General features: G+C 62.2%; 52 protein-coding genes (1 of these 52 running past the window's edge). 27 read left to right on the forward strand and 25 right to left on the reverse strand.

Annotation, left to right across the window (positions count from 1 at the left end):
- Positions 1-920, forward strand: a 920-nt coding sequence (locus NKH23_RS24740; RefSeq protein WP_353035522.1) for a lipid-A-disaccharide synthase, incomplete at its 5' end; no start/stop codon positions are given.
- Positions 921-1,037: 117 nt separating this feature from the next.
- On the opposite strand, the gene gltA is transcribed toward NKH23_RS24740, so the two are convergent.
- Positions 1,038-2,366, reverse strand: coding sequence for a citrate synthase (gltA, locus tag NKH23_RS24745; protein WP_292653520.1), 1,329 nt, complete (start codon positions 2,364-2,366; stop codon positions 1,038-1,040).
- 179 nt (positions 2,367-2,545) lie between these two features.
- Positions 2,546-3,967: a glutamate--tRNA ligase gene (gene gltX, locus NKH23_RS24750; RefSeq protein ID WP_352977171.1), complete on the reverse strand. Its 1,422-nt coding sequence runs from the start codon at positions 3,965-3,967 to the stop codon at positions 2,546-2,548.
- 96 nt (positions 3,968-4,063) lie between these two features.
- Between gltX and NKH23_RS24755 the strand changes: the two genes are divergently transcribed.
- Entirely contained in the window at positions 4,064-6,526 is a 2,463-nt protein-coding gene (locus tag NKH23_RS24755) for a ComEC/Rec2 family competence protein (protein WP_352977172.1), read from the forward strand.
- Here NKH23_RS24755 and lexA read toward each other — a convergent pair.
- Positions 6,520-7,254 (reverse strand): transcriptional repressor LexA, encoded by a 735-nt coding sequence (gene lexA / locus NKH23_RS24760; protein WP_023674949.1) that lies wholly within the window; start codon positions 7,252-7,254, stop codon positions 6,520-6,522. The genes NKH23_RS24755 and lexA overlap by 7 nt on opposite strands.
- A 449-nt stretch (positions 7,255-7,703) precedes the next feature.
- On the opposite strand from lexA, the gene kynU reads away from it, so the two are divergent.
- Together kynU and NKH23_RS24770 are read left to right on the forward strand one after the other, a co-directional pair.
- Complete coding sequence (kynU, locus tag NKH23_RS24765; RefSeq protein WP_353025387.1) at positions 7,704-8,951, forward strand: kynureninase; 1,248 nt, start codon at positions 7,704-7,706, stop codon at positions 8,949-8,951.
- Positions 8,952-9,048: 97 nt separating this feature from the next.
- Entirely contained in the window at positions 9,049-9,879 is an 831-nt protein-coding gene (locus NKH23_RS24770; RefSeq protein ID WP_352977174.1) for a hormone-sensitive lipase, read from the forward strand.
- A 7-nt stretch (positions 9,880-9,886) separates the two neighbouring features.
- On the opposite strand, the gene NKH23_RS24775 is transcribed toward NKH23_RS24770, so the two are convergent.
- The 5 genes from NKH23_RS24775 to NKH23_RS24795 are packed head-to-tail and all read right to left on the reverse strand — an operon-like array spanning position 9,887 to position 15,317.
- Entirely contained in the window at positions 9,887-11,092 is a 1,206-nt protein-coding gene (locus tag NKH23_RS24775) for a molybdopterin molybdotransferase MoeA (RefSeq protein WP_352977175.1), read from the reverse strand.
- Positions 11,092-11,598 (reverse strand): cyclic pyranopterin monophosphate synthase MoaC, encoded by a 507-nt coding sequence (gene moaC, locus NKH23_RS24780; RefSeq protein ID WP_352721474.1) that lies wholly within the window; start codon positions 11,596-11,598, stop codon positions 11,092-11,094. The genes NKH23_RS24775 and moaC overlap by 1 nt, the downstream gene beginning before the upstream one ends.
- Positions 11,599-11,600: 2 nt before the next feature.
- Entirely contained in the window at positions 11,601-12,413 is an 813-nt protein-coding gene (trpC, locus tag NKH23_RS24785; protein WP_352721472.1) for an indole-3-glycerol phosphate synthase TrpC, read from the reverse strand.
- A 4-nt stretch (positions 12,414-12,417) separates the two neighbouring features.
- The gene (gene trpD / locus NKH23_RS24790; protein WP_352466259.1) at positions 12,418-13,428 is read right to left on the reverse strand and encodes an anthranilate phosphoribosyltransferase; all 1,011 of its coding nucleotides are present in this window, start codon (positions 13,426-13,428) and stop codon (positions 12,418-12,420) included.
- Positions 13,425-15,317 (reverse strand): SurA N-terminal domain-containing protein, encoded by a 1,893-nt coding sequence (locus tag NKH23_RS24795; protein ID WP_352977176.1) that lies wholly within the window; start codon positions 15,315-15,317, stop codon positions 13,425-13,427. Before NKH23_RS24795 ends, trpD begins: the two co-directional genes overlap by 4 nt.
- 141 nt (positions 15,318-15,458) lie before the next feature.
- Here NKH23_RS24795 and tpiA point away from each other — a divergent pair, with 141 nt between their 5' ends.
- The 5 genes from tpiA (at position 15,459) to NKH23_RS24820 (ending at position 20,484) form a co-directional block, all read left to right on the forward strand.
- Entirely contained in the window at positions 15,459-16,226 is a 768-nt protein-coding gene (gene tpiA / locus NKH23_RS24800) for a triose-phosphate isomerase (protein ID WP_352977177.1), read from the forward strand.
- A 163-nt stretch (positions 16,227-16,389) separates the two neighbouring features.
- Positions 16,390-16,836, forward strand: a complete 447-nt coding sequence (gene secG, locus NKH23_RS24805) for a preprotein translocase subunit SecG (RefSeq protein WP_352466256.1) — start codon at positions 16,390-16,392, stop codon at positions 16,834-16,836.
- A 199-nt stretch (positions 16,837-17,035) separates the two neighbouring features.
- The gene (locus NKH23_RS24810; RefSeq protein ID WP_352977178.1) at positions 17,036-18,157 is read left to right on the forward strand and encodes a L,D-transpeptidase; all 1,122 of its coding nucleotides are present in this window, start codon (positions 17,036-17,038) and stop codon (positions 18,155-18,157) included.
- Positions 18,158-18,304: 147 nt separating this feature from the next.
- Positions 18,305-19,933, forward strand: coding sequence for a CTP synthase (gene pyrG, locus NKH23_RS24815; RefSeq protein ID WP_352448839.1), 1,629 nt, complete (start codon positions 18,305-18,307; stop codon positions 19,931-19,933).
- A gap of 11 nt (positions 19,934-19,944) precedes the next feature.
- Positions 19,945-20,484: a DUF1697 domain-containing protein gene (locus tag NKH23_RS24820; protein WP_352977179.1), complete on the forward strand. Its 540-nt coding sequence runs from the start codon at positions 19,945-19,947 to the stop codon at positions 20,482-20,484.
- 30 nt (positions 20,485-20,514) lie between these two features.
- Here NKH23_RS24820 and NKH23_RS24825 read toward each other — a convergent pair whose 3' ends face one another.
- From NKH23_RS24825 to NKH23_RS24845, 5 genes are all read right to left on the reverse strand, one after another.
- A complete protein-coding gene (locus tag NKH23_RS24825; protein WP_352977180.1) occupies positions 20,515-21,972 on the reverse strand; it encodes an NCS1 family nucleobase:cation symporter-1 in 1,458 nt (485 codons plus the stop codon).
- Between the two features lie 128 nt (positions 21,973-22,100).
- Positions 22,101-22,943, reverse strand: coding sequence for a trehalose-phosphatase (gene otsB, locus NKH23_RS24830; RefSeq protein WP_352977181.1), 843 nt, complete (start codon positions 22,941-22,943; stop codon positions 22,101-22,103).
- Positions 22,940-24,721 carry an alpha,alpha-trehalose-phosphate synthase (UDP-forming) gene (locus NKH23_RS24835; protein WP_352977182.1) on the reverse strand — a complete coding sequence of 594 codons (1,782 nt, stop codon included), beginning with the start codon at positions 24,719-24,721 and terminating at the stop codon, positions 22,940-22,942. Before NKH23_RS24835 ends, otsB begins: the two co-directional genes overlap by 4 nt.
- A 179-nt stretch (positions 24,722-24,900) precedes the next feature.
- Positions 24,901-27,063 carry an amylo-alpha-1,6-glucosidase gene (locus NKH23_RS24840; RefSeq protein ID WP_352721458.1) on the reverse strand — a complete coding sequence of 721 codons (2,163 nt, stop codon included), beginning with the start codon at positions 27,061-27,063 and terminating at the stop codon, positions 24,901-24,903.
- Between the two features lie 47 nt (positions 27,064-27,110).
- A complete protein-coding gene (locus NKH23_RS24845; protein ID WP_352977183.1) occupies positions 27,111-28,172 on the reverse strand; it encodes a glycosyltransferase family 4 protein in 1,062 nt (353 codons plus the stop codon).
- Positions 28,173-28,427: 255 nt separating this feature from the next.
- On the opposite strand from NKH23_RS24845, the gene NKH23_RS24850 reads away from it, so the two are divergent.
- The 11 genes from NKH23_RS24850 (at position 28,428) to NKH23_RS24900 (ending at position 38,667) form a co-directional block, all read left to right on the forward strand.
- Positions 28,428-28,730 carry a DUF982 domain-containing protein gene (locus tag NKH23_RS24850; RefSeq protein WP_353035541.1) on the forward strand — a complete coding sequence of 101 codons (303 nt, stop codon included), beginning with the start codon at positions 28,428-28,430 and terminating at the stop codon, positions 28,728-28,730.
- Positions 28,731-29,222: 492 nt separating this feature from the next.
- Positions 29,223-29,384, forward strand: coding sequence for a hypothetical protein (locus tag NKH23_RS24855; protein WP_352977184.1), 162 nt, complete (start codon positions 29,223-29,225; stop codon positions 29,382-29,384).
- 264 nt (positions 29,385-29,648) lie between these two features.
- Positions 29,649-29,873, forward strand: coding sequence for a hypothetical protein (locus NKH23_RS24860; protein WP_352977185.1), 225 nt, complete (start codon positions 29,649-29,651; stop codon positions 29,871-29,873).
- A gap of 215 nt (positions 29,874-30,088) precedes the next feature.
- Complete coding sequence (locus tag NKH23_RS34665) at positions 30,089-30,343, forward strand: DUF6894 family protein (protein ID WP_352977186.1); 255 nt, start codon at positions 30,089-30,091, stop codon at positions 30,341-30,343.
- 343 nt (positions 30,344-30,686) lie between these two features.
- Positions 30,687-31,313, forward strand: coding sequence for a class I SAM-dependent methyltransferase (locus NKH23_RS24870; protein ID WP_352977187.1), 627 nt, complete (start codon positions 30,687-30,689; stop codon positions 31,311-31,313).
- 223 nt (positions 31,314-31,536) lie between these two features.
- Positions 31,537-33,324, forward strand: coding sequence for an ABC transporter ATP-binding protein (locus NKH23_RS24875; RefSeq protein ID WP_352977188.1), 1,788 nt, complete (start codon positions 31,537-31,539; stop codon positions 33,322-33,324).
- Positions 33,325-33,330: 6 nt separating this feature from the next.
- On the forward strand, positions 33,331-34,512 hold the full coding sequence (locus tag NKH23_RS24880) for a glycosyltransferase family 9 protein (protein ID WP_352721446.1): 1,182 nt from the start codon (positions 33,331-33,333) through the stop codon (positions 34,510-34,512).
- Between the two features lie 9 nt (positions 34,513-34,521).
- On the forward strand, positions 34,522-35,706 hold the full coding sequence (locus NKH23_RS24885) for a glycosyltransferase family 9 protein (RefSeq protein WP_352977189.1): 1,185 nt from the start codon (positions 34,522-34,524) through the stop codon (positions 35,704-35,706).
- A complete protein-coding gene (locus NKH23_RS24890; RefSeq protein ID WP_352721442.1) occupies positions 35,696-36,874 on the forward strand; it encodes a glycosyltransferase family 9 protein in 1,179 nt (392 codons plus the stop codon). Before NKH23_RS24885 ends, NKH23_RS24890 begins: the two co-directional genes overlap by 11 nt.
- A 303-nt stretch (positions 36,875-37,177) precedes the next feature.
- Positions 37,178-37,957 carry a sulfotransferase domain-containing protein gene (locus NKH23_RS24895; RefSeq protein WP_352916664.1) on the forward strand — a complete coding sequence of 260 codons (780 nt, stop codon included), beginning with the start codon at positions 37,178-37,180 and terminating at the stop codon, positions 37,955-37,957.
- A gap of 14 nt (positions 37,958-37,971) precedes the next feature.
- On the forward strand, positions 37,972-38,667 hold the full coding sequence (locus NKH23_RS24900; protein WP_352721439.1) for a sulfotransferase family protein: 696 nt from the start codon (positions 37,972-37,974) through the stop codon (positions 38,665-38,667).
- Between the two features lie 30 nt (positions 38,668-38,697).
- Here the strand turns inward: NKH23_RS24900 and NKH23_RS24905 are convergent, their stop codons facing one another.
- Positions 38,698-39,936: a glycosyltransferase family 2 protein gene (locus tag NKH23_RS24905; RefSeq protein ID WP_352977190.1), complete on the reverse strand. Its 1,239-nt coding sequence runs from the start codon at positions 39,934-39,936 to the stop codon at positions 38,698-38,700.
- On the opposite strand from NKH23_RS24905, the gene NKH23_RS24910 reads away from it, so the two are divergent.
- The 4 genes from NKH23_RS24910 (at position 39,904) to NKH23_RS24925 (ending at position 44,100) form a co-directional block, all read left to right on the forward strand.
- Positions 39,904-41,067 carry a glycosyltransferase family 4 protein gene (locus NKH23_RS24910; protein ID WP_353025383.1) on the forward strand — a complete coding sequence of 388 codons (1,164 nt, stop codon included), beginning with the start codon at positions 39,904-39,906 and terminating at the stop codon, positions 41,065-41,067. The genes NKH23_RS24905 and NKH23_RS24910 overlap by 33 nt on opposite strands.
- A gap of 113 nt (positions 41,068-41,180) precedes the next feature.
- Positions 41,181-41,975, forward strand: a complete 795-nt coding sequence (locus tag NKH23_RS24915; RefSeq protein WP_352977192.1) for a glycosyltransferase family 2 protein — start codon at positions 41,181-41,183, stop codon at positions 41,973-41,975.
- A gap of 89 nt (positions 41,976-42,064) precedes the next feature.
- Positions 42,065-42,787, forward strand: a complete 723-nt coding sequence (locus NKH23_RS24920) for a glycosyltransferase (RefSeq protein ID WP_254817270.1) — start codon at positions 42,065-42,067, stop codon at positions 42,785-42,787.
- A gap of 275 nt (positions 42,788-43,062) precedes the next feature.
- The gene (locus NKH23_RS24925; RefSeq protein ID WP_352977193.1) at positions 43,063-44,100 is read left to right on the forward strand and encodes a phosphatidylglycerol lysyltransferase domain-containing protein; all 1,038 of its coding nucleotides are present in this window, start codon (positions 43,063-43,065) and stop codon (positions 44,098-44,100) included.
- Positions 44,101-44,686: 586 nt separating this feature from the next.
- Here the strand turns inward: NKH23_RS24925 and NKH23_RS24930 are convergent.
- From NKH23_RS24930 to NKH23_RS24965, 8 genes are all read right to left on the reverse strand, one after another.
- Complete coding sequence (locus NKH23_RS24930) at positions 44,687-45,763, reverse strand: ABC transporter ATP-binding protein (RefSeq protein ID WP_352977194.1); 1,077 nt, start codon at positions 45,761-45,763, stop codon at positions 44,687-44,689.
- Positions 45,760-46,560, reverse strand: a complete 801-nt coding sequence (locus NKH23_RS24935) for an ABC transporter permease (RefSeq protein ID WP_353025382.1) — start codon at positions 46,558-46,560, stop codon at positions 45,760-45,762. Before NKH23_RS24935 ends, NKH23_RS24930 begins: the two co-directional genes overlap by 4 nt.
- Position 46,561: 1 nt before the next feature.
- The gene (locus NKH23_RS24940) at positions 46,562-47,422 is read right to left on the reverse strand and encodes an ABC transporter permease (protein WP_502908356.1); all 861 of its coding nucleotides are present in this window, start codon (positions 47,420-47,422) and stop codon (positions 46,562-46,564) included.
- Between the two features lie 66 nt (positions 47,423-47,488).
- Positions 47,489-48,508 (reverse strand): ABC transporter substrate-binding protein, encoded by a 1,020-nt coding sequence (locus NKH23_RS24945; protein ID WP_352719435.1) that lies wholly within the window; start codon positions 48,506-48,508, stop codon positions 47,489-47,491.
- Positions 48,509-48,591: 83 nt separating this feature from the next.
- Positions 48,592-50,067 carry an aldehyde dehydrogenase gene (locus tag NKH23_RS24950; protein ID WP_352719437.1) on the reverse strand — a complete coding sequence of 492 codons (1,476 nt, stop codon included), beginning with the start codon at positions 50,065-50,067 and terminating at the stop codon, positions 48,592-48,594.
- Positions 50,064-51,122, reverse strand: a complete 1,059-nt coding sequence (locus NKH23_RS24955; RefSeq protein ID WP_352914735.1) for an LLM class flavin-dependent oxidoreductase — start codon at positions 51,120-51,122, stop codon at positions 50,064-50,066. The genes NKH23_RS24950 and NKH23_RS24955 overlap by 4 nt, the downstream gene beginning before the upstream one ends.
- A gap of 5 nt (positions 51,123-51,127) precedes the next feature.
- Positions 51,128-52,927, reverse strand: coding sequence for an alpha/beta fold hydrolase (locus NKH23_RS24960; RefSeq protein ID WP_352977196.1), 1,800 nt, complete (start codon positions 52,925-52,927; stop codon positions 51,128-51,130).
- Positions 52,920-53,507: an amino acid synthesis family protein gene (locus NKH23_RS24965; protein ID WP_352977197.1), complete on the reverse strand. Its 588-nt coding sequence runs from the start codon at positions 53,505-53,507 to the stop codon at positions 52,920-52,922. Before NKH23_RS24965 ends, NKH23_RS24960 begins: the two co-directional genes overlap by 8 nt.
- A gap of 140 nt (positions 53,508-53,647) precedes the next feature.
- On the opposite strand from NKH23_RS24965, the gene NKH23_RS24970 reads away from it, so the two are divergent.
- The gene (locus NKH23_RS24970; protein WP_352977198.1) at positions 53,648-54,319 is read left to right on the forward strand and encodes a GntR family transcriptional regulator; all 672 of its coding nucleotides are present in this window, start codon (positions 53,648-53,650) and stop codon (positions 54,317-54,319) included.
- Between the two features lie 195 nt (positions 54,320-54,514).
- Positions 54,515-55,507 carry a tRNA dihydrouridine(20/20a) synthase DusA gene (gene dusA / locus NKH23_RS24975; RefSeq protein WP_352977199.1) on the forward strand — a complete coding sequence of 331 codons (993 nt, stop codon included), beginning with the start codon at positions 54,515-54,517 and terminating at the stop codon, positions 55,505-55,507.
- 8 nt (positions 55,508-55,515) lie between these two features.
- Here dusA and NKH23_RS24980 read toward each other — a convergent pair whose 3' ends face one another.
- The gene (locus tag NKH23_RS24980) at positions 55,516-56,220 is read right to left on the reverse strand and encodes a TIGR02281 family clan AA aspartic protease (RefSeq protein WP_352977200.1); all 705 of its coding nucleotides are present in this window, start codon (positions 56,218-56,220) and stop codon (positions 55,516-55,518) included.
- A gap of 13 nt (positions 56,221-56,233) precedes the next feature.
- Positions 56,234-56,467 (reverse strand): DUF1289 domain-containing protein, encoded by a 234-nt coding sequence (locus NKH23_RS24985; RefSeq protein ID WP_031193575.1) that lies wholly within the window; start codon positions 56,465-56,467, stop codon positions 56,234-56,236.
- A gap of 197 nt (positions 56,468-56,664) precedes the next feature.
- Between NKH23_RS24985 and NKH23_RS24990 the strand changes: the two genes are divergently transcribed.
- Positions 56,665-57,663, forward strand: a complete 999-nt coding sequence (locus tag NKH23_RS24990; protein ID WP_352977248.1) for a nicotinate-nucleotide--dimethylbenzimidazole phosphoribosyltransferase — start codon at positions 56,665-56,667, stop codon at positions 57,661-57,663.
- A gap of 4 nt (positions 57,664-57,667) precedes the next feature.
- On the opposite strand, the gene NKH23_RS24995 is transcribed toward NKH23_RS24990, so the two are convergent.
- Positions 57,668-57,671, reverse strand: partial view of a sensor histidine kinase gene (locus NKH23_RS24995; protein WP_352977201.1) — the end only. 1,511 nt of this gene lie beyond the right edge of the window; the window shows 4 of its 1,515 coding nt (coding positions 1,512-1,515); its start codon lies beyond the right edge, outside the window; the stop codon is at positions 57,668-57,670.

The raw sequence follows: 57,671 nt of genomic DNA on the forward strand, positions 1-57,671 counted from the left end.
CGGCAAACGCGATTGCCGGTGAAAAGCCCGATTGCCTTATCACCATCGACAGTCCGGATTTCTCGCTGCGCGTCGCCAAGAAGGTGCGTGCTGCCGACCCGACGATCCCGATCGTCCATTATGTCTGCCCGAGCGTTTGGGCTTGGCGGCCGGGCAGGGCGCCGGCGATGAGGCCATATGTAGATCACATCCTTTGCATCCTGCCGTTCGAGGTGAAGGAACTCGCCCGCCTGGGCGGGCCGCCCGGCACTTATGTCGGGCATCGCCTTGCACACGATCCGGGCATAATCAGTGCCGCCAGGGCGCAGGCGCAGCCGCGTGACCTGTCCGCAGATCACGTCAAAACGTTGCTTGTATTGCCCGGTTCGCGTCGTGGTGAGGTGCGGCGCCTGGTTGGGCCGTTCGGCGAAACGGTGTCGATCCTGCGGGCGCGCGGGCACCGCTTGCGCCTGCTGTTGCCGACGGTGCCGCACGTCGCCGACCTGGTCAGGTCCTCGGTCGCGAGCTGGGACGAGAAGCCGGAGATCATCCTTGATGCCGAACGCAAATGGCAGGCCTTCGGCAAGGCCGATGCGGCGCTGATCGCGTCGGGGACGGTATCGCTGGAACTGGCACTGGCGGGTGTGCCGATGATCTCCTGCTACCGGCTCGATCCGGTCATGCGCATGGTGCAGCCGCTGATCAAAGTATGGAGCGCAGCCTTGCCCAATCTCATCGCCGACCGGCCGGTTGTGCCGGAACACTACAATCAATATGTGCGGCCGCATTATCTGGCGCGGCAACTGGAGGCGCTGTTCTTCGACACCGCCTACCGCGCCTGGCAGCAGGACGGTTTTGCCGACATTGCCGGGCGTATGGCAACCGACAAGCCGTCAGGCGAGATGGCGGCGGGGGTGGTGATGGGGATGGTGAGGAAGTGAGTGAATAGTGAATAGTGAATAGTGAATAGTAGTTCTATAGACAGGGAGCGACGCTTTGCTACTCCCATTCACCATTCACCATTCACCATTCACCATTCACCATTCACCATTCACCATTCACCGCTTCGCGATCGGCACATAATCCCGTTCCGGCGCGCCGGTATAAAGCTGGCGCGGGCGACCGATCTTCTGGTGCGGGTCCTCGATCATCTCCTTCCACTGCGCGATCCAGCCGACGGTGCGGGCGACCGCGAACAGCACGGTGAACATGGTGGTGGGGAAGCCCAGCGCCTTCAGCGTGATGCCGGAATAGAAATCGACGTTGGGATAGAGCTTCTTCTCGATGAAATAGGAATCGGTCAGCGCAATCTTTTCCAGCTCCATGGCGATGTCGAGCAGCGGATCGTCCTTGATGCCGAGCTCGCCCAGGACTTCGTGCGCGGTCTTTTGCATGATCTTGGCGCGCGGATCGTAGTTCTTGTAAACGCGGTGGCCAAAGCCCATCAATCGGAACGGATCGTTCTTATCCTTGGCGCGCGCAATGAATTCCGGGATGTGATCGACATGGCCGATCTCGCCCAGCATGTTCAGGGCTGCCTCGTTGGCGCCGCCATGTGCGGGACCCCACAGGCAGGCGATACCGGCAGCGATACAGGCAAAGGGATTGGCGCCCGATGAGCCGGCCAGGCGGACGGTCGAAGTCGAGGCGTTCTGTTCGTGATCGGCGTGCAGGATGAAGATGCGCTCCATCGCGCGCGCCAGCACCGGATTGATCTTGTATTCCTCGCAAGGCACGGCGAAGCACATATGCAGGAAGTTGGCTGCGAAATTCAGCTCGTTCTTCGGATAAATGAACGGCTGGCCGATGTGGTATTTATAGGCCATCGCCGCGATCGTCGGCATCTTGGCGATCAGCCGCATTGAGGCGACCATGCGTTGATAAGGGTCCGAGATGTCGGTGGAATCGTGATAGAAGGCCGACAGCGCGCCGACCACGCCGCACATCACCGCCATCGGATGCGCATCACGGCGGAAGCCGGTGAAAAAGCGCGACATCTGCTCATGCACCATGGTGTGGCGCGTCACCCGGTAGTCGAAATCGTCCTTCTGCGCCTTGGTCGGTAGTTCACCATAGAGCAAGAGATAGCAGACTTCGAGGAAGTCGCCGTGCTCGGCCAATTGGTCGATCGGGTAGCCGCGGTGCAAGAGAATGCCGGCATCGCCATCGATGAAGGTGATTTCCGACTCGCAGCTCGCCGTCGACGTAAAGCCGGGATCGTAGGTAAAGACGCCGGTGGTGTTGTAGAGCGAACCGATGTCGATGACGTCAGGTCCTACCGAACCACTTCGTATCTTGAATTCATGGGTTTTGCCGCCGAGTTCCAGCTTTGCCGTCGATGCCTGGGTTTTGCCGCCAAATTCCATTTTTGTCGCAGGTTCGGTCATAGCAAACTCCTTTTTGTTTCCTCAGGCCGGCAAAGGCAAAATATCTGAACCCAACACGTCAAAAGCATCGGAACACGCACATTTGCGCCCGCAATTGAATCTGCGCGCCAGATTAGGCCAAGACCCAATGTTGCACTGCGAAACGCACCTTTCAATGCCAATCTTCTTGGGCCAGTTTGCTAATCGATTTGATCAGCGATCCGCCCCAGGCTTTCCTCGCGGCCCAGCACGGCAAGCACATCAAAGACACCTGGCGAGGTACTTTTGCCAGTGAGCGCGGCGCGCAAAGGTTGGGCCACGGAGCCGAGTTTATGGCCGCCGGCCTGCGCATAGTCGCGGATCGCGGCTTCCGCTGAGGCGGCAGACCAGTCCGAAACCGTCGCTAGTGCCGCATGAGCGCCCCGCAGGATCGCGCGCGCCTCACCGCTGAGCAGCGCCGCCGCCTTCTCGTCGACCGGAAGCGGCCGCTCGACGAACAGGAATGCAGCCCCTTCAACAAGTTCGACCAGCGTCTTGGCGCGCTCCTTCAGGCCCGGCAAAGCGGCAAGCAGTTGCGCCTTGCGTCTGTCGTCGAGGCGCGCGGCGATTGCCGGGCCGCCTTCTAGATAGGGCAGAGTGGCGATGAAGACGTCGAGCAGCGCTGCCTCGTTCATGCGGCGCATGTGCACGCCGTTGAGCGCTTCGAGCTTGGCGAAGTCGAAACGGGCGGCGCCCTTGTTGACGTCGCCAATGTCGAACCATGAGATCATGTCGGCGATCGACATGATCTCATCGTCGCCGTGGCTCCAGCCAAGCCTCGCCAGATAGTTGAGCAGCGCCTCCGGCAGGTAGCCCATGGCGCGATAGGCCTCGACGCCAAGCGCACCGTGCCGCTTCGACAGCTTGGCGCCGTCGGCACCGTGGATCAACGGGACATGCGACATCGACGGCACCTCCCAGCCCATGGCCTGGTAGATTACGGTCTGGCGTGCGGCGTTGGTCAAATGATCGTCGCCGCGGATGATGTGGGTGATGCCCATGTCGTGATCGTCGACGACGACGGCATGCATGTAGGTTGGATTGCCGTCCGAGCGCAGAATAATGAAATCGTCGAGATCCTTGTTGGGAAAGCGCACGTCGCCCTGGACGCGGTCATGCACCACCGTCTCGCCGCCTGTCGGCGCCTTGATGCGGATCGCCCCCTTGGCGCCGGCCGGCGCCTCCGACGGGTCGCGGTCGCGCCAGCGTCCATCATAGCGGGGAGGCAGCCCCTTGGCCCGTGCGCTCTCGCGCATTGCTTCCAGCTCGGCAGGCGTCGCATAACAATAATAGGCCTTGCCTATGCGAACGAGCTCCTCGGCCACCTCGCGATGGCGCGGCGCACGCTCGAACTGCGACACCGGCTCGCCGTCCCATGTCAGGCCAAGCCAGGAAAGCCCGTCGAGAATGGCCGCGGTTGCCGCATCGGTGGAGCGCTCGCGGTCGGTGTCCTCGATGCGCAGCAGCATCGTGCCGCCTGTGTGCTTGGCATACAGCCAGTTGAACAGCGCCGTGCGCGCGCCGCCAATGTGCAGATAGCCGGTGGGCGAGGGGGCAAAACGGGTGACGACCTTATCGGGCATGGTACTCTCAGGCGGGCGAAGGAAGTGGGTTTGCGGACTTTCGCGCATTGCGCGTTCATGTAGCATAGGAGGTCGAGGGCGCAAGGGGCAGACCCGATGGCTGTGCGAGGCCGTGGTGCGGGCGAGGGCGAGGACGCTGGTAGCGGCGTCAGCGAACGCTTGCTGTTTGCCGCTCCCCTGCCTGTCCTGCCGACACCGGCATTGCTGCCCGCTCCGCGCTTCGATGCTCCGTCGCTGCCGGCCAGCGACCCTGCAACGGTTCCCGTGCCCGCGGTCGAGTCCATCGTGCGCCTACGCCGGCGTTTCCGCCTTCCGTCACCGTCCCGTATCCGCAACAGCGTAACCTCGGCGGCCGGCCTGGAACTCGACCGCGGCGTCGCCTTCCTGCTGGTGCCGGTGTTCCTCGCATGCGGGGTGGTCGTGTATTTCGCGATGGCGGCCGAGCTGGCCTTCCCACAGCCGATAGCTATCGTCGCCTTGGCAGCCCTTTGTGCGGTCGTCTCGCGGTCATGGCCCAGGACGCGCCTGTGCTTCATGGTGGCGTTGCTCTGCGCGCTTGGCGTGCTTGCCGCCAAGTTCGAGACCTGGCGTGTCGGGACGCATATGCTCGGTTCCGAAATCTCGACGCGGCTGACCGGTCGCGTCGTATCGTACGAGCCCATGGCGAGCGGCCGCATCAGGCTGACGATCGATGTGATCTCAACCGCCAGGCCGACACTGCGCTACATGCCGGAACGGGTCCGCGTTTCGGCGATGAAGATACCGGCTGAGCTGACCGCCGGTTCCGAGATCGCCGGCTATGTGCGGCTGCTGCCGCCGACCGGGCCGGTGCGGCCCGACAGCTATGATTTCTCCTTCGACAGCTATTTCGCCGGTATCGGCGGCAGCGGCTTTTTTCTCGGCAATCCGAAAGTCGTGTCGTCGGGCAGCATGCCGCTTGCCGCGCGGCTTTCTTCCGCGATCGAAGACGCGCGCGAATCCATCGCCGACCATATCCGCAGCCGCATCGGCGGCGCCGAGGGCGAGATTGCTGCTGCGCTAATCGTCGGCGTGCGCGCCGGCATTCCCGAGGAGATCAACGAAGCGATGCGGCGCACAGGCATCTACCACATCATCTCCATCTCGGGGCTGCATATGGCGTTGGTCGCCGGCACCATCATGGCGCTGCTACGCGGCGCCTTTGCGCTGTTTCCCGATTTCTCATCGCGACGGCCGGTCAAGAAATATGCCGCGGCCGCCGCGCTTTTTTCGATTGCGGCCTACCTCGTCTTTTCCGGCATTGTGGTAGCGGCCGAACGCAGCTTCATCATGCTGGCGGTGATGCTTATCGCCGTGCTGTTCGACCGGACCGCGCTCACCATGCGCAACCTGGCGATCGCCATCGCCGTCATTCTGGTGTCGCCGCACGAGGTGGTCGGTCCGAGCTTCCAGATGTCCTTCGCCGCGACGGCGGCCCTTGTCGGCGCCTATGCAGGCTGGTCTGATTACCGCGCCGGCAGGGCCACCACGCCGCCGCCCCGGCGGTCGCCGCTACGCTTTGCCACTCGAAAGGTCCTGCTGGGCATGGGCGGCCTGGCGATGACCTCGATCATTGCAGGGAGCGCCACGGCGCTTTTCGCCATATGGCATTTCCAGCGCGTGGCGCCGCTCAGCCTGTTCGCCAATCTGGCCATCATGCCTATCGTCTCACTGGTCGTCATGCCCTTCGCCGTCCTCAGTGCGCTGGCGATGCCGTTCGGCGCGGATGGGCCTTTCCTCTACGTGATGGGCAAGGGGCTGACGGCGATGATCGCCCTGTCCGGGTGGATCTCCGAGCGCTCGCCGATCGATGCGGTCGGGCTGATTTCGCTGAGATCTGTCCTTTTGGTGACGATCGCCCTCGTCATTGCCAGCATGGCGACGACCTGGTTGCGGCTCGCGGCACTTCCTTTCGCGCTCGCCGGCTTGCTAACGACAACGCAGACGCGCGTACCCGATGTATTGATCTCGGAGGACGCACGGCTGGTCGCGCTGCCGATCGGCAGCGGTGAACTCGCGGTCAACCGGGCACGCCCGAATGAGTTCACCATCGACAACTGGAAACGCGCGCTCACATCAGAGGCTATCGTCGCGCCGGAAACACCTGGAAAGAACGATCCGCAATTCGACATTGCCGATCCGGCCGACCTACCGCCGGGCATGCCGTTCATTTGCACGGACGGCCTCTGCCTTGCCAGGCATCCATCCGGCGCGATCATCGCGCAAGCCAAGGACCGCGATACTGCACGGCCAGCCTGCGCCTTTGCCAGCTTGATCGTCATCGACGACGCCACCGCCCATAATCCCTGCTACTACGACCGGCTGGTCCTCGTCGTCACCAAACGGCAACTGGCGCGCGCGGGAAGTGCGGCCGTCTATTTCGATCCACAAGCGGCAACACGCGCCGAAATCCGCTTTGCCGTCGAAAAATCATACCGGCCCTGGCACGTGCAACGGAAATTTTCACGCGCGGCGCGGGGCCTGCCGCCATACCGCAGGGCCGACAAACCCAAAGCCGGCGCCAAGGGCGGAGCTCAGTAGCGGCGGATCAGTCCGACGAGCTTGCCTTGCACCTTGACCCTGTCTGGTCCGAAGATGCGCGTCTCGTAGGCCGGATTGGCGGCTTCCAGGGCGATCGAGGCGCCCTTGCGACGGAACCGCTTCAGCGTCGCTTCCTCCTCGTCGACCAGTGCCACCACTATCTCACCGGGGCTCGCCGTATCGGCATTGCGGATGATCACCGTGTCGCCGTCGAAAATGCCAGCCTCGATCATCGAATCGCCTTTGACCTCGAGCGCATAATGCTCGCCGCCCATGATCATATCCGGCGGCACCGAAATCGAATGCGTCTGGTGCTGGATGGCGTCGATCGGCACACCGGCGGCGATGCGGCCCATCACCGGGATCGAAACGGCGGCGACGACATCGTCGTCATTGCCGGCTGCAGGGACGCGCGACGATGTCGGCTTGCCCTGCCGAGGGGCACCTTGCCCAAGACTGCCCTGGATGACACTCGGCGAGAACTTGCGTGCCGCATTGAGGCCGGGGGCGATCGAGTCAGGCAGGCGCAGCACCTCCAGCGCACGGGCCCGGTTGGGCAAACGGCGAATGAAGCCGCGCTCCTCCAGCGCCGTTATCAGCCGATGGATTCCCGATTTGGAAGCCAGGTCGAGCGCTTCCTTCATCTCGTCGAAGGAGGGCGGAATACCGCTTTCCTTCAACCTTTCGTGAATGAACATAAGCAGTTCGTGTTGTTTGCGTGTCAGCATAGCGACCCCCAACAGAATCAGAAAAACAAACCCAGAACAAACCCTATCTGTTCCAGTTGTGTTCCGCAACTGTTTAAAGTTTAATGAATGCGTTAAGGCTCGGGAAACAAACCACGCCCCTACCGGAATGCCGCATTTTCACCCGCCGCGAGCCTCATCGCCTTGATTCTGCTGTCGTTTGCGCCCTTCTGGCTTCCTAGAAGGCGCCACTGGCATCGGCCGTCGGTCGGCAAAAGGGCACGGAATTGAACCCGTATCGACTGTGCGGTTTGGTCAATGCACCGTGAACGAAACGAACTCAAAACGCCAACCTCGGGTTAACTCCTGGTTTCCACCGCCTGGTCAGGCTGCTTCTCGCTGGTGGAGCCTTGCTGCGCGCTACCCGGTAATGGAAGAACAGTCGATGCGTGTCCGGCGTTGCGTTGAATTTTTGGGGGAGCAGGCAAATCATGACAGGAATTCCCGATCTCGCGGCCATAAAGGCGATGGATGCCGCAGATCCGCTGCGCGCGATGCGCGACCGTTTTGTGTTGCCGCAAGGAGTGATCTATCTCGACGGCAATTCGCTAGGAGCTGCTTCACGTGCCGCTTTCGATGAACTGTACAAGGCCGCGACCGAGGAATGGTCGCATGATCTCATCCGCGCATGGAACACGGCCGGCTGGTTCAACATGCCGCTTGAACTTGGCGACCAGCTCGGGCGCCTGATCGGTGCCGCGACCGGCCAGACGGTGGTCTGCGACACGACGTCGGTCAACATCTACAAGCTGCTGCACGCCGCCATGGCCATGCGTCCGCAGCGGCGGGTCATCGTCGCCGAGGGCGATAGTTTTCCGACAGACCTTTACATGGCTGAAGGTGTGGTTTCGACGCGAAAAGATACGCTGCTGCGCCTCTCGGGGGTCGACGCGCCGACCATCGAAGAGCTGATCGACGAACGCACTGCCGTGGTGCTGGTCAACCACGTCAACTACAAGTCGGGCGAACTGCGCGACATGCCGGGGCTGACGCGCAGGGCCCAGGAGGCCGGGGCGATGATCGTCTGGGATCTCTGCCACACCGCCGGCGCGATGCCAGTCGAGCTCGACAAGGCAAACGCCGATTTTGCCGTTGGCTGCACCTACAAATATCTGAATGGCGGACCGGGCGCGCCTGCCTTCATCTATGCGGCTGAGCGGCATCTTGCCGACATCCAGCAGCCGCTCACCGGCTGGTGGGGCCATGCACGGCCCTTCGCCTTCGAGCCAGGCTATGCGGCCGGCACCGGCATCCGCCGGTTTCTGTGCGGCACGCAGCCGGTCCTGTCGATGCGCACGCTGAAGGGCGCGCTCGACATCTGGAACGATGTCGACATGACGGCGGTGCGCAAGAAGAGCATCGCGTTGGCCGATCTGTTCATCGAGCTTGTTGATGCAAGGTGCGGCGCTTACGGGCTAACGCTCGAAAGCACGCGCGACGGGGAAAAACGCGGCAGCCAGATTTCATTCATGCACGAGCATGGCTACCAGATCATGCGCGCGCTGATTGAACGTGGCGTGATCGGCGATTTCCGCGCGCCATCGACCATGCGCTTCGGCTTCACCCCGCTCTATGTCGGCTATGCCGATGTCTGGCAGGCAGTCGAAGTGCTTGAGGACATTCTGCGCACCGGTGCGTGGAAGGATGCGCGCTTCGCCATCAAGGCGGCTGTCACTTGAGATTGATGCGAGAGCTGGAATCGTGAGGCTGGCGACGACGCGCCGAGCGATGCTTACGGCTACGTTGCAAGGCCATATTGCCAGGGGAGGGCGCAGGGTGTTCGAACGTCACATTGCCGATTGGGACAACGCCTATACCAACGGCGCCAACATAGCCGGCAGCGATCGCTGGCCGGCGGCCTGGATCGAGCCCGCGCGGGTTTTCCGCAACGTGCTTTCGACCGAGGGCAGGGCGCGGCTCGACATGGCCTATGGCGATAACCCACGCAACCGGCTCGATCTTTTCCTGCCGGCCATCAAGCCCAAGGGACTCGTGGTGTTCGTTCATGGCGGCTATTGGATGGCATTCGACAAGAGTTTCTGGTCGCATCTTGCCACTGGCCCTGTTGATCGCGGCTATGCGGTGGCGATGCCGTCCTACACTCTCTGTCCGCAGATACGCATTGGCGGCATCGTCAAAGAAGTCGGCGCGGCGATCGGCAAGGCGGCGGCGATGGTCGCAGGGCCGCTGATGCTGACCGGACACTCGGCCGGCGGCCATCTTGTTAGCCGGATGGTTACGGCGACGACGCCGCTGGCGCCCGAAGTGGTCCGGCGCGTTCGTCATGTGCTGTCGATCTCGGGGGTGCACGATTTGCGCGCGATCATGCGCACCGGCATGAACGAGACGCTGGCGATCGATGAGGCCGAGGCGCAGGCCGAAAGTCCGGTGCTGCTGCGCCCGATGGACAAGGCCCGCCTGACCTGCTGGGCCGGCGGCGGCGAGCGCGCCGAATTCCTGCGCCAGAGCGCGTTGCTGGCCAACATCTGGATCGGCCTGGGTGCCGCGACCAGCTCGGTGGTCGAGCCTGACCGGCATCATTTCAACATCATCGACGGTTTGGCCGATCCAGACCATCCGCTGACCCGGACTTTGATCTCGGAGTGAGGCAGGTTCAGCGTAGCATCAGCACGTCGCAGGGGGAGCCTGCCGCCGCGGCAGGCGCGAACGGCGCGCGGACGATCAGCCCGTTGGCATCGGCCAGCATTTTCAGCATCGAGGAGTCCTGGATGCCGAACGGCGTCGCCACGAGCGTGTCGCCGTTGTCTGTGACAACGGCCCGCACATAGTCCTGCCTGAGATCATTGGCCGGCATGGCACCACCGAGCCGTGCCCGACCTATATCCTGCTGAAAGGCGCGGCCGCCGAGCCGCGCCAGCAGCGGCTTCAGGAAGAGCTGGGTGCAGACCAGACTCGCCACCGGATTGCCGGGCAGGCCGATGCAGCGAATGTCGCCCAGCCGCCCGAACATCAGCGGCTTGCCCGGCCGCATGGCGATCTTCCAGAAATCGAGCGTCATGCCTTGCCCGGTCAGCACGTCATGGACGAAGTCGTGGTCACCGACCGAGGCACCGCCCAGCGTGACGATGACATTCGCGCCAGCCTTCACGGCCTTTTCAACCAGCGCAGCGATCGCCTCCCTGCGGTCCGGCGCGATGCCAAGGTCGAGCGCGCGCGCACCGACCGACTGTGCGGCAGCGGCGACACCATAGGCGTTGGAGGAGATGATCTGGTCGGGGCCAAGATCGCTGCCCGGCGGCAGCAATTCGTCGCCGGTGGCGATGATGGCGACCAGCGGCCGTTTGACCACGCGGACCTCGGGGTGGTTGGCCGACGCCGCCAGCGACAAGGCCGCCGGATCGAGCAGGCGGCCGTTGGGCAGTAGGACATCGCCCTTGGCGAAATCGAGCCCGAGGCGGCGGATGTTTCGCCCCTGCACCGTCGGCTCCGTCACTTCGACGCTGCCGCCGCCGAGATCGCGGACGTTCTCCTGGATGACGACGGTGTCGGCGCCTTCGGGAAGCGGCGCGCCGGTAAAGATGCGCACGGCCTGCCGCTGCTGCACCGATCCGGTAAAGCCGCGTCCGGCCGGCGCCACGCCGACCACCGAAAGCCTTGCTGGTACGGACGCGATATCGGCCGCCCGCACGGCATAGCCGTCCATGGCGGAGGCGTTGAACGGCGGCTGGGTGCGGAGCGCCACAACCGGCTCCGCCAGCACGCGGTCGGCGGCATCCAGCAGCGCGACGCGTTCGCCCGGCAGCGCTGCTGCGCCGTCCAGCAGGCGCTCGAGCGCCTCGGCAACTGGGACCAGCGCCATTAGCGGCCTGCCTCGGTGGCCCCATCTCCGGTGATCTTGTAGTCGCCGGATTTGCCGCCGGTCTTTTCAACCAGCCTGATGCCGGAGATGACCATGGCGCGGTCGACCGCCTTGGCCATGTCGTAGATGGTCAGGCAAGCGACCGAGACGGCGCTCAGGGCCTCCATTTCAACGCCGGTCTTGCCGGTGACGCGGGTCAATGCTGTCACCTTCAGGCCGGGCAAAGCTGCGTCCGGCTCGATATCGACAGATATCCTGGTCAGCAGCAGCGGATGGCAAAGCGGGATCAGTTCATGCGTTTTCTTGGCCGCCATGATGCCGGCAATGCGCGCGGTGCCGAGCACGTCGCCCTTCTTGGCATCGCCGGCGAGGATCATGTCCAGCGTCTCGGACCGCATCGACACGAAGCCCTCGGCGACTGCCGTGCGCACCGTCTCAGCCTTGTCGCCGACATCGACCATGTTGGCTTCGCCCTGCGCGCCAAGATGGGTGAGGGCGGCCGCCATCGTCAGATCGCCTCTGCCGGCGCCTTGCCCGTCAAAAGCAGGCGCGTTGCAGCGGCCACGTCCTGCTGACGCATCAGGCTCTCACCAACCAGGAAAGTAGCGATGCCGCTCCGCTCCAGCCGGCGGCAATCGTCATGCGAAAAGATCCCGCTCTCACTGACCAGAAGGCGGCCGGCCGGCACCATCGCTACCAGCCGTTCCGAGGTCTCGAGGCTGGTTTCGAAGGTCCGGAGATTGCGGTTGTTGATGCCGATCAGCCGCGATGACAGCCGCAGCGCACGTTCCATTTCCGCCTCGTCATGCACTTCGACCAGCGCGTCCATGCCCAGCTCGAAAGCTGTCGCTTCGAGTTCTCTTGCCAGCGCGTCGTCGACGCTGGCCATGATGATCAGGATGGCATCGGCGCCCCAGGCCCTGGCCTCGTGGACCTGATAGGGGTCGAACAGGAAATCCTTGCGCAAGGCAGGCAGCTCGACGGCAGCGCGCGCAGTGGTGAGGAATTCGGGCGCCCCCTGGAAGGAGGGTGCGTCGGTCAGCACCGAAAGACAGGCGGCACCGCCTTCCGCATAGGCCCTGGCCAGCGCCGGCGGATCGAAATCGGCGCGGATCAGGCCTTTGGACGGGCTAGCCTTCTTGATTTCGGCAATCAGCGCGAACCTGCCGGATTTGCGCTTTGCCTCAAGGGCGGAAAGAAAGCCGCGCGGCGCGTCGGCATTCATCGCCCGTGCCTTGATCTCGGCAAACGGCACTTGCGCTTTGGCCGCCGCGATCTCGTCGCGCTTGTAAGCCTCGATCTTGCGCAGGATGTCGGACATAGTTTTAACCGTTCGAAATCTCGACCAGCCTGTCGAGCACTTTTAGCGCGCGGCCGCTGTCGATGGCCTGCGTTGCCGTCACCATGCCGTCGGCAAGTGTCGTCGCCTTGCCGGCCACCACCAGCCCGGCGCCGGCATTCATCAGCACCGTATCGCGAAAGGCGCCGGCGGCGCCGCCCAGCATGTCGCGCATTGCCTGGGCATTGTGGGCGGCGTCGCCGCCGCGCAACTCGTCCTTGGTGTGACGCGTCAGCCCGACTGCTTCAGGGGTCAGCGTAAAGCTGCGTATCTCGCCGCCGGCCAATTCGGCGACCTGCGTCTCGCCGGTGGTGGTGATCTCGTCATAGCCGTCGCCATGCACGACCCAGGCATGGTCAGCACCAAGCTCCTTCAACGTTTCTGCCACCGGCATGATCCATTCGGGCAGGAACACACCGACCATCTGCCGTCTGACACTGGCCGGATTGGAAAGCGGGCCCAGCAGGTTGAAGATGGTGCGGGTGCCGAGCTCGACCCGGGTCGGGCCGACATGCTTCATCGCCGGGTGATGCGCCGGTGCGAACATGAAGCCAACTCCGGCCTCGTGAATACAGCGGCCGATCGTCTCCGGAGGGATGTCGATCTTGACGCCCAATGCGATCAGCACATCGGCGGCGCCGGTCAGCGAGGACAGTCCGCGATTGCCGTGCTTGGCGACGGGCACGCCGCTGCCGGCGATGACGAAAGCGGATGCGGTCGAAATGTTGACGCTGTGCGAATTGTCGCCGCCGGTGCCGACAATGTCGATGGCGCCCTCGGGAGCTTCGACGCGCAGCATCTTGGCGCGCATGGTGGCGACGGCGCCGGCGATCTCGCTGACCGTCTCACCGCGCACGCGCAATGCCATCAGGAAGCCGCCGATCTGGCCGGGGGTGGCATCGCCGGACATGATGATGTCGAAGGCCTCGCGCGCCTCCTCGAACGAAAGAGCGCTGCCGGCGGCGACCTTGGCGATGTGGATCTTCAGCGCGCTCATCTGGCCAGGGCTTGGGTTACGGCCGTCTGATCGATGCGGACGTCATATTGCGTCTGCAACTGCGCCACCAACTGGTCGAGCAGGTCGTCGGACATGCCGGATGTGAAGGATTTCTGTGCGTCCTGGGGTACTGAGCTGGCGTCGGCCCCGGCGGGCTCGAATACCTCGGCAACCTTGAACAGGATCTGTCCGTCGCCCGTGGGCGAGGGGATCAACCCGGTTCCGCCTTCGCCGACGCCGAACATCGCGGCGGCCCCTTCCTTGCCGAAATCGACGTCGTCAGCATCGCGCTTGACGCCGCGCTTGGTCTGCTTTTCGAGCTTGAGCTCACCGGCGATCACCTCGAGCGTGGCGCCGGCCTTGAGACGCTTCTCGAGCTCTTGTGCCTTTGCGGTGAGCCGTTTGGTGGTCTCCGCCGCGGTCCAGTCGGCCACGACCTTCTGGCGGACCTCGTCCAGCGTGCGGTCGCGGGCCGGCGTGATCGCGCTCACGTCGTAGAAGACGAAGCCGTTATCGGCGGTGGTGAGACCTTCATTGTCGGTTCCGGGTTCGGATTCGAACACCGCCTTGATGAGTGCCGGCGATTCCGGCAGGTCTTTGACGATGCTTCCATCCGGCCGTTGGCCGGTGCGGTCGATGGCGTCGATGGTGACGACCTTCAGCTTCAATTTGGCAGCTGCCTGGGCGAGCGAACTGCCGGAGGCGCGCGTATCCTCGTAATTGTCGTGCACGTCCAGCAAGATGCGGCTTGCCTCGCCCAGTGCCAGATCCTTGCGGATCTGCTCGGATACTTCGGCCAGCGGCTTCACCACTTCCGGCTTGATCTCGGTGACGCGCAGCAGAACGGGGCCAAAGGCGCCTTGCACGACCGGGCTGACTTCATTGACGTTGAGCTTGAAGGCAGCATCGGCAACCGCCTTGTCGGCGATCTTGTCCTTGGCCAGCGTGCCGAGCAGCGTGTCGGCCGGCGTCTTGCCTTCGGCGGCGACGATCTTGTCGAAGGTCGCGCCGGTCCTGAGCGAATCGAGCGCCGCCTTTGCGGCATCAGGCGTCTTGAATACAAGCTGCTCGATGGTGCGCATCTCCGGCGTGGTGTAGCGCGCCTTGTTCTTGTTGTAGTCGTCGCTGACCTGTTGGTCGGTCACCGCGCTCAAATCCATGATGTCTTCCGGTTCGAGCCTGACATAGGAGAACTTACGGTATTCGGGCGCGGCGTAGGTCTTCTTGTTTTCCCCGAAATAGGCCGAAAGCACGCTGTCGGACGGCGCTTCTATCGGCTCGACAAGCGATTTCGGCAAGGTCAGGTAATCGATGGTGCGATCTTCGCCGCGATAGAGCGCGACCGCCTTGAAGAACGTATCCGGAGCCTTGAGGCCATCCGAAACCGCCTCGACGATCTGCTGGCGGACCGCGACCTGGGCGCGGTTCTTCAAATAGTCTTCCGGCCGCATGCCGATCTGCCGAAGCAGGTACTCGAAGGTTCTCCTGTCGAAGGTTCCGGCAGGCCCTTTGAACGCCGGGTCTTCACGCGTCAGTTCGGCGAGCCGGTCCTTGGACAGGCCGAGGCCGAGCTTGCGGGCCTGCTCGTCGAGGACGGCGCCCGACACGAGTTGCCCCAGCACCTGGTTGTCGATGCCGAGCGCCGTCGCCTGCTCACGGCTGATGCGCTGGCCGAATTGCTGCGACATGACGCTGAGCTGGCGATCGTAGGCGAGGCGGTATTCGTTGATCGAGACCTTGGTGCCTCCGGCCGTAATCACGGCGTCATGGCCGGCAAGACCGCCCATCAGCCGCCCCGAGATGCCCCAGATGGCGAAGCTCAACACCAACAATGACAGCAGCAGTTTCGCGACCCAGGTCCCCGCCGCACTTCTCAACATACCAAGCATGAGTACTTCCGATTTTTGCGCATTTCGCATGCGCCGAGTCTGAAACAAGCGCAATAGCGCCCTTCCTGCCCACTGTCGATTGCTTTGTGGCCTGATTTTGATAGTGAGGGCCAGCTGGAAATTGCCCGGAGAACAAATCCCATGACGCCTGGAATCCGCCCGCTCGTCGCTGGCAACTGGAAAATGAACGGCACCAGCGCCTCGCTCAACGAGCTCAGGATGATCGGCAACGGCTTCATGAGCGGGCTCGACGCAGAGACCGAAGCGGTGGTCTGCGTGCCGGCGACCTTGCTTGCGCACGCCGCCGAGATTCTGTCGCGCACGCCGGTGCGGGCCGGCGGAGAGGATTGCCACACCGAGGAAAGCGGCGCCTATACCGGCTGCATTTCGGCCGAGATGCTGAAGGATGCAGGTGCCAACCATGTCATCGTCGGCCATTCCGAATGCCGCGCCGATCGCAAGGAAGACGATGCCATTGTGCAGGCCAAGGCCTCCGCTGCATGGCGCGCCGGGCTGGTGGCCATCATCTGCATTGGTGAGACAAGAGCCGAACGCGAAGCAGGAGCCACGCTCGACGTGCTGTCGCGCCAGGTCTCTGGCTCGGTCCCGCCAAACGCCACGGCGTCCAACACTGTCATTGCCTATGAGCCAATATGGGCGATCGGCACCGGCTTGACGCCGACTGCCGCCGACGTCGCCGAGGCACATGCCCATATCCGCGAAGAACTGGTGCGGAAGCTTGGCAATACGGCGGCCAAGATGCGCATTCTCTACGGCGGCTCGGTCAAACCGTCCAACGCCGTCGAGCTGCTCGGCGTCAGGAATGTCGACGGCGCGCTGGTCGGCGGCGCCAGCCTGAAGGCGGCGGACTTCCTCGGCATCGCGGAAGCCTATCGAAACATCGCTTGATACCCAGGACAGCTTGCTGGATTTGAGCGACGGCCGGCGCCGAAATCGTTGCAAAGGACGCATTGCTCCCCATATTCCGGCCACGGGCTTGGAAATGCCGTCAAAGCATTGTATTGAGCCGCCTCCAAATCAGCGGCCGCGCAAGGCCTTGCCAGGATAAATTATGGAAACCGTACTGATCGTCGTCCACCTCATGGTCGTGCTCGCGCTTGTCGGCGTGGTGCTGCTGCAGCGCTCGGAAGGCGGCGGCCTCGGCATCGGCGGCGGATCGGGCTTCATGACTGCGCGAGGCGCCGCCAATGCGCTGACGCGGGCGACGGCGATCCTGGCCGCGGCTTTCTTCGTCACTTCGCTGACACTGTCGATTGTCGCGCGCTATGGCGAGAAGCCGATCGACATTCTCGATCGCGTGCCGGCAACCTCGGACGGCAAGGGCGTACTCAACCAATTGCCCGGAACCACGACGCCGACGCCGCCTTCGGGCACCACGGCGCCGACCCCGCCGTCCGGCAATGGTGCGGCAACGACGCCGCCGGCAACCGCTCCGGCGACGCCGCCAGCGACAAACGGCGCCACAGCGCCGGCCACGCCGCAGGTCCCCAACCAGTAATCGGGCAACTTATGCCGCGATCTGTTGTCGTTTGATCACAGTCGCGGCAAATGCCGCACGATCAAGAAGATTCGACCGCGCCTCACGCTTGAGGCGCTTCCGGCTAATCGATTATACGTTGCACGCGGCATTCTCGGCGTCCTTGGGGGGCGCCGGGCGACGCCGTGGGCAACAAGCATTGAACGATCGGATCTTCCCCATGCAGCTTCGCAGCTTCATTTTTGCCGGCCTTTGTGCCGTGCTCAGCCTAGGTGCGCCCGCTTACGCGGCCATGCCGACGGCAAATTCGGCCCATAAAGCCGCAGCAACAACCGACCTCGTCAACGTCGCTGCCAAAAGCGATGCGGCGCAATTGAAGCTTCTCAAAAAGAAGAAAGATCCGACGCCGGACGACCTTGCACAGATCCGCAAGATCGAAGCCAAGATCGCAGCCGACAAGGAAGCCGCTCGCGCCAAGGCACTCGAAGCCAGGAAGCTGGCGATGCGCGAGGCGGCGAAAGCCAAAGCCGATGCGGAACGGCAGGCATTCCTTGCCAAGAAGAGCCAGACGCTCGCGACGGCAAAGGTGGCTGACGCCACGCCGGCCAAGAAGAAGACCGTCAACATCATCGAACCGATTACGCCCATTGCGCCGATCCAGTCGGCCGAGCCAATCCCGGCCGAGGCCATGAACGTTGCGCTGACCGGCAACAATGGCGAGTTGCGCAGCGAACCGGTCGGGCAGAAGCCGCAGAGCGTCGGGCTGTTCGCGGGATTGTTCGGCGGCACATCCTCTTCGTCGATGTCGCTGCTTCCGGAGACGCGCGCGCTCGACGCCGCGCTCGAAAGGAAGCAGGCCAAGCGGCAGTTCAAGGTCAAGCCGGAATTCGTGCCGCAGGAGGTCGAATTCACCGGCTACAACCCCGGCACCATCGTCATCGATACCAGCGCCCGTCGCCTCTACCTCGTCGAATCATCGTCAACCGCCCGCCGTTATGCCATCGCGGTCGGCCGGGAAGGCCTGCAGTTCAAGGGTACGGTTGCCGTCGGCGACAAGCAGGAATGGCCGCGCTGGATTCCGACGCTGGATATGCAAAAGCGCGAACCCAAGCACTATGGCCAGTACAAGGACGGCATGCCCGGCGGCGGCGACAATCCGCTCGGTGCGCGCGCCATCTATCTTTACGACGGCAAGAAAGATACCCACCTGCGCATTCACGGCACCATCGCGCCGCAGTCGATCGGAACCAGCGCCTCCAATGGCTGCTTCCGCATGATCAACGAGCACGTCATGGACCTTTACCGCCGGGTGAAAGTAGGCACCAAAGTCGTCATCATCTGACGCTTTGACAGATCGTGCCAAAAGGGCCGGCCTCGCCGGCCCTTTTGTTTTGATACGCCAACGACCAGAGCGCCTTCTTGGGAAAAAGCCTTCGCGGCGGTTTTTTCTCTGGCGGAATCAATTCGGCCGCGTTAAGCGATGACTCCCATGGCGCGATATGTATTCATCACAGGCGGCGTGGTTTCCTCACTTGGAAAAGGCATTGCTGCAGCGGCCCTTGGGGCTCTCTTGCAGGCGCGAGGCTATCGCGCACGCATCAAAAAGCTCGATCCCTATCTCAACGTCGATCCCGGCACGATGTCGCCCTACCAGCACGGCGAAGTCTTCGTGACCGATGACGGGGCCGAGACCGATCTCGATCTTGGCCATTATGAGCGTTTCACAGGCCGCTCGGCCAACCAGCAGGACAACATCACCACCGGCCGCATCTATAAGAACATCATCGAGCGCGAGCGGCGCGGCGACTATCTCGGCGCCACCGTGCAGGTCATTCCGCACGTCACAGACGAGATCAAGAACTTCGTCCTCAACGGCAATGACGACTACGATTTCGTGCTGTGCGAGATCGGCGGCACCGTCGGCGACATCGAAGCGATGCCGTTCCTGGAGGCGATCCGCCAGCTCGGCAACGACCTGCCGCGCAACAACGCCGTCTACGTCCACCTGACCTTGATGCCTTACATTCCGACAGCGGGCGAACTGAAGACCAAGCCGACGCAGCATTCGGTCAAGGAGTTGCGCGGCATCGGCATTGCACCCGACATACTGCTGGTCCGCGCCGACCGGCCGATCCCCAAGGAAGAGCGCAGAAAGCTGTCGCTGTTCTGCAATGTCCGCGAAAGCGCCGTCATCCAGGCGCTCGACGTGCCGCATATCTACGACGTGCCGATGGCCTATCACAACGAAGGGCTCGACTCGGAAGTTCTGGCCGCCTTCGGCATCGATCCGGCGCCGAAGCCGCGCATGGAACGGTGGCAAGCGGTATCCAACCGCATCCACAATCCGGAAGGCGAAGTGACCATTGCCGTCGTCGGCAAATATACCGGCCTCAAGGACGCCTACAAATCGCTGATCGAGGCGCTGTCGCATGGCGGTCTCGCCAACCGGGTCAAGGTCAAGCTCGATTGGATCGAAAGCGAGATATTCGAGAAGGAAGACCCGGCGCCGTGGCTGGAGAAGGTCCATGGCATTCTCGTCCCCGGCGGTTTTGGCGAGCGCGGCTCGGAGGGCAAGATCCTGGCGGCGAAGTTCGCGCGCGAGCGCAAGGTGCCGTATTTCGGCATCTGCTTCGGCATGCAGATGGCCTGCATCGAGGCAGCGCGTTCGCTAGCCGGCGTCGAGCACGCATCATCGACCGAGTTCGGTCCAACCGAGGAGCCGGTCGTCGGCTTGATGACCGAATGGCTGAAGGGCAACATGCTGGAAAAGCGCAGGGAAACCGGCGACCTCGGCGGTACCATGCGGCTCGGTGCCTACCAGGCCGACCTCGCCAAGGGATCGAAGATCGCCGAGATCTATGGCGATACGCAGATTTCCGAACGCCATCGCCACCGCTACGAGGTCAATGTCGACTACAAGGAGCGGCTCGAGGATTGCGGCCTGGTGTTTGCCGGCATGTCGCCGGACGGCGTGCTACCGGAAACGGTCGAATATCCCGACCACCCCTGGTTCATCGGCGTGCAGTACCATCCCGAGTTGAAAAGCCGGCCGCTCGATCCGCACCCGCTGTTTGCCAGCTTCATCGAAGCGGCGGTAGAGCAGTCGCGGCTGGTCTAGACTAGCCGCCCATGCAAACTTACGTCGCGCTGCTCTACAGCATTGTCCTGGGCCAGGGGCGGCGGGTCGTCATGTCCGATCTCAAGGCGATGGCCGAAGGCCTGGGGCTGAACAACCCGCGCACGCTGGTAGCGAGCGGCAATCTGGTTTTTGAGGCGCAAGAAACAGGACTCGCGGCGTTGGAGCAGCGGCTGGAGGCGACGTTCGCAAAGACTTTCGGCCGCCACGTCGACATCATCGTGCGCCGCGCCGACGGCTGGCTGAGGCTGGCGGCAGGCAATCCATTCCCAGCCGAATCGGCCGAGGCCGCGGACCAGGTGGCGGTGCGCGTGATGCGGGCGCCCGTTCCCGCCGGCGCCGCTACGGCGCTTGAGGCCTATGTCGGCAAGGGCGAGAAGCTGCGGATTGTCGGCGGCGACATCTGGATCGTCTTTTCCCGCGAGATGCCGAGTTCGCGGCTGCTTGCGGCGGTGAGCCACAAACGTCTCGGCATCGGCACCTCACGCAACTGGAATACAGTGCGCCGCCTTGCCGAGATAGTCGCAGAATAAACGGGGCGGCTCGCGCCGCCCCGAGTCCGTTCAGGCCTTGGCTATCCTGGCTCCGGCACCGAGTGCCATCGTGCGCAGCACGTAATAGATGACGCCGGCAATTGCCACTCCGAAGAACCAGCCATAGACGCCCCACCATGACGGCAGCAGGCTGGTGAAGTTGGGCAGGATCGAGGAGAAGACCGCGCCGGTACCGGCGGCGATGAAGGCATTGACATGCCAGCCGCCCTGAAAGCGGAATTCGCCATTCTCCCTGTAGAGCGCCTCGACGTCGACCTCGCCCTTCCGGATCAGGTAGTAGTCGACCATCATCACGCCGAAGATCGGCCCCATCGTCGCGCCAATGATGTTGACGAAGGAGGCAGCACTGCCTTCCCAGGGCGCGAAAGGATAAAGCACAAGCGCGATCAGCGCCGCGATGTAGCCGCCCTTCTTGAAGTCGATCTGGCGTGGAAAGACATTGGAGAAGTCGAAAGCCGGCGACACGAAGTTCGCCACCACATTGATGCCGAGCGTCGCCACCGCAAACGTCAGGGCTGCGAGCGCCGCCAGGAACCAGCTGTCGAACTTCGCCGAGATCTGGTCGGGATGCAGCAGCACCTCGCCATAGACGTCGAAGGCGGCGATCGTGGTGACGCCGGCGACCAGCGAGAACAGAATGAGGTTGACCGGCAGGCCCCAGATATTGCCCTTGCGCAGCGATGCCTTGTCCGGGGCGTAGCGCGCGAAATCGCAGAAGTTGAGATAGAGCGCGGAGAAATAGGTCACCCAGATCGCCGCCACCGCAAACAGCGAGGTCCAGGAGCCCGGCGTGCCCGGCACCCCCGCGTCCTTTGTCTTTTCCAGCAGCACATCCATCGGGATGTCGCTGGTGAAGGCGAAGGTGCCTGCCTTGATGCAAAGATAGATCGCCAGGATCAGCATCATCACCCACACCGCCGGTCCGGCCCAATCCTGGAAGCGGCGCACCGTTTCCATGCCCTTCTGGATGATCAGGAGCTGCAGCGCCCAAATGACGACGAAGCAGATCACCTCGAGCCCGGAGTGGCCAAGGAAATGTGTGCTCTGGTTGAAGTCGGCGAACCATTGCGAGCGGATCAGCAGGGCTACGATCGCGCCGGAGGCCGCCGCCGTCTGCGCGCCGTACCAAAAGCAGGCGACGATGGCGCGCACCAGCGCCGGTATGTTGGCGCCCCAGATGCCGAAGGAAGCACGCGCCAGGACAGGGTAGGGCACCCCGGTCTTCACGCCGGCATAACCGACCATGTTCATCAACGCATAGATGATCAGCGAACCGATACCGATGGCGATGATGAAGTTGACGAAGCCGCCGCAAAACAGGAACAGGCTGGCCGCGAGATAGTAGCCCCACAGGCTGTGGACGTCCGACGTCCAGACGTTGAAGATCGAGAACGGTCCCCAGTTTCGAACCTTCGCCGGAGCGAGATCCTCATTGTACAGGTCCGGTGATGCGCCTTGTATGGTCATTGCAATGTCCTCCCCTTGTTACGACCCGCGCCTCCACGCATGGCACGCAGGTTAAGCCTGACGCAGGGGAACCGGCAAGCAGACGATTTGCCGGCTTTGGACTTAAAGACATTCAATGAGAAACGCGCTTATCGGCCGGACGATGCCGTGGCTGCGATATTGAGCTTCGCCGCTGATTCGGTCGCTGCTTGCTTGCCGGCCGGTCGAGCACCGGCCACCGCCGACGTCTCGAAACTGGCCTCGAGCCAGGCTATTGCGCCGGTCACGTCGTCGAGGGCGTAGTTTGCGGCCGTCGGTCCGTTCGGCTTCACGCGGATGGAGATGCCGCCAATTTCGTTGATCGCCTCGAAACCGTGTTCGTCCGATGTATCGTCTCCGAGGAATATCGGCCGCCGGCCGATAAAGGGCGGAATGTCCATAAAACGCCGGATGGCAGCACCTTTGACGGCTTCCAAAGGCATGAGCTCGACGCCGGCGTTTCCCGGAAGCACCCGATAACCCTTCGGAAGCCGGGCCAATGCCTGTTCGACCAGCTGGATTGCGGGCGCAAGCAGTTGCGGTGCTGCTCTTGTATGAACGGCAAGGACCGGCCCCTTGCGCTCGACATAGACCTTGCCGCTGCCCAGTTCGGCCTCGATCTCGTCGGCAAGGGCGGCGATGTCCGCCGGCGCGTCGGCGGCATCGATCGGACCGGTCGGCGTCAGCCGGTGCTCCAGCCCATACAGTCCGGCGATCCGCAGCTTCAGCGGATGGAACAGCTTGTCCACGGCCGGGATCGATCGGCCGGTGATGAAGGCGACCGCACCATCCAGCCGCCGCTCGATGTGTCCAAGCAGGTTGCGCAATTCCTCGCCGACGAACACCGCGTCGGGATGGGCAGCGTGCTCCAGCAGGGTTCCGTCGATGTCGAGGAAGAGCGCCCATTGCCCTTCCGACAGGTTCAACGCCGGCGGTTGTTCAAAGCTTTTCACGACGCTGCCTTCCGTGCCCGCTCGAACATCGAGATGACGTTGTTGGTGTTCGAAGGCGGGCGCTCGCCGGTTCCGGTCACCCTGTCGAGATCGCCGCGTTTGCGCAGGCGCGCGGCATCCAGCAGCATGCTGCCGGCCCAGCGGTAGACGTTGTTGTCGCGGACCATCTCGCGCATCGGCCGCAAACGCTCGCGCTGCTCATCCGGCGTCATCGTCAGCGCCTGCAACAGCGCCTCGCTCATCATGGCCGCATCGTAGGGGTTGACGATCAGTGCTTCCAGCAATTCGCGCGAGGCGCCGGCAAAGGTGCTGAGCAAAAGCACGCCCTGTTCGTCGTCGCGCGCCGCGACGAATTCCTTGGCGACAAGGTTCATGCCGTCATGCAGGCTGGTGACCATGCAGATGTCGGCGGCGCGATAGACCTCGTAGACCTGCTCCTGCCGATGATGTTCGGCGACCATCAGGATAGGGCTGTATGTCTCGCTGCCATATCGCCGGTTGAGCTCCTCGGCACAGCGACGGCATTCGTCATGGAGTTGCTGGTAGGCGGGCAATGTCCCTCGGCTCGGCGCGGCGATCTGCAGGAAAACCACCTTGCCTATCCATTCGGGATATCTCGTGAACAATTCGTCCAAGGCATGAAAGCGATCGAGAATGCCTTTCGTGTAGTCGAGGCGCTCGACGCCAACGCATAGTTTGGTATCCGCAGACAGGCCGAATCTGTCGCGTACGCTGGCGCGGCACTCCTCCACAGACGGCAGTTTTGCCAGCAATTTGGCCGGCCATTCTATGGAAATGGGATAGGCGTGGACCAATGTGGTCTGCCCACCATAGGAGATTGCCGCGTCTGCCCGTTCGATCCGGCTCTCCAGAAAGCGGTCGACACTTTCGGTGAAGTTGTTGGCATGGAATTGGGTATGAAAGCCGATGATCGAACTGCCGAGCAGTCCTTCCAGGATCCGCTCACGCCACGGACAGATGCTGAACACTTCCGAATTGGGCCACGGGATATGCCAGAAGGTGATGACTATCGCGTCCGGCAGGCGCTGGCGAATCATGCGCGGCAGCAGCGCAAAATGGTAGTCCTGCACCAGCACGATCGGCCGTTCGTTGCGGGCTTCGGCAACCACCGTATCGGCGAATTTGCGGTTGACGGCCTCGTAGGCGTCCCAGTCCGAGGCGCGAAACACGGGGCGGGTGAAGGCGATATGGCAAAGCGGCCATAGGCCCTCATTGGCGAATCCCAGATAGTAGCCCTGATATTCCTCCTCCGTCAGCCAGACCCTGCGCAGCGTGTAGGACGGATTGCCTGGCGGCACCTGCACCCGGTCGTCCTTGTCGACGGTGAGGCGGTCTGCCGTGCCGCCGCCATAGGCGATCCAGGTGCCGGCACAGGCGCGGGTGATGGGCTCGAGTGCCGAAACCAGCCCGCTGGCCGGCACCAAAAGTTGCACCCCGTCATCCTTGATGTTGTGGATGTAGGGTTCGCGGTTGGACACCACGATGACCTGTGCGTCCGGCAGGTCGTCGGCCAGGATCTTGCGCAAAGTGTCGGGCGACCACGTGACCAGTGCCGCGTCGGCCGACTGGCCGTTCTTTTCGAACTCGCGCAGCACCTTGCGTGCCGCTTCCGACGCGACATCCTCGCTCGGCGTGTATGCGGCCGCCGTTGCGCGGCCGCGACGCTGGCGGGATATCGATAGGAGAATGGCAAAAGCGGAAAAGCCAAAACTTGCGATCAGCAAAACCCAGAGCAGGTTTACAGTATAATCTGACATGGAATGTGATCTCGCCTCCGGCCAGCTGATAGCCGTTTTTTATTTGTTTTTCTGGTTCGCGGCCGTGTGACAACAACAGCGTTCCCCAGCCGCCCATTTTTGCAACGCACAAAGAGGCTATCGGTTCCGGACGATTGCAATGCCGCGCGTCATTTTCGATGCGCCGCAGCGCGGCGGCATCAAGTGCGCACGATGAGCGGCACCATCCCCTCATACCGATCGGCGAGAAAGGCGACGACCCGGTCGCCGACACGCTGGAATGTGAGGTCGACCACTGTCGAGCCGACACCCAGATGCCGCAATGTCAGCGTGTCGATGCCGATCGGCAGCCTTGGGCGGGTGACCCGGATTTCGCTGTTCCAGCCGTCGATTTCGAGCCCAAGGCAGGCCTGCATCAGCATGAAGGCCGATCCCGCTGACCAGGCTTGCGGCAGGCACGCGACGGGATAGGCGATCGGCGCTTCGCCCGGCGACCGGGTAAAGCCGCAGAACAGTTCCGGCAGCCGCATGTTGAAATGGACAGCCGATTCGAACGTGCCGCTCATCAGCCGGACCACGCTGTCGCGCACGCCATAACGTGCCAAGCCGGCACCGCACATGGCGGTGTCGTGCGGCCAGATCGAACCATTGTGGTAGGACATCGGGTTGAAGAATATCGCATCGTCGGCCAGCGTCCTCACTCCCCAACCAGAGTGGAACGACGCGGAGAGCAGCTGATCGGCGACCATTTGCGCCCGTTCCGGCTCGGGCAGCCCGACGAAGAGAAGATGGCCGGCATTCGACGTCCGTACCTTGCAGAGCTCGCCTGCACCATCGATCGCCAGTGCATAGAAATTGAGATCGTCCATCCAGAAATGGCGTTCCACCGCGGCGCGCATGGTTTCGGCGCGTTCCTCCCAATGATCGGCCTTGTCGTCCTCGCCGCGGCGGCGGGCGAGCGCTGCCAGCCCACGGAACGCGGCAAAGACGTAGCCTTGCACCTCGACCAGGGCGATCGGCCCCTTGGGCATGCGGCCATCGGCATGGAAGACGGAATCGAAACTGTCCTTCCAGCCCTGGTTGGCGAGGCCGGTCTCGGCGCCGCGCTGGTAGGTAACGAAGCCGGTCGCGCGGCTTGTCTCCTCCGTCCATTCGGCCGCTGCACAGAGCGATGGCCACAGACTGTCGACGAATGCCATGTCGCCGGTACGATCCGCATAGGCGCAGGCGAGATGAATGTAGAGCGGCGTGGTATCGACGCCGCCGTAATAGCGGCCGAACGGGAGCTCCCGCAGCGCCGCCATCTCGCCCTTGCGGGTCTCGTGCATGATCTTGCCCGGCTGCGAATCGCTGAACGGCGACGTTTCGGTTGCCTGATGCTGGGCGAGAAAGGCGAGTACGCCGCGCGCCAGCCCAGGATTCAACCACAGCATCTGCAGTGCGGAAATCACCCCGTCACGGCCAAACGCCGTCGAGAACCAGGGTATGCCGGCATAGGGGTAAGGTCCGGTTGCAAGCTCGGTGGTCAGCAACGCCACGTCCGCGCGCGCGCGTTCGATCCAGTCGTTGAAGACGCGGCCGGAGCTGTGCACCGTCGCGCCGTGGCGGCGTTTGGCGCGCATGCCGAAGCGAGCGCGGGCGGCGGCAGCCCGAAAACGGTCGCGGTCGGGTGTCTCCGCCACTTCCGGGCCGACCTCGATATAGAGGACCTCGCTGCTGCGCTTCGTCACCGCAACCAGGAAATCCGCACGGCTGGCGGTCAAATTGTCCGGCGCCCGCGAGAACGAGATTGCCGACAGGCGCACGAGCTGGTCTAGCCCGTCATATCGAAGCACCACGGATGTCGGACTGGTCTCGGCGGCGTGGGCTATTCCGCGCTTGAGCCGGGTCGAACCGCGCACCTCGAACATGTCACGGAAATCTGCTGCGAAATGCAACGAAACCCGAATGGCCGACGATTCCTGGCTGTAGTTGGAAAGGGTGATGCGCTCGAACAGCCGGTCCTGCCAAAGCAGCCTGACGCGTTCTATGTGGATCGCGCCTTGCGGAATGTCGCGACCACCGACACTCTGGATCGGCAGATTGGTCAAGTTCGAGGTGAAAAGCACATTGTCCTGGCTGAGCGATGCGCCCAGCAGCGACATTTGCCGGCCACCGACCGTCAGCCGGAATTCCGAAAGCACACGCGTGTCGTCTCGGAAAAAGCCGTCGCCGGCGCCGCGGATGTCGCCATAGGCGTCGGCCACCGCGAAGCAGTCGCCTTGCTTGAGGGCGAACAGCCGGTGCGGCTCCCGGGGCGCAACCTCGTCGAGGGAGGCAAGGGCTACGGCGGGATCAAGCTTACGCTCGTCGAGTTGATTCATACGTCACAAGCTCTGTCGTTTCGTTCCAATGTCCACAATGACGCCGATCAGGATGCTCTCGCTTCACCGGGAGCGCCGATCAGGCGCGTATAGGCAGCCACATAGTCGTGGGCCATTCTCGTGGCAGAAAAACGGTTTTCGAATACGGCTCTCACCTGTCGCCTGTCGAGGCGCAGCAATTCCGGTATCGAGGCGACCGCAGCATCGACTGAATCGACAAGGAAACCGGTCACGCCGTGGTCGATGATCTCCGGCAGGGCACCGCATTTCCAGGCGATTACCGGCGTGCCGCAGGCCATAGCCTCTATCGCGGCAAGACCGAACGGCTCCGGCCAATCGATTGGAAACAGCAGGCCGGCCGCCTTGCCGAGGAATTCCGCTTTTCTGTCCTCTTCGATCTCGCCGACATAGTCGACACGGTCGCCGTCGATCAGCGGCTCGACCGTGTCGTGGAAAAAGGCGCGGTCGTCATCGCCGATCTTTGCCGCAAGCTTCAGTTTCAGCCCGGAGCGCAAGGCGATCTCGATGGCACGGTCCGGGCGCTTGTCGCGCGACAGCCGGCCCAGAAAGGCCAGATACGGCTGGTCCGCATCCGTCTCGAAAGTCGACTCGTACATATTGATCGGCAGCCCGTGATGGATGGTCGCCAGCCAATTGGCCTTGGCCAGCCCGGTTCTCTGGCTGCGGGAAATCGAGATCATCGGAAAACGCGGAAAATGTTCGTAGGCCGGGGCCAGGTCGACATAGTCGAGCCTGCCATGCGGTGTCGTCACCGTCCGGTCGGGCATGTGTTCGAAGAAAGGAAAATGCAGGAAGTGGCTGAGATGGAAATGGATGATGTCGAACTGTTGCGCTCGGTTCCTCACCTCTGCGAGCATCGAGAGATGCGCTGCGGTTTCGGATTTGTGCGGGCGCGGATCGAGACGGAGCGCGCGCTCGCGACACGCCACCAATTTCGCCGATGTCTTGGTATCGCCGCTGGCGAACAGGGTCACGTCATGGCCAAGCTCGACCAATCCCTCGGTCAGATAGGAGACGATGCGCTCCGTCCCTCCATAGAACCGGGGTGGCACGGATTCATGGAGCGGCGCCACATGGGCTATTCTCATGTTTTGGCATTTCCCTCAAAAAGACTGCTCGTGGCATCGAAATGCATCAGCCGCGCTAACGTTCCCGTACAATGGCGAGATGTCACCCAATTGGGGCAAGATGTCAGGCAATTGGGGCTGCCTGGCGCTTCCACCGCTGCTCGTCTGGTCCGGCCAACATTTTTCAGGCCAAGCCCTCCTTGGCCGGGAACCAAAGCCCGGTTCGCGAGTTTAGTGGGGTTCGATCGCACGCATCCGGTCGACGGGGAGGAAATGATGGACCGCTTGCAATTCTTTTCGCCCGTGCGGATTTTGCGCGGACAGGGACAGCCTGTGGAGGAGATCGACAGCGTTGCCGAAGCAATGGCATTCTTGCGAAACTGGCCGGCTGGGCGGCGCGGGCCGGTTTACCAATGTGCGGTGAATTGCTGCGCAGCGGCCATGGCCGGCCGGATGTCGGCCGAGGAAGCGCGAAAGGCTTTTGCCGGCTTCGCCCGGATCACCCGCCTGCTCGAGGGCGATAGGCCGTTGCCGATGAGCGGCGAGGATCGGCATCGCGATCACGCGTTGAGGCGATAGGCGCCAACTGCTGCAGATCGTCAGATGAAGGATGGCATTCAGCCGGAGCGCCCGATCGGCGACCGACGCGCTTTCGCTTACATTTTCGCAGGTGCATTTACGCTGATATTTGGTGCCGAAGGCATTGGGTTCATTGCTCGCCTTCTGGCAGACCAACCTATGGCAAATCAAAGTCGCTTCGGTTGTCTCGGGGGTAAGGCCCGGGATGACTATTGCGGTTGTCGTGGCCGGCATGCCCATGATTGTGAACCGGAGTAAATTCCGAAAATTTTGCATAGATAGCTCGCTTTCTGACGCCCCGCTTCTCGGGCTCGCGCCCAAGCTTCCTCGTTGTCGAGTGGGTGTTTGCGACAAGGCCGCATACGGATCGCTTACGCCTCAGCGGTCGGGGCTCAGGGCGGCATAAAAAGTTGGATGAAGCGCAGACAATGGTGCCGCATTGCGGTATTTCGACCGGAAAAGGCCAAAGATGCACTTTTGGGGGAATGGATAATGTCGAAACGGCTTAGACTGGTGCTGGGAACGGCCGGCGCAATTGCCGTCGCCATTGTCTGGGGGATCGTCGCCACGTTGATGGGTGTGCCATCGATTCTGATCACCGTAGGAGCGGTCGCGATCGGCGCGGGCATCTACAGCTATCAAAACCGGAACTGATCCGGTACCCGGCGACGCGGCATAGCCCAAAACTCCCACGGTCGCAGACTGCCTGCGGCAATGCTCAGTGTACGAAAATTACCAACGACAGCGTTCTGTGGAACGAGTGGCCTGCCGAAGCTATTGTGGTGGCGGTCCGAGACACCCCGCCTCGGGCCACTGGCTCACCCAGCCGAGTGGTCCGCTGCTACCCAATGGCAGCGGACCCTTCACCCGGAGGACGGACCCCGGAAGACGGACATTGTGCCGAATCGAGGGAGAACGATGGTCGTTGACGAGATTGCAGCGCGGCGCCTGAAAATTCTGATCGAGCAATATATGGAGACCAGGAAGAGGCGCCACGATGTGGTTTCTACCGCAGCGGCTGAGATCGCGATCAGGGCTGTCATGCCGAATTGCCCGGTCTCCGGAAAAGCCCTTGACGAAATGATTGCGGCATGTGCGTTCGAACATGGGCTGGGGGTGCTGTTCGATCGACCTGACGCATGAAGGCCTAAACGCCATGAATCCCAATGCCAAAATCGCGCGGTGCTGTCGTGTACGAATTCGAGGCTGCTCCTGAGGCGCTTGCGACTAAGGCGCGTCGCGTCGATCGGCCTCATGCGATGAGCTTTAGGTTCTTGTTTTGATACATGTTGTTGTCGCAAAACCGCTGCACATTTTTGCGCGACATGGATTAGAGAAACCGATCAACCGGAGCAGCCATGCCGAGATATTTTTTCCATTTCCGAAACAATGAGGGCCGCTTGACGGAAGATTTCGAGGGTCAGGAGTTGGACGGTTTGTCCGCGGCTCAGGATAACGCCATGGCTTCGGCCAAGGAAATCCTGGCCGAGGGCCTGCTCAGCGGCAGCCCGGTCCTGACAGGTCTTTCCTTCGAAATCTGCGACGAGAACCGGAAGCTGCTTTTCCGATTTCCCTTCTCGGAAGCTGCCGAAAAGGCTGGCACTCGACCGTGATTGGCCAACAGCCCCGCAATGCGGGCGGGCTTTGATCGAGCCTGGCTGAAAAACCGCATGTCGCGGTAAGACGGTCGTTGGTGCAAATCAGCACCATAGACAAATTAGTAGCATAGTTGCCGGCACAAAGCAAGAACAAATATGGCTTACCTTGCCGAAAAGGCGTGCGTTTCAGGAACTCGAGGGCAGGCGCGGGTAGGGGGCGCCAAGCGACATTGCGATTTCCAACCGATGTGTCGATTTGTCGGGCCGGGTGTTCGTCAACTTCCCGAAACGTCTTCGCAGGATGCTGTGATCAGGAGTTCCTTTCTCCCGCGGTTACGTTTACAGGACGCTCAGGACAGTGTCGTTTGCGCGCCAGCAACTGGACCGGATTAGGCCCGGCGCACAGTCGTCCTCCGTCAAGGAAATCAGTCCGGCGCCGTTTTTGGAGAACAATGATTTGTGGTGGTCAAATAAGCAAAAGAGATTCAAGGGAACGTGGGACGACCGGCTGGACGGGCTATTCTCCGCAGAGGTCGACTACGCCGGGAAATCCATTCTCGATGTTGGCTGCAACATGGGTGTTGTCGCCTATGAGATATCCAAGCTAGGACCGAGTTCGATCCATGGGATCGACATTCTCAAGCCGCATATCGAGACGGCCAGGATGATCTTCCTGGGTTGTCCAGTCCAAAGCCGGTTCGATTGTCTCGATCTTGGCAGCCGGAAGCTGCAAAATGTTCTCCAACCGCAGTACGACATCGTCATGCTGCTGGCGGTCTACCATCACATGCAGTGGAGCCTGGGCGCGGACAAGGCGAGAAGCGTGCTGTCCGATATCGCCAGGCGTGCTCAAACGATCGTTGCCCGCGTCCCCCCTGGCAAGGATAAGGAGATGATCGCGGTCCTTTCGGATGTGGGCTTTTCGATCAAAAGCAATCACACATCGCCTCTTGGAAGCCATCTCATGGTCCTCGCAAAACACTGACCAGGCATAGCGCGGCCGACGACGAATGGCGCAAGAGCCGCATAGCTTGGCATGCGAGGAACCGACGGTCATAAGCCGATGACGTGCAAGGATCCGGTTCGGCATTGACTGCGGTCGGGAACGAAGCCACAGACAGTGATCGAAACCGTCTCGCGCTTTTAAGACAACGCGAAGACCGGACGGGATCGCAACGGGCGGCGACGAGATGATTGCAAAGAAACGAGTGTCAACGGTCCCGGCATATCCGCTGATCAAGCGTCTGATCGGCGAAAATCTGCCGCCGCACAAGATGCTGTATGTGACAGGTTTGCTGTGCTCGATCGCCGCTGCTGCGGCGACCGGCGCAGCGGCCTGGATCATGAAAGTCATGATCAACACCATCTATGTCGAGCGAGACGCTGCCGCTGTATCAGGTATCAGCGTCGTCATCATCGGCATTTTCCTGGTCAAGGGCATAGCTGCCTACTGCCAGACCATCACGACGGGAAAGATTCGCCGGGCTATCGTTTCGGACCTTCAAAACCGTCAATTTTCCCGAATGGTGTATTTCGACATCGGCCGTTTCGCCAACCAGCATCCGGCAAAATTCATCTCCAAAATCATGTTCAACGCGCGCGCCGGGGCGACCGTTATTCTCACCCTCACGAGCAGCGCCGTCTCTGATCTGCTGACCCTGATTGCCTTGGCCAGCGTCATGGTCAAGCAGGACCCGGTAATGTCGCTGATATCCGTGGCGGTTCTGCCGATGCTGTTCCTGTCAGTCGGCGCGATAACCAGGAAGCTCAAGGCGCTGGCGAGGGGCGAGACGGAATTGGCCGCACAAGTCCAGTCGATCGGCACGGAAGCCGTCGAAGGCATCCGCACCATCAAATCCTTCCAGCTCGAGGACAAGGCGGTTGCCAGCTTTGCAAAGGCCGTCCGCAAGATGGAAAGACGTGGCATCCAGATCAACCGGACATCAGCATTGATGAGCCCATTGATGGAGACCGGCGGCGGCGTGATCATCGGGCTTTTCGTTATGTATGCCAGCTGGCAGACCCTCGGCAACGGCAAGACGCCTGGCGAATTCATGGCCTTCATTACCGCGTTCCTGCTTGCCTATGAGCCTGCCAAGCGGTTGGCCCGGGTCAACGTCGACATCCAGAAGCAAATGGTTGCCGTCGAGCAGATGTATGATTTGATCGACACGCCCGAGCAGCGGCGACTCGCAATCGCAGGCGAGCGCCTGACCGACGTCGATGGTGGTATCCGCTTTGAAGATGTGGCCTTCTCCTATGACGGCAACAGCCCGGCGCTCGAGGGTGTTTCCTTCGACGTGCGACCTCGTGAGAAGCTGGCGATCGTCGGCCGCTCCGGCGCCGGCAAGACCACCATCGTCAATCTGATCCTGCGCCTGATGGAGCCGGACAAGGGCAGGATCCTGATCGACGGAAAGGACATTTCGAAGATCAGCCTGGCCGACGTTCGCGACAATATCGCACTTGTGTCACAGGACGTCTTCCTGTTCGAAGGCTCGATCCGCGACAACATTCGTGATGGCCGCCCGAACGCTACGGATCAGGAAATCGAGTCTGCTGCGAACCTCGCCCGGGTCACCAGCTTTGCTTCGGCGCTCGAAAACGGGCTCGACACGCTTGTCGGGCCGAGCGGCACCAATCTGTCGGGCGGGCAGAAACAACGCGTCGCCATCGCACGCGCCTTGCTCAAGAATGCTGCGGTAATCGTCTATGATGAAGCGACATCGGCGCTTGACGGTGAAAACGAACGGGCAGTCATGGAGGCAGCCTTCGACAACACATTTCAGCGCACGGTGATCTGCATTGCGCACAGGCTGTCTACAATCAAGGCGGCCGATCGTACTCTCGTGTTTGACGCCGGACAGCTTGTCGATGATGGAACGCATGACCAGCTTGCCAAACACAGCGAGATATATCGTTCGATATTCCACCTGGAGACGCCCGATCCGATGGCCGAAAGCGGCAAAAAGCTGCGGCAAAGCGTATTGCGCTGAAGGCCGATGACCAGCTTTTATCACGGTTCCTATGTCCGGTATGTGATTGGTGGACTGGGCCTTCAGCTGCGCCGGTACAAAAAGGCGGTGCGCAGGTTGTTTTCCGGTCCCAAGCAGCCGCGTTCCATTCTTGAGCTGCAGGCCAAGGTTGAGGCGCTGATCGTGCGCAGGGACTGGAAAGGCCTTGAAGCCGGTACCAATGAGATGGCTGTCACGGCCGATCACAATCGCGACCCGGAGCTGATGCAGAAGGCGGGCCAGGCATTCGAACGGCTTGGCAACTTTGCGCGGGCAGCTGAGCTTCGGCTTTCCGCTCGCAGGCTGCGGAAAGGGAAAAGCGCCAACGATTGGACCGGCGAGAATCTCGGATCGGATACACTGCTGATCGATCTTGTGGAGGATGACCCGCGCAGCCTTGGCCGGGTTATCCGCCACGCGCGACTGGCCGGCGCTGCCGCTGCCTATGCGCAAAGCGCAACAATTCGGGTCGAGCCGCGCCTGGTATCAATTCTGCAGCGAACGTTCCCGAAGGCGACCGTGATCCCGGCGCAGCAGGATGTGGTCGGCGACAAACGTGCGACTTTCGAAGATCTCGCCTGGGTGTTCGGACGCGATGCCGAAAAGCTTGCTGCCGACTTCGTGCCGCTGCGGGCAGATCCTGAACTCGTCGAGACATTCCGCAGGCGCTATCGCTCGATGACGGATCTGCCGCTGGTGGGTCTCTCCTGGGGCAGTAAATCCCACACCAAGGACGTGCCTGACTTCCCGGAATGGGCAAGGTTCATCGCCCAGACGCCAGCGACATTCGTTTCGCTCCAGTACGGACAGATCAAGCCGGCGTTGCGGCGCCTTCGCAACGGCAATGACGCGCGTCTGATCTTTGACGACAGCGTCGACCAGATGGTCGACATGGACCGTTTCGCCGCACAGGTCGCCGCACTCGATGCTGTCGTGACGATCAGCAATACGGCGGCCCATCTTGCCGGAGCCCTTGGCGTGCCGACTGTTTTCCTCATCGACGACAATTTTCAGACGGCATGGCCAGTGACCGGCGACCGGACACCCTGGTATCCGAAGGGCATTATCATTCGCAAGGAGGGGCGCCCTTGGTCGCTGGTGCTCGACGGGGCCGGCCGGCGGCTCTCGTCGATCCTGACGACGCTTTCCGACGCTCCCCGAGGACGATAGAACATCGCCGTGCAGAACAGACGAACCATCCTTCAGAAAGCAAAAACCGCCGATCTGCGCCCGCAGAGCGCCGTCGGCAAGCGGCTGCAGAAGGTTCTCGAGCGGGCAAAGGAACTTCTTAGACGTCCCTCGCGCCACGCCGACGAAAATGCCGAAAGGCATACGAGGCTGATGGAGGAAAGCGTGCAGCGTGGTGACTGGCAAACTGCTCGCGACCATGCACTGGCGCTTGGCGTGCTTGGTGAGCAGCTTGGCGATCTCGGGCTGATCAAGAAAGCGGGGCGTGGACTGAGGCGTCTCGACGGAGGAAATCGCATCTGGCAGTTGATGGCGGCGAGCAAGCAGCTGCGCGGCAGGCCCGATTGGGATGGCAGTGATCTTGCGGGTCGCACGCTTCTCGTCGATCGTCGCGAAGGCGACCTGGCGATCTTTTTCCAGTTCGCGTCGCTGCTTGGTCCAGTCGCGGCTGCCGGTCGATGCATCGTCTTCGTCGAGCCGCGACTGGCACCGCTTTATCGCAGAACATATCCTGCGCTCGATGTCAGGATTGAAGGGGAAGAGGACATGGCGGCGGTGGACGCCGACGTCGTTGCCGGTTTCGAGACACTCGCAAAGCATTTCTGGCCGGACGACCCGGCGGCACGCGCGCCCTTCGTTCCGCTGGAGCCGGACCGCCGACTGGTTGCCGAGCTGCGCGGCACCTATCTCGATGGCGGCCCAGGTCCCCTGATCGGATTTGCCTGGGGAAGCCTGAACAAGAGCAAGGATCTGCCGGCTCTGGACGATTGGCGGACGCTGTTCGGCAGCCTGCCGGGGCGCCTCGTCAGCTTGCAATATGGCGATGTCGGGCCGGCCCTCTCCGAGTTCGAGCGCCACGCGCCGGGGCGCATCATCCATGACGCTTCCGTCGACCAGTTGACGGACATGGACCGCTTTGCCGCCCAAATCGCGGCGCTCGACGCGGTGGTGACGATCAGTAATACCGGCGCCAACCTCGCCGGAGCGCTGGGCGTGCCGACGATTGTCATGCTCGACGACGGGTTTCGCCTGTCCTGGCCTGCTTTCGGCGAGACCGTCGCCGCATATCCGACCGTTCGACTGGTCCGAAAAGGCGGCCGAGCCTGGGCGTCGGCAGTGCAGGAAGCAGGCGGACGGGTCATGCAAATCATCGGCGGAGCTGGCGATGGAGGGTAACCAACTTGTCGGCCGGTTGCGCCGCGCTGTCGCGCTTGCAGGCTACAAATACAAGGTCTGGTTCCGACGTCACCGCCGGCAGCTTTTCCTTCGCTGGCGCGACGGCGACATTGCCGATCAGATGGCGGATTATCGGCGAAGCGTCGAGTCGCGCGATTGGCCGGCGGCACTGCCGAAAGCCCTGGCTCTTGGATCCATTGCGAAGTCGAGGGGCGAGGTCCACCTGATCGACGAGCTCAGCAAGGCGCTGATGCGGATGGGCGCCTATGGCGCAGCCGCCGAACTCAGGATCGCACGACGCCACATCGTCAACGGCCGCGTCGATGGGGAGTGGCTGGGCCAGGATATTTCGGGCCAGACACTGCTGGTCGATCTGATGGAAACCGAAAAGCAGGGTCTGGCCACCGCGATCCATCATGCGAGTTCCGTGGGCTGTGCCCTGGCGCGCGCCGCCCGCTCGATCGTGCTGGTCGAGCGCCGCCTGGTACCGCTCTTTCAGCGCACTTTTCCGACCGCCGACGTGCGGCCGGTCGGCGCTGATGGCAAGGCTGCCTATGGCGAGGCGCAGGCCTTCGCCGGCGTCCAGCATCTGACTGCCGTTTTCGAGACCGACGAGGCGACGATCCGCGAGCATTTCGTGTCCCTTAAGCCGGATCCGGCCCGGGTCGCTGAACTTCGCGCCCGCTACCGGAAGGAAGGGCGGCCGTTGGTCGGTATCGCATGGGGCAGCTCCAATCCCGGCAAAGACCTGCCGCCGCTTGCCGCCTGGCGAAACCTGATCGGCCGCCCGGACCTTCGGTTCGTCTCGCTGCAGTATGGCCAGATCGAGACCGATCTGAAGATCCTGACCGACGGTGAGCCGGAGCGCATTCTTCATGACAGATCGGTCGATCAGCTCGTCGACATGGACCTTTTCGCCGCGCAGGTTGCCGCGATGGACGCCGTGGTGACCATCAGCAATACCGGAGCGCATCTGGCCGGCGCGCTCGGCATCCCCTCGGTTTTCATTCTGGGCGACGGCTTCAAGCGCTCCTGGCCGGTCGAGGGCGACCGCACGCCCTACTATCCATCGGCCGTGCTGGTCTCGAAACGGGAACGCCCCTGGTCCGTGGTGATGGGCGAGGCCGAGTCCATTCTGGCGCCATGGGTCACAAAAGTGAGTGGCTAATGCATGTCGTCCAAAAGCGCGTCACTGAATACGCTTCGACGCGATGCGCATTAAGGGGTTCGGCCGACGGACCGCGCAATGGAGCGCCCGTGTCGAACAGTCGTCGCAACAGGCCAAAAAACATAAGGCATTCCGAACCGGGATATAGTAAAGGCCCAATTCGCCCCGCAGAGGATCGCAATTCTTGCCGGCATTTCTGCCTTGTGTTCGAACCAGCCGTAGGCTTAGGCGCCCAGTAATAGGGTTGGTCTGGCCGGCAGCGGTTCGGGCGCCAGCTCTGATAATCTAAAGGAGGTCTCTCCCATGTCCTTTCTAAAATTTTTCCAGGCCAAAGCGCCACCTCTTCCTCTTATCGTATCCTTTCCAAAATCGGGGCGCACCTGGCTGCGTGTCATGCTGGACGATCTAGGAGTTGAAGTTCAATACATTCACGACGGAACCGACCACAAGTTACTTCGACCGAAATCGAGCCTCAAGGAGAATAAATCTCGATACAAGAAGAGAAGAACAATAATGCTTGTTCGTGATCCAAGAGATACGGTGGTCTCAGGGTACTTTCAGGTTCAGAAGCGCCACATGCTTCCAGCGGGATCGTTCAGCGATTTTATCAGAAGCGACAATCATGGGATCGAAAAGATCATTAGATTTAACCTGCATTGGTTTGCGGCAATGCCCCGGATGCGCGAAATCCGGTATCTTCAATATGAAGACATGCATCGGGATACAGCTGGTGTCCTTCGCGCGATCCTTGGATTCCTGAACCTGCAGGCTGACGATCGGACGCTTGTCGAGGTGGCGAACAACCGAACATTCGACAAGATGAAAGTGAGTGAATCGACCGGTGATCTGTCCGATCGATACGGCAAGATATTACAGCCCCGCGATGCGAATGATCCCGAAAGCTTCAAGGTGCGCAAGGGCAAGATAGGCGGTTACGGCGAATATCTTTCCGAGGACGACGTGGCCTATTGTGACGAGCAGTTGGCTAAGTTCGAATATTGGGAGAAGCTGGACAAGGTCTTTAGCACCAACGGCTTGTGCTACGCTCGCGTCGATAACCGCGCCCGGGTCGCCTTGGGTTAGGGAGCATTGCCGACATGGTGATGCGGACCGGATTCATTTGCGGCTGCGGCCATAGCGGGACGACGTTGATTGCGACGATCCTTGCGTCGCATCCTGACGTCTACCTGCCGCTCCAGGAAACCAACATTTTCTTCAAGTGGACGCCACTGGCCATGTTCCGCTTCTGGAAACTGAAACGGGCGGCGCTCGAGGCTGGAAAGAACGTGCTGCTTGAAAAGACACCGCGGCATATCCGCCGTGTCGCCCGCATTCGCCGGCTCGTGCCCGGCGCGCGTTTCGTCATGCCGGTGCGAGATGGGCGCGACGTCGTAGCGTCCCTGATCAAACGACTTGGCAACCCAAAGGAGGCTCTCGACCGCTGGATCAACGACAATGCGCTGGTTTTTGCGGAACGAGGAAAGCCGGATGTGCTGATCTATCGCTATGAGGACCTGGTCGAGAATCCGGCCAAAGTCGTCGAGCAGATCTGCGGCTTTCTCGATGTGACCTTCAGCCCGGATCTCCTCGACTACCACAAGAACCCGCAGCAATGGTTCAAGCCGACCGACGCCAGCGTCGAGACCCAACATGAGGTGCTCCGGAACCAACAGGTCAATCAGCCGATCTACGACGGAAGCGGGAGATGGCGCTCCGAACTTGGAAACGCCGAGTTACAGGACCTGGTACAAGGACGAGGTGCCCAGCTTATGAAAGCATTCGGTTATGCATGATGTCGGTTCGGCATCTGCTGGAAATGCCGTCTACCAATCAATCTTGTCGATCAAACCCGTTTTGAACAGGCTGTGAGCTCCTTCGTACAGCATTGACTGTTCGCTCATCGCGCTGAGAGCAGCTTTACCGCTCGATACCTCATGATACTGGCGATATTTGGAAGCGCCGTTCCAATACTGACCTTCCGCCACCGCGACCTGCGCCTTGTCGTTGAAATCGGCGAAGAACTTGAAATGAAGCAGGCCGCCCAATCCCTTTATATAGTTTCGCCAGTAAGGCAGCGGTGAGTGAATCGACGTAAAAATCGTCTGGCGATCAACATATATCAGAGGAAACTTGGTCAACTTGTGCTGCCTGGCGAAAAGCCGGGTCCTCGGGCCGCCTGTGATCTTGAGATGCCGAGGGCTCCTCGTCACCTCATAGCCGCTGCCGTCGAAATGGTCCGCAACTTGCCATGGCGGCACGATGGGATCGAAGGGTACGTCCCAGATGTTTCCACTCGGATACATGTCGATCATCGGCGCCAGCAGGCGTGTCATTCCGCGCCGCTTGAGCCAGTCGGCCATCGCACCGAGCGGATGCTGATCCATGCCGTCATAGACAAGATATTCGTCCGCATCGACGGTCAGATACCAGCGAGGCTGACCATAAATCTGCACAATCCGCTGCCGCCAAAGGTTTCCCAGGTCCGACTGCGAATAGGTGATCGGCGAGCTAAATAGATCGACATCTGGCTGCTCGGCCAGAAGCTCAGCTGTTCCGTCTGTCGAGCGATCATCGAGGACGGCGAATCTGGTGACGCCGAGCTCGCGATAGTGCTTCAGGAACGGGCGTAGCCTGTCCGCCTCGTTGCGGATGACGAGGATCAAAGGCAGGTCATTGGCTTTAAGGGGCGTTATCGGCCGCAGCGATGACACTTCTGCCCGTCTTCCGAAGGTGTGTCTCAGCCGATATATGGCGGTGTCGGTAATCGTCCGGCGGACAATGGCGGGCCAGGTTGCTTTGCTCAAGCCGTCGATTCCCCTCATGGCGGTCACCGCCCGGCTGGAGCTGGCGCGGATCCGCTGTTTGCTGTTAATTTCTACATGCAGCACCGTTAGGCAAATCGCAAGCAGTTGCGGACAATGGACATAGGCCTGTTCTGAGTTCCGGCGGGTGAGCTTTCCAACTGTTGCCGATGCGCGCTGGCCTCTATAGACATCGTCAGATGGCAACAAGGCCGGAGCCCAGACCCCATGCACGCCGGCATTCGTGGCACCGAAATTCAATTCGACAGGCCGATCCTGTTCGTGCGCCAGCGTTATGCGCCTTTTGGTGGAGGCGAGATCATGCTGGAAAACATCATGGCGGCGTTCGCCGCGCGTCAGCGGCCGGTGGCCGTGCTCTCCGGCGACTGGCCGCGTTATGAAGGCATAGAATTCATTCATTGTGCCGGCCGCCGGTTTCCGCGTTCGCTGCGGGCGACGTCCTTTGCTCAAGCCGCCTGCCGCAAGATCGCCGAGATGCCACCGGCCCTGGTGCAGAGCAACGATCGCCTCCCGTGCTGCGATGTCTTCCGGGCCGGGGAGGGCGTTCATGCCGCCTATCTTGCCGAGCGGCGGCGTTTCGAGACGCGGCTTGGCAGGGCGGCAATGGCGCTGAGCCCCTTTCACCGCCAGACGCTGCGCCTCGAACGCGCAACCTATGCCAGCCCTCGGCTCAAAGCTGTCATTGCCATTTCGAAAATGGTCGCAGACGACATTGTCCGTCACTATGATTATCCGGCGAAAAATGTGCACCATATTCCGAACGGAGTGGACCTCGACCGCTTCAGCCCGCAGCTGCGCCAACTGCATCGGGCGACAATGCGCGCGCGGCTCGACGTCGACGAAAACAGGACGGTCGTCCTGTTTGTCGGCTCGGGCTTTGCGCGAAAGGGACTGCTTGCACTGATGAAGGCGGTCGCCAGGCTCGATGGCGAGCCTGAATTATGGGTCATCGGCCATGATTCGCGCGCCAACGCCTTCAGGCAGGCCGGCGACAGGCTCGGTCTCGGCGCACGACTCAAGATGCTGGGGCCGCAGAAAGACATGCTGCCGTGGTACGGCGCGGCCGATATGGCCGTGCTGCCTTCCATCTATGACCCTTTCGGCACAGTGGTGATCGAAGCCATGGCCAGCGGCTTGCCCGCCGTGGTAAGCACCGGCTGTGGAGCGCGCGAGCTTGTCGAGCGGTTCGAGCCGACGCTTGTCTGCGATGCGGCCAGCGAAAGCGACCTCGCAGCAGGGCTCGCGCACGCGCTGCAGTTGTCGTCACGACCTGAGACCGCAGCCAGGGTGAGAGCGGCGGCCGAACACTATGATTTCAATGTCATGATCAACCGAATGATGGCGCTGTATGAAAGCCTTGATCTGAAATGATTTTCGACTTTGTTAAATCAGGTTAGTATCCTCGGTGTGCCAACAGGCCGGGAGCCGATGCTGCAGATGCATTCGAATGACAGTGGCAGCTTTGATGCCGGAACATTCTGACCGTGCCGGCGCTCTCGGTCATTATCATCACCCGCAACGAGGAGGCGTCCATCGCGCAATGCCTTCGGTCGGTCCATTTTGCCGATGAGATCGTCGTTCTCGACAACAACAGCAGCGACAGGACCAGGGAGATTGCCGGTGATCTGGGGGCCAAGGTTCTGATGACCGTTGATTGGCCCGGTTTCGGCGCGCAAAAAAACCGTGCGCTGGCCGCGGCAACGGGGGATTGGATCCTCTCGCTGGATGCCGATGAGTGGGTGGAGGCGCCGCTCGGCGCGGAAATCAGGGCCGCAATCGCCGACCCAAAAGCCTATGACGGCTTCGAAATGCCGAGAAGATCGCGCTTTTGCGGTCACATTGTCCGCCATAGCGGCTGGTCGCCCGATCTGGTGCTCAGGCTCTTCCGTCGCCGCTCCGGGCGCTTCAGCGACGACACCGTGCACGAGAAGGTATTGGTGAACGGGAAGGTCAGCCGATTATCCCAGCCGATCGAGCACGATTCCATTACCGACTTGGCAGATGCCCACGACAAGATCGGCCGGTACGCAGAAGCGTCCGCCGCGCAACTGCTTGCCGAGGGCAAAAAAAGCTCGATAGGCAAGGCGGTCTTGCGCTCCGTCTGGGCCTATGTGCGCAGCTATATTTTCCGGCTGGGATTTCTGGACGGTTCCATTGGCGCGATGGTGGCCGCGTATTCGGCCAGCTACACCTATCAGAAATGGGCGCGTGTCGCATTGGGAATGCCAGGCCAGGTGCACCCAAAAAAGAGCAAGGCTGAGACCAGGACAAATCTGTGAGAAACCGGCTTGGTTGACCGCCATTGTTGCCGAGCCATCGCCAACTAGTTAGTGTACGACCGTTAAAATCGAAAGCCAGGGTAGTGAATATGACTGATGCGTTTAGGGTATTTATCGGATGGGACAGCCGTGAGCCGATCGCGTACGACGTCGCGCGGCATTCGCTGCTCAAACATGCGTCGGCGCCTGTCTCCGTCATTCCGATCAAACAGGACGAGATGCGTGCCCGTAGGCTGTACTGGCGGGAAAAAGATCCGCTCGCCTCAACGGAGTTCACCTACACGCGCTTCCTCACGCCCTTTCTCGCCGACTACACGGGTTGGGCCCTGTTTTGCGATTGCGATTTCCTGTGGCTTGGTGACGTCGCGGGCCTGCTGAAATACACGGACTCGGACAAGGCGGTCTATTGCGTCCAGCATGACTATACGCCGAAGGCCACGACCAAGATGGATGGCGTGGTCCAGACGTCCTATCCTCGGAAAAACTGGTCGTCGCTGATGCTGTTCAATTGCGCGCATCCTTCGGTCAAATCGCTCACGCCAGAGGTCGTGAATCAGGAAAGTGGCGCCTATCTTCACCGAATGCAGTGGGTTGCCGACAAGGATTTGGGTTCATTGCCGGTAGAGTGGAATTGGCTCGAAGGCTGGAACGAAAAGCCTGCTGTCGGCACGCCTAAGGCGGTCCACTATACCAGCGGCGGCCCGTGGTTTGCCGAGTGGCAGAATGTCGACTACGCCGATTTGTGGATAGCAGAACGCGACGAGTTCCTGGCTTCCGATCAAGCAGAATCTTCTCAGAGCGCAGTTCGATAAGAGCATCGTGTTTGGCAGGTGACCTGAGCGCTTCCGAAGTGGCATCGATTTTCGTGTCGCCAGGGGCGCAGCAGCAACCAGCCGTCAGGCGCTGGGCGTCGGCAACAATGCGCGGCGCGCCTTTGGGCGGGACCGGGGGCAGATTGCGCCTAGGACTCTGGCAGTTTCGGCCGGGTAGGCATGCCGCACCCAGTTAAGGATCAGCTCGCGGCAATATGATCGGTTTGGGGTCCGTCAGCTCTTTCATCGGCCTAGCCGGCACGCGAAAGTCGACCATGCCGTCACTGCGAAGACGCCTCGATCGATTCCTGGAAAACCGCGGGCCTAAAATGCCGCGGCTGCAGCTGAACCATGTCGAGCGCCTGGCGCTGGTTCGTCGCCATGGTGATTTTTCCCTTGCCTATTCGACCGCCGTGCAGAAGGGGCTTCATTACTTTGGCGATGCCCACGGCTACATCGCTTATGGCAGCAAAACGCGACATCATTTCGCGCTCGGTGATCCAGTGGCTGATCCGGCCGATCGGCGCGACTATATCAGACGTTTCATCGAGGTTGCCGGCAGCCCGTGGTTCGTGCAGATCGGCGAACAGACGGCGCGCGTGCTTGCCGGGCTTGGCTATCAGGTCAACCGCCTCGGCGTCGACACCAGGCTTGTCCTGCCCGGACACGACTTTTCCGGAAAGCGCAATGAGACAGTGCGCTATTCCGAACGCTGGCTCTTCAGGAAGGGGTTTTCCTTCGCGGAGGACAACGGGACCGTCTTCCTCGACGAGATTGCCAGGCTCTCCCAGAATTGGCGGGCCGACCGCATCGTCAAGCGCTGGGAGATGAGGTTTCTCAACAGGCCTTTTGCCGATCACCTTGGCGTCGATATGCGCCGTTTCGTCCTGCACGGTCCGGATGGGGAGCTCGCGGCCTTGCTGGATTTCGATCCGCTGTTCAGCGACGGCAAGCTCATCGGCTACACCACCTCGTTCAAGCGCAAGCACATCGATGCCTCGGCGCATGCCGAGATCGGCCTGACCAAATTTGCGGTCGACCGTTTTCGCGACGAAGGTGTTTCCGTCATCACCCTCGGCCTGTCGCCGCTTGTCGAAATCGAACCTAGCGGGTTTGCCGAAAGCGATTTCTGGCGGCGCGCTTTCCAGCGCGCCTATGACTCGCCGTGGGTCAATCGCACCCGCTTCAACCTGCAGGGGCAGGCGGCCTTCAAGCGCCGATTCCACGGTGTCGAAGAGCCGACCTATCTCGCCTTTCGCAAGGGGAGCTTTTTCGAAGCGCTTTCTCTGCTCCGGCTGATCAGGGCCGTCTAGTGCTTGGCGCGGATGAGGCTCGTCGGCTCCCAATTTGGTCGATCTGCCAAGCTTGATTGTTTAGGCGGGAAAAGGAATGCCGCGGTGGCTGCGAAAGACCGGCTGTGAAGCGCCGGACCATTCTTGCGGTCTTCGCCCCAGTCCCGCCGGGGCACTTTTGGCAGCCTGAGAACAGCTCCGCATCAGCGCCACGGGGTCGGATTCACGGTTGCTGCAGCGTACCGCCGGGAATAACGAGAGTACCCTGGCCCGGCCTCGAGTATCTGAAGCCTATGAAGAACAAAGCAACGATGACCAAACAAATGACGATGACCGCGACGACGCTGCCAGGATGGTGTCCGGTATCTGGCGGTTGGACCATTGCCTTCCCGTATGGCTATCGCCGCTGACCTTCTTCATCTTCCAACCGAGCATGACGACTGTCAATGGACAGAGGAGCTGCCCCCCGCCATCCAATCAGCCGCCGGTAGTGTCGAACACGTTACGCGCTTGCCGACGAAGCTGATGATGGACCGAACCACAACTTGTCCTAAGCACGCCTCCATCGCTGCGAAGCGTTGGATGGCGGCGATCCACCGCGGCTTAGTCAAGCCGGAAACAGGAACGCCGCCGCCGGATCGAAAAAGACCTGCCGGCTGCAGGGCGACACACCCTGCGATTGCATGGCGGCGGAGGTCGGCCTGATGTCAACCTCCTGTCCAGCGGGGGTGCGCGCGACGATCCGCCGGCGCTCGCCGTAAAATGCGATATCGACGATCTCGACATTCAGCTCCGCGCACGCCGGGCTCCGCTCCATGCTAAAGGCTTCGGGCCGGATCATCAGCCTGGTCTTCTGGCCTTTGCCGAACGTGCCGTTGGGCCTCACTCCGGATATGACCGAACCGTCTGTCATGCGGATCGTTGTCGTGCCGTTGGTGGTGTCGAGATGTTCGGCGGCGAGGAAATTCGAATTGCCGATGAAGCCGGCGACGAAGTCGGTCGCCGGCCTGAGATAGAGATCCTCGCCGGTGCCGGTCTGCTCGATGCGGCCATCCTTGAACAGGGCGATCCGGTCCGACAGATGCAGCGCCTCTTCCTGATCGTGGGTGACGTAGAGAATGGTGACGCCGGTCTGGCGATGGATGCGGCGGATTTCGCCCTGGATTTCCTCGCGCAGCTTCTTGTCGAGCGCCGACAATGGCTCGTCCATCAAAAGGATCGGAGGATCGTAGGCCAGCGCCCGGGCCAGCGCGACGCGCTGCTGCTGGCCGCCCGACAGCGCGCCGGGTAAGCGCCCGGCAAAGCTTTCGAGCCGCACCAGGGCCAGCATGTCGGCGACCTTTTTCTTCACCTCAGCATCCGGCCGGCGGCGAACCCGCAGCGGAAAAGCGACGTTTTCGGCCACCGTCAGATGCGGAAACAGCGTGTAGCGCTGGAAGACCATGCCGATGTTGCGCTTGTGCGAAGGCACTGCAAGCAGTGATTTTCCTTCCAGCAAGACATCGCCGGAAGTCGGGTCCTGAAAGCCGGCGATCGCGTAAAGCGTCGTCGATTTTCCCGAGCCGGAGGGCCCGAGGAAGGTCAGGAATTCGCCCCTGGGTATGTCCAGCGTGACATCGTGCACGGCGACGATCGCCCCGAACGCCTTGCGTAGATTGCGGATGGAGAGGAAAGGCTGGGTCATGTCCGGAACTTTCGCTGCAGCAGCGCCGTCACCACCATCAGGGCAAGCGTCAGCCCGACAAGCAGGCTTGAGGCGGCGGCGATCACCGGACTGAGGTCCGACCGCAGACTGCCCCAGATCTTGACGGGCAAGGTTTGCAAGCTGGGGCTGGCCATGAAGATCGCCACCACGACTTCGTCCCATGAGGCGAGGAAGGAAAAGATCGCGGCGGAGAAGATGCCGATCCGGATCGACGGCAAGGTGATCCTGAGCCTGGCCTCGAGCGGGCTTGCCCCGCAGACGATTGCCGCGTCCTCGATCGACTTGTCAAACCCTTCGAGCGCGGTGGCGATCGGAATGATGGCGAAGGGCAGCGCCAACACGGTGTGGGCGATGACGAAGCCGATGGTGGTACCGCCGAGGCCGAGGCGAAGGAAGAAGGCGTAGATGGCGATGGCGAAGACGACGACGGGCAGGACCATCGGCGTCAGCAGCAGGCCGCGCAGGATCTCACGTCCGGCAAACCGTCCGCGAACCAGAGCAAAGGAGGCGAGCTGGCCGATCGCCACTGCCAGGATCGCCGTCATGGTGGCGATCCGAGCGCTGGTCAGCGCGGCGTCGAGCCAGGCCGGATCGGCAAAAAGCTCCTGGTACCATTTGAGCGTCCAGCCGGGCGGCGGAAAGGCCAGCCAGCGCGACGAGCCGAAGGAGAGCAGGACGATGAAGACCACCGGCAACAGAAGAAAGCCGGCGACCAGCGCGGTGAAGCCGAGCAGGGCAACCCGCAGTCCACCCATGCGGTCATAGTCGAGCAGCATCTCAGATGCCTCCGCTAATGCGCCTGGCACCGACAAGGCGCAGCTGCAGCGCGTAGAGAGCCATGGTGACGACAAGCAGGATGAAGGCTGCGGCGCTGCCGAGCCCCCAGTTGAGCAGCGACTGGACCATCTGCGCGATCATTTCGGCAAGCATCATGTTCGACGTGCCGCCGAGCAGTGCCGGCGTGACGAAGTAGCCGAGCGACATGACGAAGACCATCAGGCCACCGGCGGCGACGCCGGGCAGCGACAGCGGCAGGAGGATGCGGCGGAACGCCTGGAAAGGGCTTGCGCCGCACAGCGACGCCGCACGCAGCGTCATCGGATCGATCGCCCGTAACGTGCCGACCAGCGGCAGGATCATGAAGGGCAGCATGATATAGACCATGCCGATGGTGACGCCGGTGAGATTGTTGATGAGCGGCAGCGGCTGGTCGATGACGCCGATGGTCATCAGCGTCCGGTTGATGACGCCGGTACGCTGCAGGAGCACCATCCAGGCATAGGTGCGGGTGAGCAGGTTCGTCCACATCGACAGAATGATGATGCCGAAGATGATCGAGGCCAGTCCCGAAGGCATGATCGCCAGCATCCAGGCGACCGGAAAGGCGACAAGGACCGTGACGATGGTGACCAACGCCGCGACCAGGAATGTGTTGAAGAACACCCGCGCATAGGTGCCGTCACCAAGCAGGGCAGCATAGTTCTGCAAGCCTGGCTCGGGCTCCGTGACACTGCGCAAAAGCAGCGCCAGCACGGGGACGACGAAGAACAGCATAATCAGAATCAGGGCCGGCAGCAGGCCATTGAGACCTGCCGGCACCCGCACCGTTCCAAAGTTCCGGCGTGTTTCGACCGACATGACAGCGACCCGGCTACGGGACGAGACGGCGCGAACCGTCTCGTCCATTGCGGTTCAAGGGCGGGCTTATTTCGCCTGCCAGGCATACCAGCGCGCGGCGATGGTGTCGCGATTGGCGGCCCAGTAGTTCATGTCGAGATTGATCTGTCCGTCGACATGAGCGTCCGGCAGCGATTTCACGGCATCGGCCGGCATCTCTGCCTTGGCCTTGGTGTTGATCGGCGCATAACCGCTGGCTTCGGCAAATTTGGCCTGGCCAGCGGGGCCGCTCGCCGCAGCGAGGAATTTCATCGCCGTATCCTTGTTCTTGGCACCCTTCGGTACCACCAGAACGTCGGCTGCGGTCAGGTTCTGGTTCCAGGAGACACCGACATCGGCGCCATCCTTGTCCAGTGCGAAGACGCGGCCGTTCCACAGCTGGCCGAACGTTGCTTCGCCGGATGCGATCAATTGCTGCGACTCCGCCCCGCCGCCCCACCAGACGATGTCCGACTTGATGGTGTCGAGTTTCTTGAAAGCGCGATCGAGATCCAGCGGATAGAGCTTGTCCGCCGGAACACCATCGGCCAGCAGCGCGATCTCGATGACACCGGGCGCCGACCATTTGTAGAAGGTCCGCTTGCCCGGGAATTTCTGCAGGTCGAACATGTCGGCCCAGCCGGCCGGTTCACCCGAAACGGCGCCCTTGTTCCAGGCGAGCACGAACGAATAGTAGAAACTGCCGACGGCGTGATCGGTGGTGAAGCGCGGATCGAGGTCGGCCTTCGGCACGGTCTTGAAGTCGATCGGCTCCAGCAGACCGTCCTTGGCCGCCTTGATGGCGAAATCCATCTCGACGTCGACGACGTCCCAGTTGACACTGCCGCTGTCTACCATCGCCTTCAGCTTGCCGTAGTCGGTCGGGCCGTCCTGCATGACCTTGATGCCGGATGCAGCGGTGAACGGCTCGGCCCAGGATTTGGTCTGCGCTTCCTGGGTCGTCCCGCCCCAGCTGGTGAACACCATGTCCTCGGCCTTTGCGGCCGTCGTTGCCAGAACTGTCGTTGCAATAAATCCGGCAAGGATGCCGGTGATGATCAGTTTCATGTCGTTCTCCTCTGTTGTTTTCGTTGTTGTCTGTTCGCGATCGGTCGTTTTCGCCTTGATCGCGCATCTCCGGCCAGCGGCGGCTACCGCATGACAAAAGGATCGGGAATCGGGTCGTCGGAGGTGCGTATCCACACCGATTTCGAACGCGTGTAGTCGCGGATCGCATCGAGGCCGCCCTCGCGGCCGAGCCCGGATTGGCCGTAGCCGCCAAACGGAACCAGCGGCGAGACCGCCCGATAGGTGTTGATCCAGACCACGCCGGCATGGATGCCGCGCGCCATGCGGTGGGCTTTTGCCAGATTGGTGGTGAACACGCCGGACGCCAGGCCGAACTTAGTCTCGTTGGCGAGCGAAAGCGCTTCAGCTTCGCTGTCGAAGGCTAGCACACATAGCACCGGGCCGAAGAGCTCTTCGCGCACGCAGGCAAGGGTCTGATCAGGCGCGTCGATAATCGTCGGCGCGTAATAGAAGCCGTCCGACATGCCCGCGGGGCGGATGCCGCCGGTGACCAGTTGCCCGCCCGCGGCCAAGCTTTCAGCAATGATCTTCTCTATCCATTCGCGCTGGCGCGAGGTGGCGAGCGGTCCCATTTCGATCGCGGGATCCTGCGGATCGCCAATCCTGATCGCCTCGGCCTTGCGCTTGAGCCGGGCGAGGAATTCGTCCTTCACGGAGCGCTGGACCAGCAGCCGCGAGCCGGCGACGCAGCTCTGGCCGGTGGCAGCGAAGATGCCGGCAACGACCGCGTTGGCGGCGCTGTCCAGATCGGCATCGGCGAACACCACGACCGGGCTTTTGCCGCCGAGCTCGAGCGTCGTGAAGGCGAGGTTTTCCGCCGTATTCCTGACGATCTGCCGAGCGGTCGAGGGACCGCCGGTGAAGGCGACGCGGGCGACGAGTGGATGACTGGTCAGCCGGTGACCGCAATCGTGGCCGAAGCCGGTCAGGATGTTGACGGTCCCGGCGGGAAATCCCGCCTCATGGACGAGTTCGGCGAAGGCCAGCAACGGGGCAGGGCCGTCTTCCGATGCTTTCAGAACGATGGTGCAGCCGGCCGCCAGCGCCGGCCCGAGCTTGACGGCGGACAGGAAGAGCTGCGAATTCCACGGCACAATGGCGGCGACGACGCCAATTGGCTCCGGCCGGATGGTCACTTCCATGTCGGCCTTGTCGATGGGGACAAACGAGCCCTCGTGCTTGTCGGCCAGCCCGCCATAATAGCGGTAATAGTCGCCGACATAGGCGATCTGGGCGCGGGTCTCGCGGATGATCTTGCCGGTGTCGCGCGTCTCGAGTTCAGCCAGCCGGTCGGCATTGGCGACCACCAGATCGCCGAGCCGCACCAGAAGCTTGCCGCGTGCCGTTGCCGTCATGGCTGCCCACGGGGCGGAGCGCAGCGCCCGGTGAGCGGCTTCAACGGCGCGGTCGACATCATCAGACGATGCAGCGGGCATCGTCGCCCATGGCGCGCCCGTCGAGGGATCGATGCTGTCGAAGGTCGCCGCCACTTCGACGAAGCTGCCGTCTATATAGTTCCTGAATTGAGTGGTGCTCATCGCAATCCAACTTTCGGCTCGGAAAAGGCCGGCATCACCCTGTCGATGAAGAGCTGCAGCGATTTCTTCTTGCGCCGATGGGAAAGGCCGCTGTCGATCCAGATCGAATACTGATCGTAGCCGAGCGCTTCGTAGGCTTTCAGCCTGGCGATCACCTCGTCGGCTTCGCCAATGACAAGGTTCTGCCTGATCTTGTCTGGCGCATATTGCGGCAACGCCACGATCTCGTCCTCGGTCAGCGCTTCCATTATGCCCTGGTGCACCGGCTTCTTGTTCTGGAACCAGGCGCCGAACTGGCAGTAGAACTGCGACAGATCCTGCGCGAGCCGGTCAGCCTCCGCGGCGTCCTCGGCAACGAAAGTATGCATCAGCAGCATGATCTCCGGCCTTGATACGTCGGGGTGGGCATTGCACGCCGCGTTGAAACGCTCCATCAGGCTGGCCACTTCGCCATCGCCGGAGGCAAGCGGCGTCACCTGGACGTTGCATTTTCTGGAAACCGCAAAGTCGTGCGAGTTCGGATCGCGTGCGGCCACCCAGATCGGCGGATAAGGCTTTTGCAACGGTTTGGGCGACGAGGTGGTTGAAGGAAACGACCAGAATTCGCCGGCGAGTTCGAAATCGCCATCCCACAGGCCGCGGATCGCCGGCACCATCTCGCGCATACGCTGGCCGGCACCCCAGGCCTCGAGGCCTGGGAAAAGCCGCTGGTATTCGTAAGCGTAGGCGCCGCGCGCAATGCCGATGTCTAGACGGCCGCCGGTGATGACGTCGGCCATCGCTGCTTCGCCGGCAAGCTTGATCGGGTGCCAGAACGGCGCGACGATGGTTCCTGTTCCGAGCCGGATGCGCCTGGTTTTGGCGGCGAGCCAGGCGATGTTGATGAACGGGTTCGGCGAGATGGTGAATTCCATCCCGTGATGCTCGCCGATCCAGGCAGTCTCGAATCCTGCCTCTTCCGCCTGCAGAACCAGCTCCTCCAGCTCGCCGACAAGCTCGGAATGCGGCTTGGCCGGATCCGATCGCTCCATGTGCACGAAAAGCGAAAACTTCATCGGTTTCACCCGCGGCCGGAAAGAGGAATTTGAGAAGGCGAGGGCTTGGCGAGCGGCCGGACTTCGCCTTCGACCTCGTTGCCGACATAGACGCCGAATGCATCTTCCGCACGCTCGCGCGCATAACGGGCAAGCATCGAACGAACCGCGGGATCGGCGATGTTCAGATCGGCGATCTGCTCGATGTCGACAAGCCGCATCTGGCGATCGTCGGAATAGGGGCCCTCGACCGTTCCGCGATAATAAACATGCGTGCGCCAAGGTTCGGCGGCATCGTCCCACACCGCGAACAGGAAGCCGAGCTGGGCGTCTATGGCCCTGGCGGCAAGGCGCCCCTTGAGGCTGCGCGCATCGTTTGGCGTGCCCAGTCCGCGTCCGGCAGGCAATTCATGAAACCCGTCGGCCGTTTCGACGAACAGCACACGGCCATCGTTCTCGAGAATGGCGCCGACCTCCGTATCGGGGGGAGCTGCCGCCAGCGCCTCCTGGCTGAGGCCGGGCGTGACGTAGGTGCCTCTGCAATAGCCGAGGGGCTGGGCGCCGTTGTGGCTGAAGTCGCGGACGCGGCCGATGAGGATCGAGTGATCGCCAGCATCGACCAGCTGCTCCATGCCGCAATCGAACACCGCAACGCAGCCGTCAATCAGCGGATTGCCGGTGCGGCCCGGTTGCCAGGCCACGGCCGCGAACTTGTCCGCTGCTTTGGAAGCGAAGATGCCGGAATGGGCCTTCTGGCTCTCCGACAGGATGTTGATGGCGAAACCTCTCGATGTCGAAAAAGCACTGTGTCCCAGCGCCCTCTTGGCGATGCAGACAAGCACCAGCGGCGGCTCGAGCGAGACCGAGGTGAACGAGTTGGCGGTGAAGCCGCGCGGTTCGCCTTCCGCGCCGATCGTTGTGACGATAGTGACGCCGGTCAGGAACGAGCCGAGTGCGCGCCGGAATTCGCCGCTGTCAAAGACGGTATCCGTCCCCGGCTTCACGCCGGCGTCTCCTGCCGTGTCGAGAAATTCCGTGATGTGTTTGGTCACTTTTTCAGGAGAAGCCATTGCCATCATGTGCCTTTCTCCGCTGATGGCAAGGCATTGGCCGCGCGGCGTGAGCCTCGCCATCGCCGCCGACATGGCCGGCGTCGAATTGCTGTCCTGCGACCCGGTCATGAACAGGGCCGGCGCGGCAAGGCGGGGGAGAGCATCGGCATGCTCGGCATCGGCATGGGCAAAAAGGCGATAGGTGCGCGCGTAGCCTTCGGGGTCGACGCTTTCAAGGGCGGCGCGAGCGGTGGCGGCCGCGCCGGCAAGGCTCGCCGGCAGCGGGTCGCCGAACCAGCGGGCAAGCGTTGCCGAGACGGCCGAAGCATCGCCATGCGAGCCGAGTGCTGCCGCACGTTCGCGCACGGCCTGCGCCAGCGCTGGGGGGCGGCGGAACACCGCGTTGAGGCAGACGACGGAGCGGATGCGCGAAGGCACGCGAAGGGCGATTTCCAGGGCGACCAGCGCGCCCATCGAATGGCCGACGATCGACACCGAAGCAAGGCCAAGATGGTCGAGCAGGCGCAGCGCCTGATCGGCGAAATCCGACAGGGCGGCGTCTTCCGGCGGCAGCGGTGAAGCGCCGTGGCCGAGCATGTCGATGGAGATCAGCTCGTAATGGTCTTTCATCGATGCAATCTGGTCGTGCCAGATCGTCGCGTTCATGCCGACGCCGTGAATGAGCAGAACCGGCGCGCCGGAGCCGGCGCGGATGAAGGCGGTTCCATCGGGAGCCATGTCCCGGACCCATGCGGAGGCGGCGGTATCAGCCATGCAGATCTCCGACCTCTTTCAGATCCTGATAGCGGTCGCCGATACGATGGTGCGGGCGGCCGCCGATCGAAGCGCCAAGCGCCACCACCAACTCGTCGGGCGCCGGTGCGTCACCGATCTGGAAGTGCACGGTCAGATAGTGAGAGCGGCGGCCTTCGTCGTTCTTGTCCATCAGCGGGATCATGATCGGCGTGTTCGGCCCGCCGCGCAGATTGGTGAAGGCGAGATAGGTCTTGGCGCCGACCGCGCGACGGTAGTGATTGCCGAAATGCAGCGTATGGATCAGCGCCGATGCGTGCTCGATCTCGCCCGAAGTTCCGCAGATTGCGGCCTTGCCATAGCCTTCTATCGCCTCGCCGGAACCGGCGACGGCGAGGATCTCCCGGGTCAGCATCTCGCCGAGGATGGGAGCAATGGCGCGGATCTCCGGGGACAGATCCTCGATGAAACCGCGGCCGGCCCAGGGATTCGTCAGAACCGCGGCAACGCCGATCAGGCGCAATGGTTTGGGCGCTGCCTTGCCGCCCTCGATAAGCGTGTTCTCGATATAGGTGACGGTCTTTCGGATGGCCGGTTTCATAAAATCCTCGGTCGCGATGGCACCATGTAGCACTGTCACCTCTATATCGTCTTATGGTATACCATGCTATGGAGCGCCAAGGACCTTGTCAATCGGCTGCGGAATCTGTTTTGTGGCGGCCCAAGCGAGGCGGAGAAGAAATGTCAGACGATACGCTGCGGATCGACCGCTCGGCCAAGACGTTGAGGGCGCTGGCACTGGAGCGCATGCGCGAGGCGATCATGGGCTTCCATTTCCAGCCCGGCGAAAGGCTGATCGAACGGCCGCTTTGCGATCAGCTTGGGGTGAGCCGTTCCGTCGTGCGCGAGGTTCTGCGGCAGTTGGAGGCTGAAGGCTTGGTGCAGATGATACCGGGCCATGGGCCGGCCGTGGCCAGGCCGGATCTCGGCCGCACCGACGAAATCTACGAATTGCGGGCGCTGCTGGAGGGCATCGCCGCACGGACTTGCGCGCTATCGGCGACCGACGCGCAGATCGCTTCGCTCGATGCCGCCTTGACGAACTTGCTTGACGCGTGGGCGTCCCGCGCGCCGGTGGAGGTGATGCGGGCGACGACCAAGTTCTACGAAACGCTGTTCGAGGCGGCCGACAAGCGCATAGCCTGGGAAATCGTGACGGGTCTGAACGTCCGCATCAACCAGCTCCGCTCGATGACGATCGCGTCGGAGAACCGTCGCGAGCCGGCGATCGCCGAAATGACCGAAATCATGGATGCCATCAGGTCGCGCAAGCCGGAAGAGGCGGAGGCGGCAGCCCGGCGACACGTCGAATCCGCGTGGCAGATCGCCCGCAACACGCTTCGCCTTGGCTGACTGGTATGCCGCCGGCGGTGCATCGTTCCACGGCAGGCATCTAACTGGTGCGTACAGTGACATATGTGACATGCCAATTTGCTTCCAGTTGCGGCGGCAAAATCGTATATCATGTTAGTTGGGTGTGCATCTCTTGCCAAATTGCTCTGTCATTCAACGGAGTATCGGACGGACCGAGACAGAGAAAATAGTAAAATGAATACTTTACGCCACAGACTTGCGGTGGCACCTATGATGGATTGGACGGACCGGCACTGCCGGTTCTTCCATCGCCAGCTGACGCGCGAGGCGCTGCTCTACACCGAGATGGTGGTGGCCGATGCGGTCATACACGGCGCACGCGAGCGGCTGCTCGGCTTCGACGACAGCGAACATCCGGTGGCTCTGCAGCTCGGCGGCGCCGATCCTGGAAAGCTGGCCGAGGCGGCGCGCATCGGCGAGGCCTTCGGCTATGATGAAATCAACCTCAATGTCGGCTGTCCGTCCGACCGCGTCCAGTCGGGCACCTTCGGCGCCTGCCTGATGAAGGCGCCCGTACTCGTCGCGGATTGCGTCGCGGCGATGAAGGCGGCGGTGAAAATACCGGTTACCGTCAAATGCCGCATCGGCGTCGATGAGCAGGATCCGGAACCGGCACTCGATTCGTTGGCCGACGGTGTTTTCGCGGCCGGCGCAGACGCGCTGTGGGTGCACGCCCGCAAGGCCTGGTTGGAAGGACTGAGCCCAAAGGAAAATCGCGACATCCCACCGCTCGACTATGGCCGCGTCTATCGGCTGAAAGCCAGAAAGAAAAACAAATTCATCGGCATCAACGGCGGCATTCAATCTCTCGCAGAGGCGCTGACGCATCTCGACCATGTCGATGGCGCCATGCTCGGCCGCGCCGCCTATCACACGCCAGGGATACTGACCGGCATCGATGCCGCGTTTTACGGCAGCACAGCTGAGCCGTTCGATTTTGCCGCACTGATCGATGCGATGGCGGACTACGCGGCACGCCATATCGAGCAGGGCGGCCGGCTGGGGCATGTCACCCGGCACATGGTCGGGCTGTTTCACGGCCTGCCCGGTGCACGCCGCTACCGGCAGATCCTTTCCATCGAGGCGACCAAGCAGGGTGCCGGACCGCAGGTGCTCAAGGCGGCTTTCGCAGAGGTCGATTTCGGCAGGACCGCAGAGGCGGCCTGAGGAAAAACTTAATCCCGCAACACCATGCGGTCACCGCGTACGTCGAAGCCCGATAGCGAGCCGATGAAATTCATGCCGAGCAGGCTCTGGCCGAGCGTGCCGGGTGCGGCGATCATGATGGGCATGTCCTTGCGCACGATGCCGCCGATCGACAGTTCATCGGTTCGCACGGCGGCGGCGCGTGTCATGCCGTTGGCGGTAGAGATCGGTATGGTGAAGCGGAGAGCCGCCGAATTGAACCCGACCGCCAGCGCGTCCTCGGCGGTCAGCACGGTGCTGGTCGCGCCGGTGTCGACAACCGTCAGGATTGGCGTGCCGTTGATCGTGACGCGCGCTTCGAAATGGCCGCTGCCGGCCTTGTCCAGGGTGACGGTGGCATGGCCTTCTTCCACACCCAGCGCCAGCGGACTGCCGGGAACAAGGCCGGCGGTGATGCGGCTGGCGAAATCCTGCAACTCATAGCGGTACTGATAGCCGGCGATCAGCGCCAGCACAATGGCAGCCCAGGCGCCGAGGCTGCGTGCCATGGTGCCTAACGGCCTGCCCGATCTGAGCAGGCCGGCACCGACGAGCGCCGCTAAAGCGCCAAGCCAGATCAGCTGGCTGAAGTTGTAATTCTCAATGCCGAATGTACTGCCGGCGGAATCGTTGAGCATGAGCAGGAGTACACCCGCCCCGATCGCGACGATCAGAATCCACAATAGTCGGTTCATCTCTGCGGCCGGTTCACGAGAGGGCGTCGCGTTCGCGTGCCATGCGGCTGCGACGGGTTTCCCGGCGGGGGCGTCGCTCGACCGTTTCCAGCCTTGCCGGCAGCTCGGCCATGACGCTGCGGCGGGTTTGTGGGGTCATGTCGATCCAGGCGGCGATTTCCTCGCGCGTGCGCCCGCAACCGAAACAGAAGCCGGTTTTCATATCGATCGAGCAGACCAGGATGCACGGGGATTCAATGGCCGTCATAAGGATTTCCTTGGCTAGCCTCCACATGGTGCAACGACAAAGTCAATGCAAGCCCTCCGGGATGCGCCGCCAACGAATGCTTTCGCGTCAATACCGCCAAGTTGTACCGGGCCTGGAGGTTGTGCCGGCTTGAGGTTGTGCCGGCTGGCCAAGGCGGCTATGCCGCTCACCAATTCATACGGACGATCGCCATCGACATGACCAGCGCGCTGCCTTTCGACGATTTTCGCGACCTCCTGGTGAGCCTGCCGCCGCCAGATATGGCGGCCAAGGCCCGCGTGCGCCAGTTGTTTGCCAAGGCAGACAAGCCCGAAGGCTCGCTCGGCCGCATCGAGGACATCGCCGCCTGGCTCGCCGGCTGGAGCGGTCGCGCGCCGCCGGCGGTGACGCGGCCATTGGTGGCGATCTTTGCCGGCAATCATGGCGTTACCCGCCACGGCATTTCGCCGCGCCCCGCCGCCGCCACGGCAAATGCAGTCGAGCTCTGCGCCGCAGGCGGTGCAGCAATCAACCAGATCTGCATCGCTCATGATCTCGGCTTGAAGGTGTTCGATCTGGCTCTGCACATCCCGACGGCCGACATCACCGAGGATGCGGCACTGGACGAGCGCGGTTGCGCCGCCACCATGGCCTTCGGCATGGAAGCGATTGCCGGTGGCACCGACCTGCTTTGCCTTGGCGACCTCGGCGTCGGCAATTCGACTGTCGCCGCGGCTCTTTGCACGGCACTTTTCGGCGGCAGCGGCGCCGACTGGATCGGCCCTGGATCGGGGGCCGACGCGGCAATGCAGAGGCGCAAGGCGGAGGTGGTCGATGCCGCGATCACGTTTCACGGCGCGAGCCTCAAGGACCCGCTGGAAGCGCTGCGCCGGGTCGGCGGACGGGAATTCGCAGCGATCTGCGGCGCCATTCTGGCGGCGCGGATGCAGAAGATCCCGGTGCTGCTCGATGGATTCACGGCGACTGCGGCCGCTGGTGTCCTACATACCGCCAACCCCGCCGCGCTCGATCATTGTCTCCTCGCAAGCCTGTCGCCGGAGCCTGGCCATGCCAAGGCCGCCGAGCGCCTCGGCCTTCGCGCACTGCTCGATCTGGGCGTCAGCCAAGGCGAAGGGGTAGGGGCGGCTCTTGCCGCCGGCCTGGTCAAGGCGGCCGCGTTGACCAGTTCAGGCATGGCGGCGGCAGTCCGCGGCTAGGCATTCAG

This window comes from Mesorhizobium sp. M1328 (assembly GCF_040318075.1).
GTDB lineage: Bacteria > Pseudomonadota > Alphaproteobacteria > Rhizobiales > Rhizobiaceae > Mesorhizobium.

Coding starts and splice junctions, on each gene's coding strand:
- pyrG (WP_352448839.1), top strand. CDS start 18,305: ATGGCGCGATATGTATTCATCACAGGCGGCGTGGTTTCCTCACTTGGA.
- NKH23_RS24860 (WP_352977185.1), top strand. CDS start 29,649: ATGGTCGTTGACGAGATTGCAGCGCGGCGCCTGAAAATTCTGATCGAG.
- NKH23_RS24895 (WP_352916664.1), top strand. CDS start 37,178: ATGTCCTTTCTAAAATTTTTCCAGGCCAAAGCGCCACCTCTTCCTCTT.
- NKH23_RS24960 (WP_352977196.1), bottom strand. CDS start 52,927: ATGGCTGATACCGCCGCCTCCGCATGGGTCCGGGACATGGCTCCCGAT.
- NKH23_RS24985 (WP_031193575.1), bottom strand. CDS start 56,467: ATGACGGCCATTGAATCCCCGTGCATCCTGGTCTGCTCGATCGATATG.
- NKH23_RS24970 (WP_352977198.1), top strand. CDS start 53,648: ATGTCAGACGATACGCTGCGGATCGACCGCTCGGCCAAGACGTTGAGG.
- tpiA (WP_352977177.1), top strand. CDS start 15,459: ATGACGCCTGGAATCCGCCCGCTCGTCGCTGGCAACTGGAAAATGAAC.
- NKH23_RS24990 (WP_352977248.1), top strand. CDS start 56,665: ATGACCAGCGCGCTGCCTTTCGACGATTTTCGCGACCTCCTGGTGAGC.
- moaC (WP_352721474.1), bottom strand. CDS start 11,598: ATGGCGGCCGCCCTCACCCATCTTGGCGCGCAGGGCGAAGCCAACATG.
- NKH23_RS24980 (WP_352977200.1), bottom strand. CDS start 56,220: ATGAACCGACTATTGTGGATTCTGATCGTCGCGATCGGGGCGGGTGTA.
- NKH23_RS24825 (WP_352977180.1), bottom strand. CDS start 21,972: ATGACCATACAAGGCGCATCACCGGACCTGTACAATGAGGATCTCGCT.
- NKH23_RS24890 (WP_352721442.1), top strand. CDS start 35,696: ATGGAGGGTAACCAACTTGTCGGCCGGTTGCGCCGCGCTGTCGCGCTT.
- NKH23_RS24935 (WP_353025382.1), bottom strand. CDS start 46,560: ATGCTGCTCGACTATGACCGCATGGGTGGACTGCGGGTTGCCCTGCTC.
- NKH23_RS24880 (WP_352721446.1), top strand. CDS start 33,331: ATGACCAGCTTTTATCACGGTTCCTATGTCCGGTATGTGATTGGTGGA.
- NKH23_RS24940 (WP_502908356.1), bottom strand. CDS start 47,422: ATGTCGGTCGAAACACGCCGGAACTTTGGAACGGTGCGGGTGCCGGCA.
- NKH23_RS24755 (WP_352977172.1), top strand. CDS start 4,064: ATGGCTGTGCGAGGCCGTGGTGCGGGCGAGGGCGAGGACGCTGGTAGC.
- NKH23_RS24920 (WP_254817270.1), top strand. CDS start 42,065: ATGACTGATGCGTTTAGGGTATTTATCGGATGGGACAGCCGTGAGCCG.
- kynU (WP_353025387.1), top strand. CDS start 7,704: ATGACAGGAATTCCCGATCTCGCGGCCATAAAGGCGATGGATGCCGCA.
- gltA (WP_292653520.1), bottom strand. CDS start 2,366: ATGACCGAACCTGCGACAAAAATGGAATTTGGCGGCAAAACCCAGGCA.
- NKH23_RS24910 (WP_353025383.1), top strand. CDS start 39,904: ATGCACGCCGGCATTCGTGGCACCGAAATTCAATTCGACAGGCCGATC.
- secG (WP_352466256.1), top strand. CDS start 16,390: ATGGAAACCGTACTGATCGTCGTCCACCTCATGGTCGTGCTCGCGCTT.
- gltX (WP_352977171.1), bottom strand. CDS start 3,967: ATGCCCGATAAGGTCGTCACCCGTTTTGCCCCCTCGCCCACCGGCTAT.
- trpD (WP_352466259.1), bottom strand. CDS start 13,428: ATGAGCGCGCTGAAGATCCACATCGCCAAGGTCGCCGCCGGCAGCGCT.
- NKH23_RS24850 (WP_353035541.1), top strand. CDS start 28,428: ATGGACCGCTTGCAATTCTTTTCGCCCGTGCGGATTTTGCGCGGACAG.
- NKH23_RS24845 (WP_352977183.1), bottom strand. CDS start 28,172: ATGAGAATAGCCCATGTGGCGCCGCTCCATGAATCCGTGCCACCCCGG.
- NKH23_RS24955 (WP_352914735.1), bottom strand. CDS start 51,122: ATGAAGTTTTCGCTTTTCGTGCACATGGAGCGATCGGATCCGGCCAAG.
- NKH23_RS24840 (WP_352721458.1), bottom strand. CDS start 27,063: ATGAATCAACTCGACGAGCGTAAGCTTGATCCCGCCGTAGCCCTTGCC.
- NKH23_RS24855 (WP_352977184.1), top strand. CDS start 29,223: ATGTCGAAACGGCTTAGACTGGTGCTGGGAACGGCCGGCGCAATTGCC.
- NKH23_RS24925 (WP_352977193.1), top strand. CDS start 43,063: ATGCCGTCACTGCGAAGACGCCTCGATCGATTCCTGGAAAACCGCGGG.
- dusA (WP_352977199.1), top strand. CDS start 54,515: ATGAATACTTTACGCCACAGACTTGCGGTGGCACCTATGATGGATTGG.
- NKH23_RS24820 (WP_352977179.1), top strand. CDS start 19,945: ATGCAAACTTACGTCGCGCTGCTCTACAGCATTGTCCTGGGCCAGGGG.
- NKH23_RS24945 (WP_352719435.1), bottom strand. CDS start 48,508: ATGAAACTGATCATCACCGGCATCCTTGCCGGATTTATTGCAACGACA.
- NKH23_RS34665 (WP_352977186.1), top strand. CDS start 30,089: ATGCCGAGATATTTTTTCCATTTCCGAAACAATGAGGGCCGCTTGACG.
- NKH23_RS24900 (WP_352721439.1), top strand. CDS start 37,972: ATGGTGATGCGGACCGGATTCATTTGCGGCTGCGGCCATAGCGGGACG.
- trpC (WP_352721472.1), bottom strand. CDS start 12,413: ATGTCCGACATCCTGCGCAAGATCGAGGCTTACAAGCGCGACGAGATC.
- NKH23_RS24810 (WP_352977178.1), top strand. CDS start 17,036: ATGCAGCTTCGCAGCTTCATTTTTGCCGGCCTTTGTGCCGTGCTCAGC.
- NKH23_RS24965 (WP_352977197.1), bottom strand. CDS start 53,507: ATGAAACCGGCCATCCGAAAGACCGTCACCTATATCGAGAACACGCTT.
- NKH23_RS24775 (WP_352977175.1), bottom strand. CDS start 11,092: ATGGCGCTGGTCCCAGTTGCCGAGGCGCTCGAGCGCCTGCTGGACGGC.
- NKH23_RS24795 (WP_352977176.1), bottom strand. CDS start 15,317: ATGCTTGGTATGTTGAGAAGTGCGGCGGGGACCTGGGTCGCGAAACTG.
- NKH23_RS24950 (WP_352719437.1), bottom strand. CDS start 50,067: ATGAGCACCACTCAATTCAGGAACTATATAGACGGCAGCTTCGTCGAA.
- lexA (WP_023674949.1), bottom strand. CDS start 7,254: ATGCTGACACGCAAACAACACGAACTGCTTATGTTCATTCACGAAAGG.
- NKH23_RS24835 (WP_352977182.1), bottom strand. CDS start 24,721: ATGTCAGATTATACTGTAAACCTGCTCTGGGTTTTGCTGATCGCAAGT.
- NKH23_RS24930 (WP_352977194.1), bottom strand. CDS start 45,763: ATGACCCAGCCTTTCCTCTCCATCCGCAATCTACGCAAGGCGTTCGGG.